Genomic DNA, 57671 nt, shown 5'->3' with positions numbered 1-57671 from the left:
ATTTTGTCAATTCCAACTATTTTGATGGAAGGAACATCAGATGACTTCATTAAACATACATAAAGCATCAAAGACGTCCATGCTAGTGCAACAAAAAAAAATAAATTTTTAGGCACCTATTAATTCTTTGTATGCAGCATCAGAAAGTAATTCTTCAATTTCAGCTGGATTAGCAATTTTCACTTTAATCATCCAACCTGCTCCGTACGGATCAGAATTTACTGTTTCTGGAGCACTTTCTAAATCATCATTAAAAGCAATGATTTCACCAGTAAGTGGTAAAAATAAATCAGACACTGTTTTTACTGCTTCAACAGTTCCAAAAACGGCATCTTTATCTAAAGTTTGGTCTAAAGTTTCTACTTCTACATAAACAATGTCTCCTAACTCTTTTTGTGCAAAATGAGTAATTCCTACCGTTGCAATATCGCCTTCGATACTAATCCACTCGTGATCTTTGGTGTACTTTAAATTTGATGGTACGCTCATAATATATAAATGTTGTGTTATTGATAATAAAAAGCAAATATAACTATCTTGTATTGAATTTTCACATAGAATAAGTCCAAATTAATTCCCAAAATTGTAACGAAGGGTAAATCCTGAACGAATATTAGTAAGTGGAAAAGTAGTAGAAATAACCGCTTTGGAGAACGAATGATCGTAATAGAAAATAGCGGTTAGATTTTTACTAAAGGCATAATCAGCCGCCAAGCGCAATTGCCAAATGTTTTGTCCCGCAGCTAATTGGTTGTTGTTATAATCCAAATAACGAACAATTGTTTGATTATTTCTGTAAGACAAATCTGCTTTAATATTAATATCACTTTTAATAATCCCCGTTGGATTATCGGCCAAACGAGAAGAAAAAATCACGTCCTTGAATCGATATCCCAAACCTACGATATATTCTACTCCTTTTACTTCGGTCAAAAGATTGTTATCGAAACTCATTGATAAAGCCCGGTCTTTTTTGATTTCAGTCAGTACTTTGAAGGAGTTTTTTAATTCAAAATCTAATCGAATTAAAGGGCTGAATTGTTCTACCAAATTCACATTGGAAATGACTGTTGGATTATAAAAATTACCGCTTGCATCTACCCCATTTGGTTTTTTGGTGTATTCAAAATTAGAACGATAATCATTGATGGTATAGGAAGCTCGATAATTATGCAGCAACGAAACTCTTTTGAAATTATTTTTAAAAAAAGTATACCTCATAAATCCATTGTATTTAATGGACCAGTTTGGAATTGGGAAACTTCTAAAAATACCTGTAGACACATCATTGGCATTGCCTCCAGTATAAGCTGCTAAAAAGGCAGGTAACAAAACGGCTTGGTTATTTTTTCCGAAACCCTTAGGGAATCCGTCTGCATCAATATTACCTGGATTATTGATATCAATTCCTCGTTGTGTTGCTAATCGATTGGCTATAACAAGACGATTGGTTCTAAAATCATCAAAAGCAGCAGAACCAGTTTCATCACTTTTTGAAAAAGCTGTTTTTATCAAAACGGTAGAAATAGAAAACATCCCATAGCTATACGGAGATAATGGCGTATAATTTCCTCCTACAACACTATACTGTTCAGATGAGTTTTTAGAATAGGCACGATCGGCAGTTAAATCAATTTTAAAATCTGGAAACAAATCAACATTGGCTGTCGCTTTTAAGAGCTTATTCGTGACTTGCGTAAAGTTTTGATTAAAATCCTGATAGGTAGTTAACCAACCTCTTTTGGCTGCTTCGTATCGAACATCATCCTGACTTCCAAAAATGAATCCAAGTGAAGGACGAGAAGATCCTAAGAAACCAACACTAGGCGTAAAACCTGGCAAAACAGTTCCGCTATTGTGAGTATAATTGACTTGAATATTTTTCACACTTGTCAGTACCCCAATCAATCCATCCATAAATGGGCTTCTTTGCTGCAATGGTTTAACCGCTGTATTTACTACTTTTTCTCCTGGTTTTGGCGCTACAGTTTTAGGTTTTGCAACACCAGGGCTAGGTGATTTTTTAGAAAGCCCAATGTATTTATAGAATGTTTCCATAGCAAAGGAAGCATTCAAAATTTTAGAACTCGCATTTTGAATTGTATTTCCTAAATTATAATTCACCCCTTCAATAGTAATATTGTCAAAAGCATTCGAAGCTCGTTGCCAGCTATAGTCTCCTGTATAAGTAAAATTAGCTTTAACAAAACCAAATACTGGGATTTTATTCAACGGAATTTCGTAGTTTACGATAAGTTGTTGCATGTGTTGATTAGGGTTTCCAATGTCAAAATAACTATCCCAAATGGTAAAAGAATCAATAGGTGTATTATCTGCATTCAAATAACTTTTTACAATGTTATTTGAAGAAGCCGTATAATTTAACTTTAACGATTTGGTCAAATTATAATTAAAGCCATATTGATAATTAAAGGCAAAATTTCTTCTATACAAAGGATCAAGTCCTATTCCAACCACATCTACCTGGCGAAATTGCTGACGATTGTATTGTCTGATTATACTACTATTAAAGGTGATATTAGTCGGTAAAAAATTGAAATTGAAATCCTGCAACCATTTCCAATAGTCGCTTTTTTTCACAAATGTTTTCTTTTTGAACGGCTCATATGGTTTATTTTGAAAACTGTATGCGTAATTTACTGTCGTATTACTCAACTGGTCTACATAACTTTCTATTTCATAATCATGACGTTCTACCTCATTATACGATTGAGAAAAAGTAAAATTCTCGGGATCATACACATGTGGTTTTTGCTCTGGACTTCTTTCCTTTCTTACCCCAATAAAATTAATGCTAGTACGTTTCGTATAATCGACTGCTCGACTTTGAATGTTATCTCTTGTGTCTTTGTCTGTAGTTTCTCTAAGTAATTGCTTTAGTTTTATATCTTGGTTAAATGGGTCGTATTCTGGAGTAATAACTTCCTCTCCGATGCCGTAATTAAACGGTAAATTAATCCCCCATTTCTTGGGCAATAATTGTCCCAAATTCAAATTAGTGACTATACCATATTGCTGAATATCTTCCCTGCTTCTTTCATTTGGGCTTTGTTCTAATGCTCCAAAACCAATAGTGGTTTTTCTTCCAGTAAGCGAAAGCGTAGCAAAATCTGCCATATTAGTGTCGATATTTAGCAAGGCTGCCATTCCGCCTTTATTGTCCATATCAGCCAAACGCAACTCATTGAACCATACTTCACCAAGAATTGGTTGCCTCAATTCATCATTTTTCACCCCTACCATCAATGTTCTTACCAAACCAAAATTAGGATTCCCTTTGATTCCTATTCGCAATCTATTGGTTTTACCAGACAAAGAATTATCTAACTCGTCTTCGAATTTATAAAAAACACCGTCTGGTGGAAGCGTTGCGGGATCAATACTCATGGCTAGAATTTTCAACTTGGTCAACAACTCTAATTTCAAATCCATTTCATTGGCTTCGGGCCAAACAGATGAGGCTCCTACCTTACAATCTGAAGATGGTGCTGTCACCTGTAAAGGGATTTCTATTTGATAAAAATTCTCGGTAAAATCGTTTCCAAATCGAATAAAACCAACCATCTGATTGTCTCTCAAAGCAATTTCTTTAGGCAAGGATTCGGCATGCAAGAACATTTTAAGTTTGTTATACTGTCGCATATCTATACTTACGTTTTTGAAAACCGCTCTGGAATCATTCGGTTCTAAACCACTTCCAGAAACTCGCAAGGCCAAAGATTGCTCGTTTTGATTAATAACGGTATTGTTATTAAACAATTGTTCTCTAACTACCCCAGGAGGCGTTACATAATTGATAGGACAACGCTCATTATTTTCTTGAATATTGACAGCTAAGACATCCAAGGTGGTGTTGTCATCGGCTACATTGGTGTCATTGAAATCCATAGAATTAGTATAACGTCTCCATTCCCCACGCACCAAATCTAAAGCACCGAAACGAAGGGTAATAGGCGACTCAAAATTGGTCATAAACATTCTCATGAATCGGATAGAACGAAAATCTGAGATGCCACCAATCGTGTTTTGTGGCTGGGTAACTGGAATCTTAAACTGAATCCATCGGGCTTCAGTCGAGGAACCGTCAGGCAAAGTTACTTGCGTATTCCTGATATCGGTAATGAAATTTTCACCCACATTCATATTGGGTTTCATATCAATACTGTATTCATAATAAGCATTGATAGTATTCATTGTATTATCGCGATTAACATCTTCTACATCGGGAAAAGTAGTCGAACCTCTATTGGCATCCGAAATATTAACCGCTGAGTTCCCATCTGTCCCATTAAAGTTTTTATAACGATCTAAAACACCTCCAGTTGTATTTGCAAAATAAGTATAATCATCGGCAGCAGGATCTTTTTCGGAAGCATAATTAGCGTACACCGTAGCTTCTTGATCATTTTTCATACCGTCTAGCCCAATGTCTTGATTGGTTCTATTGGAGGCATTCCCGTCAAACGCATAAATCAAAGATTGCGATGCTGGAACGTCTCCCCAAACAGGTCTTGGATTCACCAAAATTTGATCTGGCCCTAACCCATTTTCGTATTGTTTTCTTCCGTCTTTCAAAACATCTTCGGAGATTTCTCCCAAGTTAAAATACAATTTTCCAGTATTAGTTGGCGTATTATTTCCTTTACCAACATAAGGATCCAACACCCAAAATTGAATATATTCTACGTTGCCTTGCTCAAAATTGGTGGTATTGATGGCGCGCATAATCCCACCAAAATTATCTTTTGGTGTATTCGCAAAAACAGAAGAATTATTGTAAGGTCCTCTATCTTTTGGATAATAACTCAAATCTAGCGTATTTACCACTTGAGTTTGTCCTTGTGCAATATCCGTATTGGGATACAATTCTTCACTAAAAATTCGTCTGGTCGTATTCAACGAAATATCATCATTAGAAATACCCGCTGGCTTTTGAGTATAAAACAGGGGATCGATAGTATACCAAGCTAGTTTAGCCCTTTTGAAACCATAACTCAAATCGGTAGCACTTTCGTTAAAATTATATTGACTTTCTGCATCATTAACAGGTGTAGATGATAAACTCCAAGCAAAAGGAGAACGTAAATCTATAGTAGATTGAGAACCTTCAAAGTCATCTACATAAATGGTGGATTCACCATCAAAACGATCGGCTTTAGGTGTATCAGGTTTCAAGAACGCTATTTCTCCTCGAACGGATAAATTTGAAGGCACATCGGTATCAATATTAGGCAGTTTATTAACCAAACGAGTAAAAAAAGGCACTTCTGTAGAAAAATTTCCATTAAAACCAAAAATAGTATTGTTTACCGACTCTTGACCATAACTCGATTTTTGAGTAAACGGTCTTTCAGACATTTTTAAGTAAGTACCACCAACTACAAATTTATCCGAAAATTTATGCTCTACATTTAAACCTATAAAACGTCTGGTTTGTTGACCAAAAATAGAGTTATTTTCTAATGATACTTCAACCGGAGTATTGGAAGCTAGCAAAGAAGGATCCAAAATTTGCACTCTCCCTAATTGATAATTCACACTATAATCCACTCCTTCTACCAAGCGTCTTCCCGCAGCGGTAACTACTACAGAACCTTGCGGCACATTGAGTGCATTAATTGGAATTCCGTCACCCGCCGATGATTTATATTTACCTCTAATCAAGTACTTGTTTTTATCGATGTCTTGTAAAGCTCCAGCCTGAGTGTTGCGATACATACTTCTAAAAACATATTTCTTTTGATTGGGATTATAGGTATCTACATCGCTATAATTTTCTGTAGAATTTGGCGTCTTCAGTTTAGAGAAAATCAGTTCTCCAAAGGGTTCTTTGGTCGTAAACATGATTCTACCATTCTGAGCATCGATGGTTGTTCCTGGAATAAAATCAAAGAAACCATCACCTCCTGCTTGTGGATCATTGTTAAAATTCAGACGATCTAAATTAAATACTTTTAATAAAGGCGTCTCGGCTACTTTATTTTCTGGCGTAGGATTCGAAGGAAAAGGAGTTCCTGGAACCTCTGTAATATAATTAATGGGTGAAGGATCGGCATATAAGATATTCATTCGGAAATCTTCTTGCTTTAATTGATAACCGCCTGGTACCTGATAAATATTTTTCATCATCAAGTTCCAAATAGGATTCTTCACATTAGTCAAGTTGCTTTTCAGCATTTTCAAGATCAAACTTTGTGTAATAATGGCTTGAGGTACGTTATTGTTTCCACCTACAACATTCGTTGCATCCACACCATCATTTCCAAACTCTCCTACTTGGTAGACTTGATCGCCAATGGTATATTGGTAAGCAACCGCCAAAACCTCATCATTACTCAAGCGTTGTTGCAACGAAATAAATCCTAATTTTGAATTAAAGGTATATTCATTGGCTGTAAGCTTTCGTGCATTTTCTAACTTAGAATAATCCCTTCCTTCTGCAACTGTAGTATTAAATCCTGAACTTGAGGTAGCGATTTCTCTAATACTTGAATTCAGCAATCCAGTTCCAGAAGCGATTTGAGCAGGATCATAATCATTATTTGTATTATCAGATGGGGAATTTGCTGGATTGTTGAAAATCCCAGTTGAAGGATTCAAAACAACCACTTCATTATCTGCCAAACCTGTTAGTTGCGCTTCTCCTAAATCCTGAAGTGCAATAATATTTCTTAAATTGTTCGAAGTAGCATTTACTCTATTTTGTCTATTGGTAACCCAAACCTCGATACGCGTAATTTGTACTCTACTATCAATAAAAGGGTAGCCTGATAGGGCTTTGTCGTAACGACTTCTGAAATATTGCGACAAGAAAAAGTGACGATCATTGTCATAATCCAAAGCGAAAAGCTCATAATTTTGAACGGTTCCACCGCCCTCGGCAACCAAACTTTTGGTTTGTGATTTTTGTTCCGAAAAAACTCCAGTAAATGTAGTTTTTCCAAATTGCAATTGTGTTTTTACCCCAAACAAACTCTGAGCTCCACGAATCAATGAGCTATTAAGTGGCATGCTCACGTTTCCTACTTCTATTTTTTGAATAATATCATCTTCTGAAGGAGTAAATTCAAGCTTGATTAAATTTTGAAAGGCAAAAGTAGATTGCGTGTCATAATTGGCATTTACTCCTAAACGGGTTCCCACTTTACCCATTAAACTCATACTAATGCGTTGATCAAAATCAAAAGAAGTATTAGCTCTATTTCTTGGAGAAAATGAAGGATTATCTTGTTTGGTGTAACGCACCCCAAGATCCATTTCTACAGAACCTGTTGGCTTAACATCAATGGTATTACTTCCAAAAATCGATTCAAAGAAACTAGACTTTACATAAAATCGAGGCAACAAATCCTTTTTTGCTTCTTCGGCACCCTTTTTTTTACCATCGACTGCATCTGCTTTTTTCTTAAAATAATTACGTCTTGTCTCTTGCAATACTAACTTTTGGTACTCGGCTGGAGTAAGTATTATTGGAAAATTGATGTTGATTCCATCAATAGAATTAGTATACACATATCGATCCGTTAAAGGGTCATAAGTGTAGGAAGATATGATACTTTTAGGGTCTTTAATTTGAAGTTTCCCTACCGAATATCCTTTTTTTACCGTATCTTGAACCGATGGATTTACTTGACCATACGATACAAAACTGGTACATACAACAAGTAAAAAAATACAAATTTTATGCATGCAATGGGACTCTCTTGGTTCTTTTACAAACTTTTTAAGGCTTTCTTAATAATCGTTTCTACAGTAGCATCAGGCTCAGCTAAGACAATTTTCTCGATAACTTTCTCGCAAGTCTTTCGAACAAAACCTAAAACTTCTAGAGCAGATAACGCTTCATCTTTGTTTGTATTGCTTTGCGATACCGAAAGTTCGTCTAAATCGTATAATTTGACTATTTTTTCTTTCAAATCCAAAATAACACGCTGTGCTGTTTTGTTTCCAATCCCTTTTATGGATTGAATAGTAGCTACATCGCCTGAAGCAATAGCATTGGTAATTTGTTTAGGGTCTAAAGAAGAAAGCATTGTTCTAGCAATACCAGCTCCTATCCCTGAAACAGATAACAATAACCGAAAAATTTCTCTTTCGGATTTTTCTATGAAACCATACAAAGTATGAGCATCTTCTTTGATTTGAAGATGGGTAAATACTTTTACAAAATCAGCATTGGGCAATAACGAATAAGTGTGTAACGAGATATTGATATGATACCCCACACCTCCACAATCTATAACAATATGGGTTGGTGATTTTTCTACTAATTTCCCTTGTAAATGTGCAATCATTTATTAGTTTTAATGAACCAAATATAACAAAAAAGTCTAGCATTTGACTGAAAATCATTTGCTAGACTTTTTTGTTCTTTAATTTATTTAATTACTCGCTTTTTTCTTTTGTTTTTCTTGAGCATCAATGATAGCAATAGCAGACATATTTACCATTTCTTCTACACTGGCACCCAGCTGAAAAATATGAACCGGCTTGCCCATTCCTAACATAATTGGCCCAATAGAATCTACTTTGTTCAACTCCTTCAAGAGTTTATAAGTAATATTAGCCGATTCTAAATTTGGGAAAATCAAGGTATTGACTTTTTTATCAGCTAATTTAGAAAACGGAAATTTAGCTTTAAGCATCTCTGGATTCAATGCAAAATCCGCTTGAATTTCACCATCAATACAAAGATCAGGATGATTTTCATGCAAATAGGCCACCGCCTCACGTACTTTTCCTGCACTTGAATTGGTCGAGGAACCAAAATTAGAATACGAAACCATCGCAATAACAGGCTCTACACCAAACATTCTTGCTGTTTTGGCCGTCATTAAAGCAATCTTAGCCAAATCATCTGCCGACGGATTGATATTGATAGCCGTATCCGAGAAGAACATCGGGCCGCGTTTGGTCATCATAATATTGGTTGTGGCTACAATAGAAGCTCCTGGTGCTTTATCTACCAATTGCAACATCGGTTTCACTACAGAAGGATAACTTCTAGAATGTCCGCTAACCAATGCATCGGCTTCGCCAACATTGACCATCATGGCGGCAAAATAATTACGCTCCCGCATTAATTTTTGAGCATCCAAGAACGAAATACCTCTTCTTTTTCTGGTTTCCCAATATGTTTTGGCAAAACGATTTCTTCTTTCTTCTTCTTCTTTTTCCTTAGGATCAATAATAGTCACATCAGCATCAAAACCTATTTCTGCTTTCAATTCTAGGATAATTTCTTTGTTTCCTAACAAAACAGGGAATCCAATACCCTCGTCATGAACAATCTGAGCTGCTTTCAGCACATCCAAATGATCGGCTTCAGCAAAAACAATAGATTTAGGATCTGATTTGGCTCTTGTGGTAATCATTCGAACCAATTTGTTGTCGTGTCCTAAACGTTCCAACAGCTCATCTTTGTATTTTTCCCAATCGTTAATTGGGTTTTGTGCTACACCAGAATCCATAGCTGCTTTGGCAACAGCAGGTGCTACTACTGCAATCAATCTAGGATCGAATGGTTTTGGGATAATATATTCGCGACCAAAAGTTAGTTTTGTTGCACCATAAGCCACATTTACTTGTTCTGGCACCGATTCTTTGGCTAAAGATGCCAAGGCTCTAACGGCGGCCATTTTCATTGCTTCGTTGATTTTGGTTGCACGAACATCCAAAGCTCCTCTAAAGATATAAGGGAATCCCAATACGTTATTTACTTGATTCGGATAATCCGAACGTCCTGTTGCCATAATGATATCTTTTCGAGTAGCTATGGCTAAATTGTATTCAATCTCAGGATTTGGATTGGCCATGGCGAAAACAATAGGATTTTCAGACATACTCAAAAGCATCTCGGGAGTCAAAACATCCGCTGTGGATAGGCCTAAGAACAAATCACAGCCTTTCATTGCTTCGGCAAGACTTATAGGCTCACAATCTCTTGCGTATTTTCGTTGCAATTCGGAGATTGAAGGATTGTTTTTCGTTAACAAGCCTTTACTATTAAACATGTATACATTCTCAGGTTTTATGCCTAAAAGCACATACAAATCAGCACAAGCAATTGCAGCAGAACCCGCTCCAGAAACCACCATTTTGATATCCTCAGCTTTTTTATTAGCTAATTCTAAAGCATTAATTAACGCTGCAGAAGAGATAATCGCTGTTCCGTGTTGATCATCATGCATAACCGGAATATTCAATTCTTCTACCAATCGTCGTTCGATTTCGAAAGATTCTGGCGCTTTGATATCTTCTAGATTAATTCCGCCAAAAGTAGGAGCTATATTTTTTACTGTCTCGATGAATTCGTCTACATTTTTTGTTCCAATTTCGATGTCAAACACATCAATATCCGAAAATATTTTGAACAAAAGCCCTTTTCCTTCCATTACTGGCTTTGAGGCTTCTGGCCCAATGTCTCCAAGTCCCAAAACTGCTGTACCATTGGTAATTACAGCTACTAAGTTACCTTTGGCAGTATATTTATAAACGTTGTTAACGTCTTTTGCAATTTCCAAACAAGGCTCAGCAACACCAGGCGAATAGGCTAATGACAAATCTCTTTGAGTAGCGTATTTTTTTGTGGGTACTACTTGAATTTTTCCAGGAGTTGGCTTTGCGTGGTATAATAAAGCTTCCTTTCTTTTATTGTTATTCTCCATTTTTTTAGATTTTTTTCTAGCTTACAAAGATAAAGGTCTAATCTCAAACTAGCCTTCAAAAATTAAATTTTATTATAATCTTTGTTAAAAAACAAAAAAAGCCGCCAAAGCAGCTTTTAAAAAGTCATAATTTATTTTTTATTACTGTGTAATGTATGAATTTAAATGTGCAATTGTTTCTTTTTGCATTTCGATGATGGCTTTTACCACATCACTTATAGAAATTATACCCACAACTACATCATTTTCAACTACCGGTAAGTGACGGACTCTTTTGGTACTCATCAATTCCATGCAAAACTCTAATTTATCCGAAGGACTCACGGTAAATACTTCGGTAACCATAATTTCATGAACGAATGCTTTTTTAGATGATTTAGATTTTAAAACAATTTTTCGGGCATAATCTCTTTCTGATAAAATCCCTTTTAGAACGCCTTCTTCAATAATAAGAATGGCACCTATGTTTTTTTCGCTCATTACTGTTAACGCTTCGAAAACAGTGTTGGTGGAAAGTATCGAAAAAACATCCTTCCCTTTAGTGCTTAATATTTGATTAACAGTCATATAATTTGTTTTTAGAGAATCATAAAAATAAAAAAAATAAACCTTCGAAAAACACAAAAGTGATTTTTAATCATAAAAAAAATAATCAGGATGAATTTGTTGGTTCAAATAGCCTTTCCATTTAGGTGCTAGTAATGATAAACCACATTGATACGATGCATTGACCCATCCAAAACCTTCTTTGGCAATGTAATCAAACTCAGTACCTACATTGCCATATTCAGCAAATACCTTATGAGAGCTAATTTCTAAATCGAATTTTTCTGGAATGGTCCCGTTGTAATCCACAGCGTTGGTGGTAATCAACCACAACCAGCGGTAAACCATTTCCTGTAATTTGGATTCGAAACCGTAATTTTTTAGTCCTTCCCACAATAGCATTTGATGAGGCGCCCAACCAAAAGGATAATCCCATTGTCGCAAAGGATCTTCTAGGTTTATATGAGCAATGCTTTTGGCTGTACTTCCGGCGATACCTCCAGTCATTACAAACTTAGGCAAGGCTTTTTCTACCAATTTTACAGCTTGATCTTGAGAGCACAATCCCGCCCATAAAGGAAAAAAAGTAGAGGCCGCTTCAAACGGAAGGGACTTCTGATGCACAAAGTCATAGTCAAAATACATTCCTTCCGTTTCATTCCAACAATACTTATCCATCAATGCCTTACGCATTTTGGCCTTATCAAGCCATTCTTGTGCTGCATACGTTTTGTTTTGCGAAATAAAAGTGTCTTCAAAATAGGTTGCAATGAAATAGGCAATATCTATTTCATATTTGTATAAAAAGCTATTGATATCAACCGAATTCAAATTGGCACACGAATTAATTAATCGGTTGGTGGTGTCATGACCACTTTCTCGCATGCTTCGATCATGTATAAAATACTGATCTAATTCAGGATCCACAAGAGTTCTTTCTAAATATTTTTTTTCGAATTCTCTTAAAGGAAGTTGGTATTTTTGAGCAAACGGTTCCAAAACCTCATCAAAATGTCCTGGTTCTACTTCAAACGGCATTCCGATACCGTCGGCTTTATATCGGCTCAAACCTGTTGGCGTTAATCGCTCGCCCATAACCATCCAAACCGAATGGTATTCTTCAATTATTGTTTCTAAATGACTTGCCAGCCAAGCACTATCTGGTTTTTCATGGTCTACAATGGCACGAAGTAACGAAGAATATAATGGAGGCTGTGTTCTGGTTAAATAATAACTTCTGTTCGCATTTAAAATTTTACCATAATATTCTATTTGATACTTAAAATTGGTTGCAATGGCTTTGGCCAAATCTAATTTGCCATCTATTAATAAACCTAAGCCAATAAAGTAGCTGTCCCAACCATACATTTCGTTGAAACGCCCTCCGGGAACTACAAAAGGAACGCCTTTTATCCCTTTTTCGTCATGACTTGTAGCCAAAGCCAAAAGTCCGGGTTTAGTATTTAGGGTCTCGACATAGTCCATCGAATACTTCTCAGGCAAAATGGCCACTTTGAAATTTCCCCATTCTTTTTCTAATGCTGAAAAATAAGTTACTCCTTGCTTGTCCTTTTCAGACACATAAAGGGTCGGAATGGTATTGGTTGTTTTTTCATCTTCGAGAATTTTTTGCAATCCATCGCTGTCGATAACACGGGTAAGTTCGTCCCAATAAGATTCTCGAATTTTTCTTGAAATTCGTTCTACGGGTGGTTCCTGAATTCGGTCAAAATTAACCTCTCCGTAAACAAGACCTTGTTGTCTCATTTCGGCTAATTCTTGCAAAAGATTCGATAAATGATAAGTTCCTTCTACTACAAATTGAGTATTTTTCACACTATCAATAAGTTCAAATCGCCTAGGTCCAGTATCTTCTTTGGTAATTTTTTTATCCTGATCCGTATCTTCTTGAAGCAATAATTGCTCGAAAACGGCATCAATTTCTACTACTATTTTCATTTAATCGTCGTTAATTTTTTTAATATAAAAAAGGAAACCAATAGCAACAACATTGGAATCAAGGTGTAATAAAAAGCATTTTCGGGACCTTCATTTTTAAACAAATACCCGATAATTCTTGATCCTAAAGTACCTCCCAAGGCCGAAAAAACAACAATCAGTCCTGTCATTGAACTGTGTAGTTTTTTGGGAAGCGCACTCAAAACGACCGAATTCAACAAGGGATAAATTGGCGCTATGAATAGCCCTACTAAAGGAAAAGCAAATCCTATCAATGGGATATCGGATAATGAAGTAATCGTTTTTACTTCAAGCCCCACTGCTTTGGGCAACACAAAAATCACAATCAACATGGCGATTATGATGCAGGAAGTTAAAATCCAAATCCAATTGATTTTTTTGGTTAAAAAACCGGCTGCCAATCTCCCTATAGCTAGAGAAATAGCCAAAATACTTGCCATCATAATACTTATGTTTTCTGGCAAATGAAGGACTTTACTGTTAAAAGTAGGCAACCATGACATGATCCCTTGTTCTATCATCACAAATAGAAACGCACTAATAACAAAAACTATCGTTAGTAATTTGGCCATTAATTGAAACATTTGCTTAAAATCGTCGAGTAGATTGACTCCCGGAATCTCCGTATTATTTTCTGATTTTGATAAAAATAAAAAAGCAAACGAAACCCCCGAAATTCCAGCTAACAACCAATACACGTTGAGCCAAGCATTGGGATCGGTTTCAGAATTAAAAGCAGGAAATAAAAAATAAGCCAATGCAATGCCTATCATAAAAACCCCTTCGATACTACTCATCAAACTATTATGCTCTTGTTGACTTTCGGTCACCGTTCCGATAAGAGAATACACAGACACCTTGATTAAAGCAAAAGAAACGCCAACGGTGGCAAAAAGTAATTTGGCAGTAGAAAATGAATTACCAAAATACATGGTTATGCAAGCCACGAATACCATTGCTAAGCCAATAAGCATAGCTTTTTTATATCCTATTCTGGGTAAAAAAGAAGCTACTAAAAAAGAAACAATGGCTATGGGCAAATCTTTGAAGGCCTCTAATATACTGGCCTCAAGCTCGTCTACCCCATAATTTCTTTGTGCTTTGAGAATCACAATGCCTACGCTATTAAGCAAAATAGCAAAGACAAAATAATTAAGGTACATGGCCCATTTGATGGTATTTTTTTTCATTTGTTGCTATTTATTGGTTTAAGTAGTTGACAATATCTAAATCAGATGGTAAAGCGCCTAGATATTGCAATTTTAGAACGGCTAGTTTTTGTGCAATCAAAAGGGTTTCTTCCCATTTTTTTTGTTGCAATTGAGCATATAAAAACCCAGTCCAAAACGCATCACCAGCTCCAGTAGTGTCTTTTATCTGAGTGACTGGTAATGCTGGCTGGTAAATTGTTCCCTGTATTTTGTCCGACAAAATCACACCTTCCTTTCCTTTAGTCAAACAAATGGTTGTCGCGCCTAACTCATGAAAATAATCCAAAATGAAAGACTCCGATTGCGTTTTACCAAAAAAACGAAAGCAATCATCCTCGCTTAACTTAACGAAAGGATCCGTAGCCAAATAAAGTGCGATTACTTTTTTGGCCTCATTGCGATTCGGCCAAATGCGTTCCGAAAAATTAAGATCTATACTGGTTTTAACACCTAACTGAGTCGCAAGTTGTGCCGTTTCTAGAATTGTTTTTTGCGCTGGGTTTTTGCTCAACGCAAAGCAAGTCGTGTGAAAAATCTTGGCTTTTTGTAAAATCTCATTTGGAATTTGAAAAGATTCTATCAAAAAATCCGAATTACGATAGGGAATAAAATCTGGTGTTCCTGTAGATTTTGAAACCAAGATTATAGAGGTTGCAGCGGTTTCACTTTGGGTTACGCCTTGCGTTCCAACTTTGACTTTTTGCAAACTATCCAAAATAAAATTACCCATTCCATCGGCACCGCAACTAGCGACTAGCTCGACACTCAATCCTAATTTTGCCGCATTCATGGCAACGTTGGTTGGTGAACCTCCTAGAAAACGTTCATAAGAAGTAGTTTCAGCAATTGTAGCATTGGTTTGTTGGCCAATGCAATCAATCAGCACCTCACCGGCACAAATAAGGTCTATCGTTTTTTTCAAAATTAAAGTAAGAGTTTAAAATTTGCGTATAAACTTTGATGCAAAAGAACGGCTCCAGCGGCACTCCAAGCGCAGAATGGCACTCCGTTTGGCACTTTTGTTGCTGTGTTGAAGTTCTCATAAAAGCTAAAATCAGCTAGGGCGTTCGCACTATTGACAGCAGTTAAAAGGTGAGTAGCTTTTGTCTTTTCGTTTTTAGACAATAAGGCTAATCCAAAGAAACCATTGACCATTGGCCAACTACCACCGTTATGAAATTCGTTTGGATAGTTGCGGAATTCGTATTTGCAATTGTTTTTGAGCAAATACCAATCAGGATCGGTTTCGTGAATGGGTGGCCAGAAGGCGGGCAACAATCCCAAAGGACGTTCTTGTTGTAAGGTTGTGGCATAGTCCAAAATTGTTTTTTGAAAATCGGCTGTGCCTATATTTAACAGCAAAACTAATGAATTTGCAAAACCATCAAACTGTGTTTTATAACCAGCTGGGGAGAAGCTACAAGGCATGTAATTTTTTAGGTTACATACCTCATAGGCTCTTTCGTGGTATTTTTCCCCAACGGTCTCAGGACAAAAGTTCTGGATAATGCATTCTTCTATTTGCTTTATTTTTTTTTCTATAGTTTGTTCTTCGGCGAAATGGTTATAGCTTTTGAGTGCCCAAATTCGGAGTAATTGGTCGTACAAGACATACCCATCTGTTATGTATTCGTCGGCCCAATTGCCAGACAAGGGAACATAAACCAATCCACGATTATTGAATTCCCAAGCGTCTAAAAGTTTAAAACATTTCTCTATTTTGGCGGCGTGTTTGGCCAGAAACGAAACATCGTTAGTAACGTAAGCATACTGACAAACGCCAATAACAAACCAAGTCACGGCATCTACTCGACCGGCTAAGCCTCCAAAACTTACTGCTACTTCTTCCTCGTCAAACAACACGTTCGATGGAATAGTGCCCAATTCATGCTGAAAATTGGCTAAAGTCTCTAAGGTTTTTTTGAAAGTAGCAATTAACGTTTCATCGCCTGAGGCCAAAGCGGCCAAACCGCAAATCACTCCATCTCGCGCCCAAACTCTTTTGTAATTAGAAATGTCTTGGGCGCTGGCTAAAAAACCTTGCTTTGAGGAACATCGTTTGAGTAGTTCTATAGCTTTTGAATAAGAAATATTACTTGTCATGGTCAATACATTGCTTTTTTTTGCGTGAGGGATTGAAGCTGGCTACCGAAGTAGCGCGTAAAGCCCGACCGCTTGTAGCAAAGGGGGCAACTAGTACGCTCCGATAAAAGCCCCCTTTGCTAGAAGTGGTCACGCCCTAATTATCTTTTAAAACGGTTGGTTTACTCTTGATTAATAACGTGCAAAGCACACTACACAAGAGCAGTACTCCAGCAAAAGTGATGGCGAGTCGCGCGTCGTTGTGTAAAAAATGTTTGAGGATGTATCCGAAAGTAAGGTTTTGAATAATCATTGGAATCACAATCATCATATTGATAATGCCCATATAAACGCCATAACGCTCTTTGGGGATTTCGTGAACGACCATTAAATACGGAATACCCATCATACTCGCCCACCCGATTCCGAAACCGGTGATGGCAAAAAACAATACATTCTTGTTTTCGATGTGCGGAAAGGCCAAAAATCCTAGAGCTGCCAAGAGCAAACAAAAGGCGTGAACGGCTTTTGGGCTGAATCTTTTGGCAAATCCTACCAATAAAAATGCGGTCAAAAAAGTAACTACATTGTACCAACCGTTGACCAATCCGGTCCAACTAACCGCTTGCTCATAAGCAGCGGGATTGCTTTGTGGCGTGGCTTGCCAAACGGACAAGGCGATGCTTTTGGACGAATTTTGCCAATAACAAAACAGCGCATACCACTGGAACAAATACACCAACGCTAGTTGCCACATTACGCGAGGCATATCGCCAATGGCAGAGAAAATCTCAACTAAGGGTTCAAACAAACCTCCTTTGTGCGATTGCAAAATCTCCAATTCCTCTGGAGTTGGTGGAATTTCGCTGGTTGTTTTTAAACTCCACCAAATGGAACCTATAGAACAAACGGCTCCCAAAAAAAAGGAAGCATAGACCCAAGTGGGCAACGAACCCGTTTTGCCAATAAAAATCATCGGGAAAATGAAGAGCGAAACGTTGGCTAAAGTTTGCCCTAAACCGGTAAAAAAACTTTGCATCTGAAACCCAATCGGCTGTTGTTCTTCGTCTAACTTATCGGCAATAAAAGCGCGGTACGGTTCCATAGCCGTATTGTTTCCAGCGTCCAAAATCCAAAGCAAGCCTGCCGCCATCCACAACGAACTGCTGTAGGGAAACAACAGCAAACAAATACTGCAAAGCAAAGCTCCAACAAAGAAATAAGGTTTTCTTCGACCCCAACGCGGGTGCCAAGTGCGGTCACTCATCGCACCAATCAAGGGCTGAATCAATAGTCCCGTAACGGGTCCCGCTAAATTGAGCAAAGGAATTTCATCTGGACTCGCACCCAAAAAATCATATATTGGATTTACGGCACTTTGTTGCAATCCGAAACTGTATTGAATGCCAAAAAAGCCAACATTCATGTTCCAAATTTGCCAAAAATTGAGTTTTAGCTTTATCGCCATAAGTAATGCATCGGTTAGGTTAGTTATAAACTGTTTAGGTATGATTTAGGAGCAGTGTTCAAAAGGCTTCTTTGCTATCATCGTCCCGCCATCCGCTATATCTTTGCTTTTATAAAGAAAAAAAGCAAAGGATGCCGCTGCTGTCGGGGCTAAAGAGAAAGATGGTTTACCTTCTGGGTAGCACTTCTTGCTCAAATTCAAATATTGAACCCGAAATTTAATCGTAATCTATCAATAGCACATTGATTTACAACAAAAAACGTTTTCAGAAGAACCGAAAACGTTTTCGAACACGTTGATTTTAGGAGGAAATGGGCGTGAAAAGAGAAAAACTACTCTACATTGTAAGGCATGATAATTTGGGTTTCCCAGTCTAGTTCTTCTCCTCCATTGAATGGATTCGCAAGAAAATGTTCCAACACTTTGTTTTGTAGTTTCAAATCGTTCTTTTTGGCATAATCCATCAAAGCAAACCAAGCCCGGTCAGACGTTCTGAAATTACCATAATAACTTGCTTTAAGTCCTTTTAGCGCAGGAATCGTTTTGAATTTTACATTAGCGTCAGCTATCGCTTTTGTTGAAGGGTCAATTGGAAAACAATAATTAAAAACGAGTGTTTCTTTATCTAAATCCCAATCTACAATTTCAACATAAGGTCGGTCAACGATCTTAATTTTATGGGTGTATAAAAATCCTGTAATTATAGCATCGTTACCAATCATAGTTTGTGCTTTTTCTTGCAACACACTTTTGAGTTGTATGTAAGCAACATATACAGGCTTTGAAGTTCCTTCTCCGTCAATTCTGACTTTCAAATTTTTGAGATGTTCATTCAATCCTTCTCTTAAATCTTTGACTTTCCTTATTTGTTCGGTTTTGAATTTTGTGGGCCAAAAAGGAGCGGTGATTTTATTGTACCAACTCTTTCCAATCTCATTGATTCCCACACTTACTTTAGACACTGAGTCGTTCAAAGGAGTAATTTCCCAAACATAAGTATAGGCAGTATCTCCAACAGTCATCTGCTGTTTTAGGTAATCAAAATTATTTTTTTCTACTACAGTAAAATGCTCTTTCCGCTTTTGTTTTTGAATATTTGACCATTCTTGTATGCCTTGAAAAACAGTTCCAGAGGCTGCTTTTGCTGTAAATGTAATCGTATAATCCGATGATTTAATGCCAAAATACCATCCCAAAAAAAGAAACAGCACAACACTACAAAAAATAACAATTTTCTTCTTCATCGCTTTACTTGGTCATTTTTAATTTACTATTGATGTACTTACCAATCATTTTTCCTTGCTCCACTCCGTTCACAATTGCGGCACGATAATGAATTCCGCCATATAACCTACTCAACGAGGCTTCGTCTGCCGCTTGTTTAAAAGAAGTAAACTTTCGTTTGGGCAAACCAAAAGGAATCTCAGAATCGTCTACATACGCAAACTTATCGCCGAAAATTGCGGTCAAAATCTCAGCAGAACAAGCCGATAAAACAGAATGTCCGCTGGTATATTCTGGAAATGGAGGCGTTTGCAATTGCGGCTTCCAGTTTTCGTCTATGTATTGATTGATATAGGTTTCTGGGCGTACTACATTGGTTTTGAACTTTTGGTCCCAACAACTGATGAACGATTCGAAAACCCCAATTGATGTTTTGGTATATACAAAAACCGTTTTATTAAAATCTGTTTTTGCGGTTTTACACGCTATTTTAGCAATATTTATCCAGTGCGCATCGGGAGTATTTTTCTTTTTGGCAAACATCATATGTCCTTGTGTCACGGTAGCATACGGATTGCAATCCCAAAAAGTGGCTATAGCAGACTCTTCTGGAATTGTAGTGCTTTTGCTCTTTTCCATAGCCAATAAATCTTTAGAAATCTTATTACCTACATCATAGGTTTCTTTAGCTTCTCTATAAAAATCAGAATTTTTATTCGTAGAAAAAGGAAAAGGCGCTTTGGGTTTAAACTGAGCGGATGAGTCCATTACTAAGGTTCTAATTTTGCCCCAATGTGGTTCTACAGCATCCATATAAGCAGGTGGTGTGGGTTGCCAACGAGCCGGCTGGTCTGCATGAACCGAATATTTAGGCATGGTTCTCGTTTCTTTATAATTGTCTTTTCCCATCCATTTTGCAATACGTTCAGCTACTTTTAAAGCATATTCTTTCGAAACCTCGAATTCCTTCTCATTTTCATCACTCCATTTTGCGTACAAACTATCGCGGTATTTCTCAATAGCTTCTTCTGAAAAAACCAACTTTTTACTCACTTCCATCTGCGCAATTAAGGCCGCCAATGGCACATTTACGCCGCTTTTTTTATCTAAAACCGGAATAGAATCTAAACCTTTTAATTGCCCTTGCAAACTATGATATTCTTTGCTGTTCTGCACCATAATTTCATAGGCTGCAATATTTGGGTAAACATATATCCTACTCGCAACAGGTGGCGAAAAAATATCATGAACCATAATTCCGGTTACCGTATCAACAGCAGCACAATAATCATTTGAGGTAATTGTTATTGCTTTTTCCTTTTGACAAGAAACAGCAATTAAACAAACACACAACAGGGTTAAAATTGAAGATTTCATTTGAATCAATTTATAAATTTGGTTTATTATTTTTTAGTCTTTATTTGATAGACCTCAGCGGGTTTATTATTAATAGTTACCAATAAATAGTTTTGACTATTAACCGAGAGAATGTCTAGATGACGTACTGCTTTTTGAGCTAAATCAATACCTATTTGATGTCCTAAAAGCACTGTTTTTTGGTCGACAATTAATGCACCAGAGAAACCGTCAAATCGGCTGTGGTATGGAGACACACCAAAGTAATTCCCAGCAGCAAACACTTCGGGTTTGGCATCTCCGACAAAATTACCAGCTACAAAACTGGTTATTGGCGCCACTTGCATTGCGTTAGAAAAAGGAACAAAAACAAATTTTCCTTTATTATTTTTTAAATAGCCCGATTGCAATGTATGTACCTCATATTGTTTTGCAATAGCTAGCATCGCAGGGTCAAAAATCTCTTCGACTGTTTTACCTGCAAATGATTGATAACTATTGAATTTTTTCTTGAGCATACCACTAAATTGCTCTGTCAATTCATCTAATCCCATTGTAGTATAATACTTTCCATTCTTTTCTTTGGCTACAATAGTTTCAAAAGCTCCATTATTATCAAAATCATCGTAATACATTTTCAACGGAAAGGTTGCTGAAGCTTTAAACTTAGAATTCATACCCCAATTGCCAAGTAAATAATCCAAATCCCCATCGTGGTCGATATCAAAAGACTGAATCGCTTGCCAAAGTCCGTTGTTGTTTTCGGCACTAACCTTTGCGGTGACATTAGTGAATTTTCCTTTTTGATTCGCAAAAAAAGTAGGCGCCATCCACTCTCCAATCACGATTATATCGGCTTGTCCATCGGCATTAAAATCGGTAAAAACAGCATCGGTAACCATACCAATTCCTGCAAAAGTTTTATTTTGAACAATGGTAAACGTTCCCTTATTATTGTTCAACAAATAACAATCAGGCGTGCTTCCAAAACGATTGTATTGAGAATTATTACCAACAAACAGATCTAAATCTCCATCATAATCGTAGTCAAAAGCTTTAACAACCGATGCGTTTTGACGAACTAAAGGTAAAACTGCTTTTTGTAACTGATTGCCAAAATACAATCTATCTTCTAAATTTTGAGCATTCTCTCCATTACCTGAGGCAACATACAAATCGTTTTTCTTATCTCCATTAAAATCAGCAATAACTGCCGAAGCATCTTCGTAAATAGAATCCTTTACTACATCAATAAAAGATTTTTTTACAAATCCCTTCTCGCCTTGAATATAAATCTGAGCTGATTTTCCTTTAGCTCCTCCAAAAAAGATATCTTCTCTTCCATCTCCATTCAAATCTCCAATGGCAGTTGCAGGCCCACGATCTGAACGTTGATAAGGAATTAATTTTTGAGCCATAAAATCAATAAAATCATTTTCTTGATGTACAAAATCAATTCCTAAGTTTCCTTTTACCTTTTGCAAAACCGGCCCCACTTTTGGATGAAGCAATTGGTAATCAAATATTTTTCTGTTTTTATTAGCATTTATAGTTAGCGCTTGATTTACTTTTACTTTTTTTAGCGTTTGATAGGTTTTATCAGGCCAAATCACCACTAACGAATCGATAGCATTTATTTTTCCGTAGCCAAAATGAAGCATCGGCTCAGAGGAAGACTGAAACCCTCTAGTGGTTTGCAACTCTTTGAATTGCTTTTGTCCTTTGGCATAAGAGATGACTTTGGCACCAATACCAAAAGTGTTTTTGCCTTCAAAGCGCAATTTTATTTTTAAAAAATTCGCTCTCTTATCTGTTTTGTTTTGATACACCGTGGCTACTGCATTGGTATTATTGGTGATAATGTCTAAATCCCCATCATTATCAATATCGGCATAACCACTTCCATTAGAAATGATAGTGTCATTCTCTATCCAATCTTTCGAACGGTCTTTAAATGTCAAATCTTTACTTCCTTGAAACACATAATTAGTTACGTTTCCGGCAGGCATTCTCTTCAAGGCTTCTCTATCTAAAAGCTTGGTCGTATTGAGTTTATTCTTAATTTGGTCATTCGAATAATATTTGACATAATCCAAATCGTTAGGTCGCTTTGGAATTCCATTGGCCACAAAAATATCTTGTTCACCATCTTGATCATAATCGGCAAAAAGCGTGCTCCAACTCCAATCCGTTGCTGCAATCCCACTCAAAAGAGCGGTTTCTGTAAAGTGTTTTCCCGCTTGATTTAGTTGCAGCATGTTGCGGGTGTATTGATAATGGTAGCCTAATTTTTCGGTACGCACTTTCAGCATTTGCACATTATCATCTCCCAAAGAAGCTTTTAGAACTTTCTCGTCTTCAGGCAACATGTCTAAACTTAAAATATCAGGAAAGCCATCATGATTGACATCGGCAACATCTACGCCCATTGAGAATCGGCTGGTATGTCCGAAAAACTGTTTCAAACTTTCCGTAAAAGTTCCGTCTCCATTATTCAAATAATAATAATCGTCTTCGTGAAAATCGTTTCCAATATAAATATCAGGATAACCATCCAAATTAAAATCTGAAACGGCAATTCCTAAACCATACCCATTGGCTCCGCCAAAAATGCCCGCCTTTTCACTTACGTCAACAAATTTGCCGTTATCATTTCGGAACAATTTATCACCACATTCATAACTTCTTTTGTTCCTGATATTGGCATTGCCAAAGGAAGCCTCGGAGTGCACCGCATGATTCAACAAATACATATCTAAATCTCCATCTAAATCATAATCAAAAAATGCGGCAGAGGTACTGTAATTATCAAGATCTAAGCCGTACTCAGCAGCGCTTTCGGTAAAAGTATTGTCTTTGTTGTTGATAAAAAGTTCGTTTTGTCCTTCAAATCCGTTGATACCGACAACGGCACAAACATAGATATCCAAATATCCATCACCATTCACATCGGCCATCACGGTACCTGCTTTCCAATCGCTTTGCCCTTCTACTCCCGCTTTGGTTGAGATATCTTCAAATTTGTTGTTCCCTTTGTTGAGATACAATTTATTTTTCCCTTGATTGGAAGTAAAATACACATCTACTAGTCCGTCATTGTTGATATCTCCTAAGGCTACTCCGCCACCATTGTAATAATAGAGATAATCTAAAATGGAAATGTTTTTGGACTCAATTAACTCATTTTTGAAAGTGATATTGCTTTCCTTAGGGTCGAGTTTATCAAAAAGTGGTGCCTCTTTTTGGGAACATGCCGTCAATAGTAATGAGGCTAGACCTATCTTAAAAAAATTATTCATTGCCTATAAAAAGTTTAGGTGCATTGTTATTGAGTACAGCCAAAACCGCCGTTCTATTATTTTTATGCTTGATGACTTTCAAATGCTTGACTTCACCCCTCATAAAAAATCCTGATTTTGGATAAGGAACCCAAGTAAATTTCCCTTGTTTATCTCCTAGAAGTACACTACCAAAATTGGCATCTAATCTAGAAAATTGAGGTTTAAATCCATATTGATTTCCTCCGAGTACTAAATCTAGTATTCCGTCTTTATTAACATCCATAGTCGCTATAGCATTGACACTTGAAAACTGCACTTCTTTTGGCAAAACTTGAATTTCGAACTTACCATTTCCTTTGTTGATAGCAATACAACTTTCTTGCATTTTGGCTGTTTTTTGAACTGAATTATTGATCACTTCAGTATCAAAAAGTTCTTGAAACGTCTTCTTAGAATAATCGGTATAGCTCAAATTCTTCTTTTTAATCATCGGAATTTGTTTGGCCAATTCTTGTTTCAAATGCAAAGGCACATCTTTACCATCAATAGTTTGAGTGGTAATTTGCTCTATTGTGCCGTTGTTATCATAATCATTGATAAACAGTTTCATTGGTTTTTCCTTGGTCGCTTTATAAGAAGTATTCGTTCCTTTGTTGCCTAGAATCAAATCTTTTTTTCCGTCATTATTCAAATCTACACACTCTACTGTATTCCAAAATCCACTCCATTCGGTCAAGTTAGATGAAAAAGTAGTCAATCTTCGACCTGTATTTTTGAAAATCACGGGTGCATTCCATTCCCCAACCAAGATCAAATCTTTTTTGGAGTCGTTATCAATATCTTCCCAAACCGCATCGGTAATCATTCCGTAGGTGTTTATTTTAAAGGCTTTTTTATCAATTACATTGTTAAAATTCCCTTTGCCATCATTCTCTAACAATAAATGTTTTGGATCGATACCATACACTCCGGGCACACTTCGGCTTCCGATGAAAACGTCGTTATCGCCATCGTTATCAAAATCATAAGGAGCAATCACGGCCACATTATTATTTGTTGTTGGAAGAGCTATTGTACTTTTTGTAAAAATGCCTTTTCCGTTATTCAAGTACAATCTGTTTTTATAATTGGCTTGATCGGCTTTTTCATTTCCTCCAGAACCTACCAATACATCCATATCGCCATCTTTGTCGGCATCAAAAAAAGTAGCTGCGGTGTCCTCAAAACTGGCATCTTTCTGGAAGTCCTTTTGACTAGTTACGGCAAAAGTCCCATTCCCTTTATTGATATAAACTTGAGCTGCTTGCCCTTTGGCTCCGCCAATAAAAACATCTTCATTTCCATCCCCATTAATATCCGCTACCGCATAAGCTGGTCCTTCTTGAGAAATCATTTTAGAAATCAATCCTTCATAGTCAAAGTCGATATAATCATTTTCTTTATGTGCTAAGAATGTAGTTTTGGACTCAGAAAACAAGGGTTTTGAAGCGTTATTTTTAACTACAAAATCAGACTTCGCGTCCAAAATATTCAATTGAATCGTACTATTGTTTACTACTTTTTTAATGGTTTGCGTTTTCCCGTTAGGCCAAATAACTTGTAAGGAATCAATTTTTTTGGTTCCAATGCCAAAAGTCATCGTATAATCTATTGAAGATTGAAAACCACGGGATGGAATGAGTTCTTGTCTTAAAATTTCGGAACCAGAGAACAATTCTACGGTGCTTCCAACTGCAAATTTATTTTGTTGGTTACCTTTTAATTTTACTTTAATAAAATGATTTTGTTTATTCTTTTCAGCATTGTTTTTATAAACAAAGGCTTCCATATTGACATTATTTACGACCAAATCTAAATCGCCATCGTTGTCTAAATCACCGTAGGCAGCACCATTAGAAAAACTTGGTGTATCCAATCCCCAATTTTGTGCTTGGTTCGAAAAAGTAAGATTTGCGCTATTTTTGTATGCGTAATTAGGGATTGGTGTACTAGGCATTTTATTGATTATAGTTTCAATTTCTGCTTTTTTACCAGTAATGACCATTTTTTGCATCAATTCGTTAGCAAAAAAGTCCATAAAATCTTGGTTGGTCAAGTCATGATAAATACCGTTGCATACGTAAATATCTTTTAGACCATCATTGTCCATATCGAACAACAAAGCGCCCCAACTCCAATCTGTTTTAGCCACACCAGCGTAATTCGCAATTTCATCAAACTGCTGATTTCCATTATTTACTTGCAGTGTATTCTGCATGTATTGATTGTAGAAATCTAAACTTAATTTTCGGGTAAATAAATCATAATTTTCAAAATTGGTGGTCGTTTTTAATCGATCATCTGGTTCTGGCAACATGTCTGTCACGAAAATATCAGCTTTCCCATCGTTGTTAATATCGGCCATATCAGCCCCCATCGAGGATTGACTAATATGTGACGTCCAATCTTGAATTTTCTCAGAAAAAGTTCCGTTTTTATTGTTGATGTACAAATAATCTCTTTCATAAAAATCATTCGAAATATAAATATCAGGGAACAAATCTCCATTTACATCACCCACTGTTACTCCCAAACCAAAGCCTATCAAACTTCCGTAAATACCAGCCGCTTCACTCACGTCGACAAACTTTCCGCTGTCGTTACGTAATAATTTATCGCCTCCACCTTTAAGAATATCGGCTACATCCCAATCTTTGTCTCGCAGTTCTCTTTTATTAGAATAATTCAAGCTACTAACTGGAATAAAGCTATTGTTTAGAATATAAACATCTAAATCACCATCTTTATCATAATCAAAAAATGCAGCATGTGTTGTAATTCCGGTATCCGCAAGATTATATTGTTCAGCTTTTTCGGTAAACGTTAGGTTGCCATTGTTAATAAAAAGCTCATTGTTTTGTTGACTACCTTTACTATTTCCAGCATTACAAACATAAATATCTAGCAATCCGTCGGCATTAACATCGACCATTACGACACCTGTTGACCAAACTTTTTTTCCTTCGACACCTGCTTTTAAAGAAATATCTTCGAACTTAAAATTGCCCTTGTTGAGATAGAGTTTGTTTTTGCCTAAATTAGAAGTAAAATAAACATCTGAAAGCCCGTCGTTATTGATGTCACCAATTGCTACTCCTCCTCCATTATAAAAATTTCGGTATTTAAAAATGTTCATCTCTTCACCATTTTTGACTTCATTAATGAAATCAATACCTGTGTCTGAAGAAGGTAATTGAGTAAACAAAGTATCGGTTTTAACCTTGGAACAATTCGAGAAAAAAAGTGTTACAATAGCCAATAGAAATATTCGTTGCAACATAATAGTGAGTAGGTTTTAATTATTTTGTAAGTTCCTTATAGACACGTAATTTATAGAATAAATATGTAAAAAAAAACAACTTACAGAAATACTTTTAAAGAAAAAGAGGGTATCGCTACCCTCTTTTTAAACTAACACAAAACAAAATTCAATCTAAATCAAAATATATTAATAACCAGGGTTTTGTTTAACATTTGGATTAAACAAAGCATCTGCTGGAATTGGATACAATGCATATTTAGGATCTGAAGTCGTTGGTTTTAATTCTCTTGGTCCTAAGAATTTACCAAAACGAATCATGTCGTTTCTTCTCCAGCCTTCATACCACAACTCTCTACCTCTTTCAACATATACACCATCCAACGTAGCTGGAGTACTTCCGGCAGCTAAACCTGCTCTTACTGAAATTTGATCTAATATTGTTTTTGCTACTGCAGCTCCACCAGTACCACCACGTAAAGCAGCTTCAGCCTTCATTAACAACGCATCAGAATAACGCATCAATACATAATCATTTTCAGGGGCTCCTAAATTAGCATTATCTGGTTCGTATTTTTGCGTACGAATACCTGCAGTTTCAATAGCATTTCCAGTTACAATCATAGTAACACTTGGGGTAAAGATAAGTGGATTATCTTTTCTGTCTTTTAACGCTACAACTCCTCCTGGTTTGTACATTTGCCCTACTTGAAACCCAATTGGGTTACCAAAATTAGCAATGATTGATGGAGTTGAATATTGTCTACGAGCATCCGAAGCTGAAAATTTATTATAATATTCTGCTACTGTTGCAAATCCATTCCAACCATCTGGAGTTTGATTATAGTGCATACCCATTCTCCAACGAGATTGAATACCTCCACCGTTACCTAATACATTTTTAGAAGAAAATAAAATTTCATTTGATGTATTGTTTGTTGGAGCAAAATTACTCCAATAATTCGGTGCCAAAGAACTTGAAGTAATCGCATCTACATAAGCAATTACTTTATTCATGTCAGCAGCATCAAAAGTATAGGGTCCTGCTGCATTATCAGCGTTGAATACAGCCTTGTTTAAGTATAACTTTGCTAGCAAGAAATTTGCTGCATCTTTACTAGCAAAACTTGCATCATTTGCAACTCTTGCAGGCAGTTTACTTACAATTGCCTCTAATTCAGCTATAACAAATGCAGTTGCCTCTTTTCTAGACCAAAATTTTGGATTATCAGTAATAAGTGAACCTGCATCTCTATAGGGAGCTTGTCCAAATAAATCAATAACATGATAATAGTAAAAAGCTCTTAAAAAACGAGCCTGCGTTTTTTGATCATCTGTTGCCGTGTTATTGATAACCAGATTACAATTGTAAACATTGGTCAATAAGTCATTGTAAGCATTACGAATTTCTTCATTATCTGCTGCCCAAGTATGAACGTGAAATTGTCTCCATTTGGCATTATCATCCCAGTCTCCACCTCGTGTTGGTCCAACCAAACCATCACCAGACATTTCGTCCATGGTGAATATTCCACCTTGACCTTGAAAACTTCTAAGTCCCTCATAGGCTGATTGTAAGAAAGCACCAGTATTCACATTACCACTACTGTTACTAGGAGTTTCAAAACCATCCAAAACTTGTTCATCCAAATTAGTACAACTAACTCCAAAAGCTACAGTACCTACAAAAAAGATGCTTTTTATTATATTTATTCTTTTCATTTCGCTTAAAATTAAAATGTTACATTAAGTCCTACGGCAAAGCTTTTATCTCTTGGATAGGATAAGTAGTCCATACCTGCGGAAGGAACACCATTAAGTGCTTTATTTGTATCAACCTCTGGGTCAAATCCTGAATAACTTGTAATTACAAACAGATTGTTTGCACTAACAAAAAATCTTGCAGAATTTATTTTGAATCTTTCCATACCTGCACCTTTAAAAGTGTACCCAAGAGTAATATTACCCATTCTCAAGAAATCACCTTTTTCAAGATACTTCGTAGAAGGTGAATTTGGATCAGATCCATTTTGTGGAGAAGAAGCCACTTGTGGTGTTACATTTCTACCACCTAACAAAGCACTTTTAAAGAAGTATGCATTAGCTGTATTGTTATACAAATAATGACCAAATGCTCCATAGAAAGAAGTGCTAGCATCAAATGATTTGTATGTAAAATTAGTTGAAAACCCTAAATTTATCTTAGGTAATGGTTGCTTATCTAAGTATCTTTTATCGGCATTACCAAGACCAGTTTCTGAACCATCTGCAGCTGTATAAATTGAATTACCCGCTGCGTCATAGCCTTTAAAGTCATATAAATAATAAGTATACAAAGGATATCCATCTTTAATTACCTCAGCATAGGCACCTGATAATCCTTGTCCATTAATTCCTCCTGCCAACAATTGAACAGAACCAAAATTCTCGATAGAGTTTTTCAAGAAAGCTGCATTCGCAGAAAAATTCCAACTCATATCTTCGGTATCAATAATTTTGTAATTTAACGCAACCTCAAAACCACTATTGATTAAGTTCCCTGGCAAGTTAACACTTCTGTTAGATCCTGGACCTGGTTGAGCAGTAGCTTGTGGAACTGGAGCAATTAAGTCTTTTGTATCTCTATGAAAATAATCAAATGAACCTGTTAAGCGATTATTTAGCAATGAGAAGTCGGTACCAATTCCGTAAGAAGTTGTTGTCTCCCAACGCAATAAACTATTAGCTCCAGAAACTGTTTGAGGTGTACCTCCATTTCCATAAATAGCTTTAGATAGAGCAGAATTTACCGGAAATTCTTGGTTACCAGTAATACCATAGTTACCTCTAAGTTTAAAGTCATTAAACATTCCCGCTTTAGAATTGACTACTTTGTATGCGGCTCCAACAGCAGGGAAATAACCCCATTTATTATCAGCTCCTAACTTGGTTGATCCATCTGCACGAATAGAACCTGTAACCACTAAATCTTTATATAAAACAACTTCTGCTTTAGCAAAATAAGATTGTAATTCAATTTGATTTTTAAAGGAACTTGCTCTAAATTCCTGAGCAATACCTCCTTGAATATTATCAATTAAATTTGTTTGTTCTACAACATATCCTTGACCTCTAGCATTATTACCATTGGTGTCATATGAATAGTATGAAAAACCTAATAATCCATTCAACTGAAAATTATCGCTAAAACTATTATCGTAAGATAAAGTATGCTCAAAAGTTTTATTAAACTTATTGATGCCTGAAATTTCAGCTAAACCTCTTTTTAATACACCACCATTTGCAGCATCATTACCCGTTAAATCATCACTCGCAATTCTCATCGTTGGCAATAATTGACGTTTTCTAACGGAATTAGATGTTTCTACACCAAATAAAAACTTATATTTTAAATGATCCGTAATTTTAAGTGTAGCATTAATATTAGCTAACAATTTGTTGGTGTTTGTAAAATCTTTGTACGAATCCAATAATTGTACAGGATTTAAGTAATCATCTCCCACATAAGTATAAGAACCATCTGGTTGATAAGTAGGCAAAGTTGGATTCCAATACAAAGCTGTACCGATTAAATTTCCAATATAACCTGCATTATTACTAATTAATGTAGTTTGGTCATTCAATGACGCATAAATCACATTCGTATCAACTTTTAAATGACCATTAAAAAAGTTATTGTTATTACTAAAAGCTATTGTATATTTATCAATACCTGTATTTTTAACAATACCATCAGTACTTGTTGCACCAATTGAAACTCTAGTATTTGAATTTTCAGTACCACTACTAAATGTTAAATCATGATTTTGAGAAAATCCATTTCTTAAAATTGCATCTTCCCAATTATACGATCTTGAGCCTTTATCTGGACCTCCAGCAGCAACAAATTCATCCCCATTTAACAATTTGAAATTTCCCGAAATTTTACTGAAATTCATAGAAGTTCCATAAGTTAATGTCGGTGCCTTAGATTTTCCTTTTTTAGTAGTAATCACAATAACACCATTGGCTCCTCTAGATCCATAAACTGCTGTTGATGAGGCGTCCTTTAAGATAGAAATACTCTCAATATCATTTTGATTTAAGAAATTCAATGGATTTCTTGCAGAAGAAGATCCTAAACCAGCGATATCATTACCTCCTGAAGAAACTTCACCACCATCTAATGGAACTCCATCTACTACATATAATGGATTATTACCAGAACGAATTGATGAGTTTCCTCTAATTCTTACCGAAATAGCTGCTCCAGGCTCTCCACTTGATTGAGTCACCTGAACCCCTGATACTTTACCTCTCAGTAATTCTGCCGGAGAAACTGCAGAAACATTGTCAAAATCTTTTGCTGTAACAATGTCAACTGCACCAGTTGCGTCTTTCTTCTTTACAGTTCCATACCCAACCACAATTACTTCTTTCAATTGTGCTGAATCGTCTTTTAAGACAACATTGATAACACTCTTACCAGCTGCACTAACTTCTTGTGACTTTAAACCAATGTAACTAAATACCAAAACCGCGTCTGAACTAACGTTTCTTAAGATAAAAGTTCCGTCAAAATCGGTTTGAGCTGAAATATTGGTTCCTTTTACCAATACATTGGCCCCAGGAAGTGGGCCACTGGCATCTGATACTTTCCCTTTGATTTCTTGCGAATAGGCCATACCTGTGCAAAGAACCGTTAGAAACATCAGCAAGCCTTTTAGTAGACTATTTTTCATACGTAATAAATAAGTTGGTTAATAATTTTTTTAAAAATTGGTTATTGCTTTTATTATATAAATCAAACTTACACAATGTTTTATGATAAATTTAAGAAAAAACATAACTACAACGTTTTCGTAAAGCCGAAAACGTTTTCGATTTTAAAATAGATACTTCACTATTTTAATATTTATTTTATATAAAGCATAAAAAAAACCGCTAAAAAAAACATATAATTCTTTTTTTACGGTTTTAAACACTAAAACAATCTGTTGAATACACAACCAAATAACCAAAATCAATACAAACCATGCGAATAATTCAATAAAAAACATTATTTTATACAAATCACACATCGCCTACTTGTTACCGTCATAAAATCAACAGATTACAAACTAAAAATTAAGCAATCAACTCTTACTAATTTAATTAATGATAATTGTTTTTTCATCGGTTCCAATACCAATAATTTTCAAAGATTTCCACTTTTTGGGTAAAATTCCTTTAGTAAATTGCAATCCCTTATCAGTTTGCTCAACCCCACCGAAACCATAAATTACCGCTTGAAGCATTGCCCCAGCTCCTGTAGCGAAATAAGGATTATTGCTATTGGCGGATTCTGAAAACACTCCAAAAGGTGGGCGACTATTGGGTAAATATGATTTTACAAAATAGTCATACGCCTTATCACGATCTCCCAATCGGGCATACAAAACAGATAAAACTCCAGAAGCCATTGCAGGGCCATCTTTCTTGTCAATTTTATCAGCATAATATTCTAAATCTTTTTTGATTTGCTCTTTTTCCGTTATGATATGCAATGGATAGGCCAACAAGTTTACATCTGCTTGTTTTATCATTTGCCCTTTGTATCCTTTATAATTTTGTGTGATTCCATTTTCTTTATGAATCACTAATTTCTCCGAAACCTTAATCCATTCTTCATTTACTTTTTCATTTAAAATCTTTGCCGCTTTAATCGTATTTTTCAAACTTTCTATCGCCGAAGCATTCGTAAAAGCATTATCATCCACGTGCTGCGCATATTCGTCTGCACCGACCACATTATTAATGGAATAGCTTCCATCCGCATTTTCTACTGCTCTACTGACCCAAAAATTGGCCGTTTGTTTCAAAACCTCCCATTCATTTCGTAACCAAGATTGGTTTTGCGTCATTGTAAAATAATTCCAAAAAGCAATAGAAACATCTGCCGTAATGTGTTGCTCGAAAATTCCAGTTAATGCCCAAGTCGGGGTAGCTTCTTCTCCTGTATCATCAGATTCCCAAGGAAACATCGCTCCTTGATAACCATAAATACTTGCTTTTTGCTTGGCTTTTGCCAAACGATCAGAACGATAATCCAAACAAGATTTCGCCATCTCTGGTTGTAAGACTAACAAAGTAGGAAACATCCAAAGTTCTGTATCCCAAAATATATGACCATTGTACCCCTGAGAAGACAAGCCCATTGGCGCTATGCTTTGTCTTGAATCTGGACGAATAAAAGAATACAAATTATACAATGCAAAACGTACTCGTTGTTGCGCATCTAAATCGCCTTCAATTTGAATATCCCCAGATTTCCACAAATCGGCCCAAGCTTTTTTGTGTTTGAACAACAATTTATCAATCCCTTCTTGCAAAGCATAAATAGGTTGTCTTTCGGATTCATTCAAAGGGTCCGTAACATCTTTAGAAGTACAAATCCCTCCAGCTATTGCAAAACGAAAGCCTTTTCCTTTGCTCAGTTTTTTTGTAAAACCTACTTCATCGCCTTTTGGCTCCAAAGTTTCGCTAGTACCATCAAACAGAAAAGTGGTTGATGCCGCCACTTTATATTTACCCGTCAAAGTTTGTGCAATAGTTCCAAAAACAGGCATTAGATATTGATTGTCTTTCAATACTCTAAATTGTCTTTTGGCTTGTTTTAATTCTTCGGGAACTGTCATATAATTGGCCGCAGTCATTTCGATATCTTTCAAAGGTGTGATTTTCACAATAGCCATCGCAGAAAAAGGCAAGGCTCGATTCGCCAAAATAGTATACTCAATAGTAGCTATATCTTTAAATCGGAACGAAGTTGTGCTTGTTCCTTCTTTCATAGCAACTACTTGTTCCCATTTATCTATATTCGAAGCCGTCACTTCTTCCCCATTGATTACTAATCTAAGGTTCAAAAACTCTATCCCACGAACAATTCTACTGATGCCGTTCTCAGGGCTACCGTCATAAACCCCATTAAGAATAATTTCTTTGGTTTTGAGCGGAGTCGCATCGGTAACAATCCCAATTTGACCATTGGCCATAGCCACACCATAATAATTGTCACGAGAATTCGCTACCAAATTCCATTCGTCGGATTGGGTCTGAGCCTGAGAAAATGGACTAAAAAGAAAAAAAGCGGCAATCTTAATGATTGTTGATTTCATATTTTTAATGTTAAAATAATTTCAAATTTAAAGTATTTACATTTAAAAAATTAGATTTCACCACTAAGTCGCTCAATTCAGAATCGAAATCGTTTTCGAAAAAATCGAAATCGTTTTCGATTTTTTACCCTTCCATAATTTGAAAAAGGAATTCTATTTTTATAAGATGGTTAAACTAAAAAAGATGAAAGTACTCCCAAAGACTTATTTACTACCTGTTTTTCTTTTCCTTTTGAATTTAGGATGTCAGAAAGTAAAAGACAATGAATTCTCGATACCTACTGCTGTTTCTCTCACTTCAAATCCTGACCAACTTTTTAAAGAACCCTATCGGCCACAATTTCATTTTAGTCCCCAAAAAAAATGGATGAACGACCCAAATGGAATGGTGTTTTACAAAGGAGTGTACCATTTGTTCTACCAGTATTATCCAGATGATATTGTTTGGGGACCAATGCATTGGGGACACGCAACAAGTACCGATTTGATACATTGGCAACACAAGAAAATAGCCTTATTTCCTGATAAGCTGGGATTAATTTTCTCTGGAAGTGCGGTAATTGATTACAACAACACTTCAGGATTAGGAACCACAGAACATCCGCCTATGATAGCCATTTTTACCTATCATAATATGGCATTTGAAAAAGCAGGCAAAATAAATACACAATCACAGGGGCTCGCTTACAGCCTTGATGAAGGAGAAACTTGGAAAAAATACGAGCGAAATCCCATCATAGGTAACACCAATAAAAAAGATTTTAGAGACCCGAAGGTATTTTGGAATTCAGATACTAAACTATGGACTATGGCACTTGTTGCTGGAGATCGTGCAGAATTTTACACTTCAAAAAACCTGATCGATTGGACTAAAGAAAGTGAATTTGGAAAGCAGTATGGCGCCCACGGTGGCGTTTGGGAATGCCCTGACATCTTCAAGTTAAAAGTAAATGGCAACGAAGAAGAAAAATGGATTTTAATTATAAGTATCAATCCCGGTGCCCCAAATGGAGGTTCTGGAACGCAATACTTCGTGGGAGATTTCGATGGAAAAACATTTACTAGCGCTCAAAAAGAACCTAAGTGGATTGACTTTGGCACTGATAATTATGCTGGAGTTACCTATAATGATGCTCCCAATAACCAAAGAATATTCATAGGATGGATGAGCAATTGGTTATATGCCAGAAATACTCCTACCAAAAATTGGAGAAGCGCCATGACACTGCCAAGAACACTTGAACTGACAAAAATAAATGGAGAATATCTTCTAAAAAACAAACCTGTAGCAGCTTTTAAAAAGCTACAAAAACCAGCCTTTACCTCTAATAAAATCCCCTTAAAAGCCAATCAAAAAACCGATTTCAAATACGAGGCTTTTAACCAATCCGAAATCCGATTCAATGCAGCTAACAAAGACTTACAATTGGTTTTTTCTAATGACGTAAAAGATTCTTTAGTACTCCATTATAATCCCAAATCAAAAACGTTTAGCATTGACCGCCGAAAATCTGGAAAAGTTGCCTTTGAAAAAAACTTTGGGAAAGACATTCACAAATCTAACGTTTCAGCACTTGTTACTAACCAAATCGACTTTCAAATCATTTTGGATTGGTCCTCTATAGAGCTTTTCTTGAACGATGGATTATATAGTTTCACTGAGCAAATTTTTCCTCAAAAACCCTACACTCAATTAAATATTTTATCAACCGAAGACCAAGAATTGCAAGATTTTACCATTAGTAGCATTAGCAGTATTTGGCCTAAAAAAATAGCAAAGAATGAATAATGTTAGAAACTGGTCACTTACTGTTGCAGTAGCTGGATTTTTATTTGGTTTTGATACCGTAGTTATCTCTGGAGCCAATTTACCTATAAAAGAATTATGGCACACCACTCCATTATTTCACGGTGTTTTTATAATGTCTATGGCGCTTTGGGGAACGGTATTAGGTGCCCTTTTTGGGGGGTATCCTTGCGATAAATGGGGCAGAAAAAAAACACTGCTTTGGATAGGCATCCTCTTTTTGGTATCGGCACTAGGCTCGGCCTTGGCTCCCAATCCTTATGTTTTTTCTTTTTTTAGATTCATTGGCGGAATTGGTGTTGGCGCCTCTTCGGTAGCCGCTCCCATCTATATTTCAGAAATTTCAAGTCCTGAAAATCGTGGAAAATTGGGAACCTTATTTCAGTTTAACATTGTATTCGGAATACTGATTGCCTTTTTTTCAAACTATTTTTTCGAAGGTTTTGGCGGTGCCAACGATTGGCGTTGGATGATAGGTATTGTTGCCTTACCAGCATTGATTTACAGCGTTATTGTCATTAGAATACCTGAAAGTCCTCGATGGCTTATTCTGAATAAAAAAGATGACCAAGCGGGTCTAGCAGTTTTAGAAATGATTTATGCTCCAGCTCAGGCCAAAGAAAGTTTTAATGAAATCAAAAAAGACGTAACAACGACTGCAACTTCAGATTCCTTCTTTTCAAAAAAGTATAAATTCCCCATTCTTCTGGCTTTTCTATTGGCTTTTTTCAATCAATTATCAGGCATTAATTTCATATTATATTATGCCCCAGAAATTCTCGAAATGGCAGGATTAGGAGCCAAAGAATCCTTGTTTAATTCCATTTTGATTGGCGTAACCAATTTGGTTTTCACCCTAATCGGAATGCGTTTAATAGATGTTTTAGGTCGAAAACAACTTATGTTAATTGGCTCGTTGGGATACATTGTTAGCTTAACTATGGTTGCATTTGCTTTCTATTCGCAACTAGGCTCAGTAGTTTTATTGCTTTCGATTATGTTATTTATTGCATCTCACGCCATCGGACAAGGAGCCGTAATTTGGGTTTTTATTTCCGAAATTTTTCCCAATACTGTTCGAGCCAATGGGCAAGCTTTTGGCACAGGAATTCATTGGATTTTTGCGGCTTTAATCACCTTAGTTGGCCCTATTGTTATCGATATTTACAAAGAAAATCCTTGGCCAATTTTTGCTTTTTTCGCCTTTATGATGCTCTTGCAACTCGTTTTTGTACTCTTTATGATGCCAGAGACCAAAGGATTATCGCTTGAAGAAATTGAATCTAAAATGAAAGCTTATGATTAATCAACCCAACACCAAATCCATAGTTTGCTTTGGAGAAATCTTATTCGATATCTTTCCAACGCACAAAAAAATTGGAGGCGCACCCTTAAATGTTGCTCTTAGATTAGCGTCATTAGGTATCAATACACAAATAATTAGTTGTATAGGAGCCGATTCAAATGGACAAGAAGTAATTGACTACCTTATACCAACAGGCATTTCAACCAAAACCATCCAAATCAACGGCGCACATCCAACAGGCGAAGTTTTAGTGCACTTAAACGAAAAAGGTTCTGCCACCTACACCATCAATTATCCCGCAGCTTGGGACAAAATCAAGTACACACAAGAAGGAGAAACCGCAGTAATTGGAGCAGATGTGCTTGTTTTTGGCAGTTTGGCCTGTCGTGACGCAATTGCTCATCAAAGTCTTCTTAATTATATCGCTTTATCAAAATTCAAGGTGTTTGATGTCAATCTCCGAGCGCCCTTCTACAACAAAGAGTTACTTCTAGAATTAATGCTCGAAGCCGATTGCATCAAATTCAATGATGACGAACTTTACGAAATAGCGAAGTTCTTGAACTCTCCCTATCATTCGCTAGAACAAAACATTCACTTCATTGCCGAAAAAACCAACACCAACAATATTTGTGTGACCAAAGGCAGTCACGGAGCCGTTTTGTTCACCAATAATCAACTGTATTACAACAGCGGATATCAAGTCACAGTGGCCGATACCGTAGGCGCTGGAGACTCCTTTCTGGCTGGCTTGCTTAGCGTCTTAATCACCGAGAACAATCCTCAAGCAGCACTAAATTTTGCCTGTGCATTAGGAGCCTTAGTAGCTTCTCACGAGGGAGCCAACCCCAAAATAACCCGAAAAGAAATCGATGAATTTATGCATCCCACAACAAGTTAATGAAATAGAATGAGCAGTAGAAGCAGCAAACAAAGGCATTTTTTGCCAGCATCGTCCCGCCATCCGCTATATCTTTCCCTTTTAAAGAAAAAAGGCAAAGGATGCCGCTACTGTCGGGGCTAGAGAGCCACAACTTGCTTTCTTGCAAACAACTCGTCAAAATACAATCCTAATTAAGTTTATCTCTACATATAAAAATTACACTTATGAAATCGCCATTAACAAAAAGTTTGTTGCAAACAAACACCGATAAGTATAAGGCGATTCCATATATGACCGCTAACAAATTATTTTTACATATATGAAAACCAGAACTTCACTACTCTTAGTGCTTCTTCTAATAGGCTATACAAACACAACGAATGCCCAAAAAAAAGAAACTCCTATCGACAAAAAATGGTGGAAAGAAGCCATTATCTACCAACTCTACCCTCGTAGTTTTCAAGACAGCAACGGCGATGGTGTAGGCGATTTAAAAGGAATCACACAAAGACTAGACTACCTACAAAGCCTTGGAATTGATGCCATTTGGCTCAATCCTATTTGCGCTTCTCCCAACGATGACAACGGCTATGACATTAGCGACTACAAAGCCATTATGAAAGAAATGGGCACTATGGCCGATTTTGACGAAATGCTAGCTGGAATGAAAAAGCGAAATATCAAACTCATTATGGACTTGGTGGTCAATCATAGTAGTGACGAGCATCAATGGTTTATTGAAGCCAAAAAATCAAGAGACAACCAATACCGAAACTATTATCACTGGTGGCCCGCTGAGAAGGGAACACCTCCAAAACGCTTTAGCATTTTTGACGAAAACTCAGATGCTTGGCGCTACGAACCCAACACCAATAGTTATTATCTACATTACTTCAGCCGAAAACAACCCGATTTGAATTGGGAAAACCCACAACTCCGCCAAGAAATGTATGATATTATGAAATTTTGGCTCGACAAAGGCGTGAGTGGCTTTCGCTTAGATGCTTTTCCGTTCATTGCCAAAGACACCAATTGGCCAGTTATGCCTGCTGATTTTACCAACGAACAATTTGTGCGATACTACGGCGCCGACGCAAAGCTCCATAACTATTTGCGCGAGATGAACGAAGTAATTTTGAGTAAATACAAAGATGTCTACACCGTTGGAGAAGGTGGTGTCATTCCATTTCAAAAAGTAATGGATTTTGTAGATGAAGACCGAAAAGAAATCAATACCCTTTATCACGACGAGATAGCCAATATTTGGGGAAGAGACGCCTATGATGTGGGCGCTTACCAAGTAGGACGCAACAATGTTTTAGGTATGAAAGAAATCGTAAACAAATGGGATAAAAAAATGGAATCCAAAGGATGGAATACCGTATATTTTACCAATCACGACCAAAGCCGAGCCGTGAGCCGCTACGGAAATGACAGTCCCGAATTTCGAGAAAAAAGCGCCAAAATGCTCTATACTTTTTTACTAACCCAAAGAGCAACTCCCTATATTTACAACGGAGATGAAATCGGAATGACCAATATCCGATTCAAAACAGCAGCTGAATATAATGACCTTCAAACCCGCAATGTTTATAATCAATTAATCAAGATTAGCGATGCCAAAGCAGCTGAATATTTACTCAATCAACAAGAATTAAGTCGCGATAACAGCCGCACTCCTATGCAATGGAATGGAACAAAAAATGCAGGTTTCACCACTGGAAATCCTTGGCTAACTATCAATAAAAATTACACCACAGTCAATGTTGAAGCCAACACCAAAGACAAAAACTCTATATTGAATTATGCCAAAAAACTAGCCAAAATCAGAAAAGAGAATCCTATTTTTGTGTATGGCAAGTTAGAAATAATTGACCCAACTAATCCTGATGTTTTTACTTATACAAGAGAATTAAATGGCAAAAAAATCATTGTTTTGTTGAATTTTACATCAAAAACAACCTCGATTAGCGCACCTTTATTAGCCCAAAAAACAACACAATGGATTGGGAATTACCCCACTCCTTTTCAAAAAGAATTACGTCCTTATGAAGCTGTAATTTTAGAAGTAAATTAAAAAATACGCCCTATGAGTCTCGATAACAGCACAATAATTTCGCCAACATTAGACACAAAATGGTGGAAAGAAGCCGTGATTTATCAAATTTATCCAAGAAGTTTTAAAGACAGTAATGGAGATGGTATTGGAGATTTACAAGGCATTATCTCAAAATTAGATTATCTAAAAAGTCTGGGGATTGATGCTATTTGGCTCAACCCAATTTTCGAATCGCCAAATGATGACAATGGCTATGATGTGAGTGACTATCGCTCAATTTTAGCTGATTTCGGAACTATGGAAGATTTTGACATCCTCCTAAAAGGACTAAAAGAGAGAGGAATCAAACTCATTTTGGACTTGGTCTTCAATCATAGTAGCGATGAACACTTTTGGTTTCAAGAGAGTAGAAAATCAAGAGACAATCCGTATCGCGATTATTATTACTGGTGGCCCGCCGAGAAAGGAACGCCTCCTTACCGATGGAGTTGGTTTGACGTTGAAAGCAATGCTTGGAAATATGACGCAACAACCGATGCGTATTATCTTCATTACTTCTCCGTAAAACAACCCGATTTAAATTGGAACAATCCAAAAGTACGAGAGGAATTGTATGCTATTATGCGTTTTTGGCTCGATAAAGGCATCGATGGGTTTAGGATGGATGCTTTTCAATTCATTTCAAAAGACCCTTCATTTCCCGAACTTCCAAATGATATTTTAGGTAATATTCCTGAAATTATGAAGTATTACGGACGAGGCCCACATTTACACGATTACATTCAAGAAATGCATCGAGAAGTATTACAACACTATGATGTAATGACCGTATCTGAAGGAGCTGGTGGCTCTCCAGAAGAAGCCCTACTTTTTGTAGACCCTGACCGAAAAGAACTAAGTATGGCCTATCATTTGGAAGGCGTAGAAATTGGCAGTCACGTTATGAACTACGGCATAGTAAATTACAAAAAACTCTACACACACTGGGATGATGCCTTCAAAACCAAAGGCTGGCTATCCATATTTTTGGCGAATCACGACCAACCCAGAATGGTGAGTAAATTTGGTAATGACAGTAGTGAATTCAGAGCGATTTGTTCCAAAATGCTAACTACTTTTGTGTTAACCATGCGAGGTACTGCCTATTATTTTCAAGGCGATGAACTCGGAATGGTCAATATACGATTCGATTCTATATCCGATTATAATGATATTGATACCATCAACAAATATGAGTTTATCAAAAGTCAGAATGGCGATTTAGAAGGTTTTTTAGAAGAACAAAAACAAGCTTCTAGAGAGAATTCAAGAACGCCATTTCAGTGGAATGCTACACCCAATGCAGGTTTTACCGAAGGGAAGCCATGGCTAAAAGTACATCCTAACCATACGACAATCAATGCCGAAAGTCAAGAAAATGATGTAGACTCAACCTTAAACTATTTTAAAACCTTGGTGCAATTACGAAAAAAAGAGCCCACACTCATTTATGGCAGTTATACTTTACTGGACGAAGAAAATGAAAATGTTTATGCCTATTTAAGAGAACTAAATGGTCGGAAAATTTTGGTTTTACTAAATTTTACGTCACAGGAAGCCGTTTTTTCAGTGCCCTTTTCTATTTTAAGAGCAAATGTATTGATTTCAAATTACAATCAAAAAAGCATTGAAAGCAACAAATTACTGCCCTATGAAGCAGCAATCATAGCAATTAAATAATTTTTTTAACATTTTTACCATAAAATACCAAAACAAATCACATTTTAGAAATCATCTTCTACTAATAAATTGTATGTTTGTTTCTTGCATTGATTCTTATAGACAAACTTTTCAATTTTTTTCACATGAATAATGCAACTCTTAAACAAATAGCAACTCAACTAGGCATCTCCACAACAACAGTTTCTAAGGCTTTACGAAACTACAGCGATATTAGTGAAAAAACCAAAAAAGCGGTAATCGAACTAGCTAGTCAACTCAATTATACCCCCAATAGTTTTGCGGTAAACTTAAGAACAAGTGAATCAAAAACGATTGGTGTTATCATTCCTACAATTGATTTTCAATTTTTTTCCAAAGTATTTAAAGGTGTTTTAGAAGAAGCTGAAAAAAGAGATTATATGGTAATTGTCTTGTGTTCTAACGAAAAATTAGAACTTGAGAAAAAACAAATTGATCTTTTACTTAGCAAAAGAGTCGATGGAATCATCATTTCACTATCAAACGAGACAGGAGATTTTGATCACATCAAAAAAATTTTAGCGCACAATACTTCATTAGTACTTTTTGATAAAATTGCCAAACTAGTAAATTGCTCCAAGGTAAGCATTAATGATCGCAAGGCAGCTTATGAAGCTGTAGATTATTTAATCAAAAAAGGACGGAAAAAAATTGCCCATTTTCGAGGCTCATACATGCCTCAAAACTCAATTGATCGTTTTTTAGGATATAAAAAAGCATTAGAAGATAATGGTATAACCTATGATTCCTCATTGGTATATGTATGCGATGGTCTTTCTGATTTTGAAGATGGCTACGCGACAGCTAAAATAGCTTGTGAACAACATCCTGATTTAGATGCCATTTTTACTGTAACCGATTTGGTTGCGGTTGGTGTTTTAAAATATTTACAAAATCTAGCTATTCCAGTGCCACAACAAATCGCCGTTTTTGGATTTTGCAATTCGTTCCTAAGTGAAATAACCACACCAAAACTCTCTACAGTAGATCAACCTGGTTTTGAAATAGGTAGAAAAGCTGCAGAGATTTTATTTGAAGAAATTCAATTAAAAAAAGAAAAACAGCCCATAACTTTTCAAACTATCGAATTACAGACTTCACTACTGCAAAGAGGATCCGCATAAATCATTTAGTTTCTTGATTTTTACAAAATAATCAAGATAATGTTTAATAAATTTAGAAAAATAATCTATATTAGTTAAACAATTAATACATTCATTAACTAAAACTTACAAAACAAAAGCCATTCAAAACCTCTATTACGAAACACTTCATGAAAGAAACTACTCTTAAAGAAATTGCTTCTAAACTAGGTATATCAATAACTACAGTTTCGAAGGCACTAAAAAACTACCCTGACGTTAGCGAAAAAACGAAGCAGGCAGTTTTAGATTTAGCCAAAGACTTGCATTATACACCCAATAGTTTTGCAGTGAATTTAAGGACAAAAGAATCCAAAACCATCGGATTAATCATTCCTGAAGTGATGCATCATTTTTTTTCGAATGTGATTAACGCCATTATTGATGAAGCCGAAAAAAATGGATACTTAGTAATTATCTTACAATCTAATGAGTCTATAGAACTTGAAAAAAAGCAAGTAGAATTGTTAATCAATAAACGGGTAGATGGAATTATAATGTCACTTTCTAATGAATCTAATTTTGATGAACATATCAAAGAAATTATCAATAGAAATATTCCCTTTGTAATGTTTGACAAAATTTCCAAATTAGCCAATTGTTCGAAGGTTTTGATTGATGACCAAAAAGCAGCGATGAGTGCCACTCAACATTTAATCGATAAAGGATGTAGAAAAATAGCACACATTCGAGGCCCCCTAAACCCACAAAATTCAATAGATCGCTATATTGGTTATAAAAAAACATTAGACAAGAATCAAATCCCATACGACCCAAAATTGGTTTACACTTGTGAAAATGTTACTTTTCAGGAAGGATTAGATTTTGCTAAACAAATTATTGAAGAGCATCCAGATGTAGATGGTGTTTTTGCTGTAACAGATTTAATAGCCGTAGGCGTTTTATCATACTTTAACGACCATCAAATAAAAGTGCCTCAACAAGTAGCTGTAATCGGTTTTAGCAATTGGTTTATGTCTCAAGTTTTGACTCCAAAATTGAGCACAATCGACCAACCCAGTCATGAAATGGGAGTAGCATCATTTAATCTTTTATTAGAAGAAATGCACGCTCACAAAGAAAACATTCCGTTTACTCCAAAAACTTTAATTTTGGAAACTAGCGTTATCGAAAGAGATTCTAGTAAGAAATTATAATGAATTATCGATATTTCTCAGAAGGCCACTCCATTTGGTTCTTTTCAAAGGAGAATTTTTAAAAACAGCATTAAAGGTCTCGGATGTGATTTCCTCCCAATCTTTTTTTGACCATTGAAGCAGTTCAGGATTTGGATTGAACAAAGGCTCTTCATGGGATTTCGAAAACCGATTCCATGGACAAACATCTTGACAAACATCGCATCCAAAAATCCAATCGTCAAATTTTCCTTTGAATTCAATGGGAATATTATCTTTTAATTCTATCGTAAAATAGGAAATACACTTACTCCCATCAACAACATATGGCGCAACAATAGCCTGTGTTGGACATGCGTCAAGACAAGCGGTACAAGTACCACAATGGTCAGTTGTAGCATCATCACACTCTAAATCAAGATCCACAATCAACTCCGCAATAAAATAAAATGAACCAACCTTTTGAGTGATCAAATTACTATTTTTTCCAATCCAACCTAGACCACTTTTAGCAGCCCAAGCTTTATCTAAAACAGGAGCAGAATCAACAAATGCTCTTCCTGAAACATCTCCAATTTCGGTTTGAATCGAAAACAACAACTCTTTTAATTTGTCCTTAATTACAAAATGATAATCTTGCCCAAAAGCATATTTAGAAATCTTATAAGAATCTGGATTTTGTATATCAGAAGGATAATAGTTCAACAATAAGGATATTACACTCTTAGCACCATCAACTAATAAAGTCGGGTCGAGTCTTTTGTCGAAATGATTCTCCATATAACTCATTTGACCATTCATTTGTTGGTTTAACCAATTTTCTAATCTTGGAGCTTCTTTATCTAAAAAACCAGCTTTAGAAATCCCACAAGACAAAAAGCCGAGTCTTTTAGATTCGGCTTTTATAAATTGCGCATATTTTTCTTTCTTATTGATCAAAACTAAAACAATCCTCCTTGAACATTCATTCTAACTTTACCTAAATGCTGATAAGCTTTCTCAGTTACCTCTCTTCCGCGTGGTGTTCTCATAATAAACCCCTCTTGAATTAAGAAAGGCTCATATACTTCTTCAATAGTCTCACTACTCTCAGATACTGCAGTTGCTAAAGTAGTTAAACCTACAGGACCACCTTTGAATTTGTCGATAATTGTGATTAAAATCTTATTATCCATCTCGTCCAGTCCGTGTGCATCAACATTAAGAGCTTTAAGAGCAAAACGAGCTATTTCAATATCGATGGTACCATTCCCTTTAATTTGGGCAAAATCACGCACTCTACGCAACAGAGCATTCGCAATACGAGGTGTCCCTCTACTTCTACCAGCAATCTCAATCGCAGCTTCCATGGTAATTGGCATTTTAAAAATAGAAGAACTACGTTCAACAATAGTAGTCAACAATTCAGTTGAATAATATTGCAGACGAGAAGATATACCAAAACGAGCTCTCATTGGCGCAGTCAATAAACCAGAACGTGTGGTTGCACCAATTAAGGTAAAAGGATTTAAATTAATTTGAACCGTTCTTGCATTTGGCCCTGATTCAATCATAATATCGATCTTAAAGTCCTCCATAGCTGAATATAAGTATTCTTCGACTATAGGACTTAAACGATGGATCTCATCAATAAACAGAACATCTCTTTCCTCAAGATTAGTCAATAATCCAGCTAAATCTCCTGGTTTATCGAGTACAGGTCCAGATGTAATTTTAATTCCCACTTGTAATTCATTAGCAAGAATATTAGCCAATGTAGTTTTTCCTAAACCTGGAGGCCCATGAAAAAGGGTGTGATCCAAAGCCTCATTACGCTGGTTTGCAGCAGCAACAAATACTTTTAGATTTTCTAAAACTTGATCTTGCCCTGAAAAATCATCAAAACTAAGAGGTCTTAATCTTTTTTCAATATCAAGTTCTTCAGAATTATAATTGGTATTTGTTGGGTCTAAATTTTCATTCATTGGATAAAGATAAAAAAACACTTTACAATAAAAAAGCCTTTCACACGGAAAGGCTTTTACTATTTTTTATAAATTAGTGATGCAAAACTTCTTCACCAACTTTCATGGGAACATTTTGAGGTACAAAATCTTCATCATGTCCTGGCTTACTGTAATCGTAAGGCCATCTATGAACTTCAGGAATTTCACCTGGCCAATTTCCATGCATATGTTCTACAGGAGCAGTCCATTCTAATGTATTTGATTTCCAAGGATTTTGTTCTGCTTTTTTACCATAAAAAATACTAACAAAGAAATTATACAAGAAAACCAACTGGAATGCACCACCTACTAAAGCGAAAGTAGTAATCAAAACATTCACATTTTGTAAATCATCAAAAAGTGGAAAGTTAGTATTTGTATAATAACGCCTTGGTAAACCAGCTAAACCGATAAAATGCATTGGAAAGAATACACCATAAGCACAAACCGCAGTTACCCAAAAGTGAACGTATCCAAGATTTTTATTTAACATTCTACCAAACATTCTTGGGAACCAGTGATAAACACCAGCGAACATACCATACAAAGCAGAAATACCCATTACTAAGTGAAAGTGAGCAACTACGAAATATGTGTCATGTACATTAATGTCCAAAGTACTATCACCAAGGATAATTCCAGTTAAACCACCAGTAATAAAAGTAGAAACTAAACCAATTGAAAACAACATAGCTGGATTCAATTGCAAGTTACCTTTCCATAATGTTGTAATGTAATTAAATGCTTTTACAGCAGATGGAATAGCAATCAATAGGGTTGTGAATGTAAACACAGAACCTAGGAATGGATTCATACCTGAAATAAACATATGGTGACCCCAAACAATTGTTGATAAGAAAGCAATAGCCAAAATAGACATAATCATCGCTCTATAGCCAAAAATTGGTTTACGAGAATTAGTTGCAATAATTTCAGAAGTGATACCCAAAGCAGGTAATAATACAATGTAAACCTCTGGGTGACCCAAGAACCAAAACAGGTGCTCAAAAAGCACTGGAGAACCTCCTTGATAATGTAAAACTTCACCCGCAATATAAATATCAGATAAGAAGAAAGAAGTACCAAAACTTCTATCGAAAATCAATAATAAAGCGGCAGAAAGTAAAACTGGGAAAGAAATGATACCAATAATAGCAGTAACAAAGAAAGCCCAAATTGTAAGTGGCAATCTTGTCATAGACATACCTTTAGTTCTTAAGTTGATAACAGTTACAACATAATTCAAAGATCCCATTAATGAAGATGCAATAAATATTGCCATAGATACTAACCAAAGCGTCATACCAGTTCCTGAACCAGGTATAGCTTGTGGTAAAGCACTTAATGGAGGATAAATTGTCCAACCAGATGAAGCTGGTCCAGCCTCAACAAAAAGAGAACAAATCATTATAACACTTGATAAGAAAAACAACCAATAGGAAATCATATTCATGAAACCTGAGGCCATATCTCTAGCACCAATTTGAAGCGGAATCAATAAATTACTAAAAGTACCACTCAGACCAGCTGTCAATACAAAGAATACCATGATGGTACCATGAATTGTAACTAAGGCTAAGTAAATATCATTAGCCATAACTCCTTCTGGTGCAAATTTATCACCTAATAAAATATTGAAAATTTTAAAAGATTCCTCTGGCCAAGCCAATTGCATTCTGAAAAGCAATGACATTCCAACACCAATAATACCCATAATAATACCTGTAATTAAGTATTGTTTGGCAATCATTTTATGATCAATACTAAAAATGTATTTAGTAATGAACGTATCCTTATGATGATGTTCGTGTTCGTGATCGTGTCCGTGATCGTGACCTTCTGCTGACATATATATACTTTTAAATATTCTTAAATAATTATTTCATTGCTACCTTAACAGCAGCAGGTTCCTTTGCTACATTCAAACTATCTGAACCTGAAGCACCTTCAGCTGCAGGAGTTTCTTTTGAAGCTTTATATTCCTTAACTAAAGCAACTTTATCACTCAACCATTTCTTATAATCTTCTGGAGAATCAACAACAACTTTCATTTGCATGTTGTAATGAGAAGCTCCACAAATTTTATTACATAACAATAGATAGTCAAAAGTATAAGGATCTAAAGCTGTTCCACCTTTTGCAACTAATTCCGTACTCTTTTTAGAGCGTAAGTCATTAATTCTTGCCACTTTTTCAACCATGAAAGGTAATTCTCTATACTCAGAAGTAGTATAGATTGGAGTAAAAGCAAATTCAGTAACCATACCAGGAACGCAGTTCATTTGAGCTCTAAAATGAGGCATGTAAGCTGAATGCAATACATCTTGAGAACGCATTTTGAAATGTATTTTTTTCCCTTTAGGAATATGAATTTCAGTAGCCAAAAAGTCGTCTTGAGCATTTTTATCCGCTAAATCCATACCCACTGAATTTACACCATCAATCAAACGAACATTAGCCTTACCTAATACTTGATCAGCGCCAGCGTATCTAGCTGTCCATTTAAATTGCTGAGCATAAAGCTCGATAACTACAGTATCTTCTTCATCATCGATAAACATAATGTTAGTCCATGCATATAAGCCATACAATATAAGACCTGCTAAAACAACTGCTGGAATTACACTCCAAACCGCTTCTAGTTTATTGTTATCAGCAAAATAAAGTGCTTTTTTGTCTTTACTACCTCTATATTTGAATGCAAAATAATGTAATAAAACCTGTGTAATTGCTTGTACTGTAAAGATTAAAACCCAAGTAATGTTCATCAAATTATCAACAGTACCTCCATGTTCTGATGCTGGCGTATGTAAAGGCAAATCACCCCACTTTAACAAACCATATATTGTAAAAATATAAATGAATGCTAAAAAACCAAACATCAAATATCCTTGAATATTATTATCATTATCAGTTGCTATTTGAGAATCATCAGATTTTGAACCTACTTGTGTAAGATCAAATATCTTAGTCAATTGCCAAAGCGCAACAGCTAATAAAACTAAAACTATAATTACCAACAAACTTGTCATCTGTTTTTCTGTTTAAAATATTAATAATGAAAGTGCTTACTTTCCTCAATAAAAGGATTTCTTTTTGGCAACAATGGTGCTTTTGTAAGTGCTGTAAAAACAACATATATAAATAAACCAAGGAAAAATAAAACTGAAGAAATTTCTGGAACCCCAATAAACCATTGATCACCTACTGTACCTGGCATAATCATATTAAAGAAATCAATATAATGTCCTAATAATATAACGGTACCTGCCATAACCAATACCCAAGTAATTCTTTTGAAATCAGTATTAATTAAAATTAAAACCGGGAACAAAAAGTTCATAGCTACAGCACCAAAGAAAGGTAAATTAAAATCTTGTATTCTTGTTACAAAATAAGTAACCTCTTCTGGAATATTGGCATACCAAATCAACATAAATTGAGAGAACCACAAGTATGTCCAAAATACGCTTATACCAAACATAAACTTAGCTAGATCATGTATATGACTTGTGTTTACATGCTCCAAATAACCTTTTGATTTTAAGTAAAGTGTAATCATACAAATAGTAGTAATACCACTTACAAAGAAACTAGCAAAAACATACCAACCAAACAAGGTACTAAACCAATGTGGATCAATTGACATAATCCAATCCCATGACATAATAGACTCAGTAACAATAAAGAAAACTAAGAACAAAGCAGACATTTTGAAATTCTTTTTGTAGAAAGAATTATCATCTGACTCATCTTGTGCTAAGCAGTTTTTTCTTGAAAAATATCTGTAAGCATTCCATCCTAATAAAAAGATACCTGCTCTAATAATCCAAAATGGAAAGTTTAAATAACCCGATTTAGTTTGTATCAACTTGTCATGAGCAACCACTTCAGGATCTAACCAGATAAACAAATGGTTAAAATGCAATCCACATAAAACTAAAATGATAAAGAATATTACAGAACCTACAGGCAAATAAGCCGTAATACCTTGCATTACTCTAAACAAAACTGGAGACCAACCAGCTTGAGCAACCTGTTGAATAGCATAGAAAGCTAAAGTTCCTAATGATAACAACATAAAAAAGATACAAGCTACATAAAGAGCAGCCCATGGCTTATTGCTTAATTGATGTAAGACATGCTCTAAATGCTCCGTATGCTCGGCATCTACTTTTGCATCATGACCTTCAGTCTTAGCATGTTCATCATGTGAAGTGGGAGCAGCATTTTTCACTTCTTCTTTAACCTCATTAGATTCTACCGGTGCAGCATGAGTAGCTTCACCATGTGCTTCTTGAGATTCAATAGGAGCTGCGTGAGTTGTCTCTGTAGTGGCTGAATGTGATTCGGCAGGAGCAGCATGAGTTGATTCCCCATGACCACCATGTGAATCTGCAGCAAGAAGTGCTTCCACATCTTGAATATCTTTTGGTGCACTATAAAAACCAAAACCTATACCTAATAAACCAACAGCCATTAGGATAAAAGAAAAAGTTTTTAATTTACTTGAAAATGTATACATATCTATTACGATCAGTTTGTTCAACAATTATAATTCGCTTTTTAGTTTTAGAACATAGTCTACAACTAACCAACGCTCATGAGCACTCAATTGATTTGCATGTGATCCCATAGAGTTTAACCCATAAGTGATAACATGGAATACGCTACCTTCAGTAATTGGACGGTCAGCATAACTAGGCACTCCAAGAAATTTTTCTCTTTCAACCAATTTACCTTTACCATTACCAGAAGCTCCATGACAACTGATGCAGTAAATTTCAAAAAGTTCTTTTCCTTTTTCTGAATTTCTTTCTAAAGAATCTAAAGGAGACTTTAAATTAGCTTTAGCCAATTCATAACCAGCAGTAGAATTCTCATATTCATATACTTCAAATCCTCTTTTTAGAGACCCTTTTGCGGGTAATTGACCTTCTTTTCCATCTTTAAATGCATTCGATTCGGAATATGTTTCGTAACCAACCGATTCATACATGTTTGGGAAATACTGATAGTTTGGTGTCAATTTATCGTGACAAGATGAAACTAACAAAGTAATACCAGCCAAAAGTGTTAATTTATATATACTTCTCATAGCTACAATTAATTCTTATCTATTACATTTACTTCAACTGCTCCTGTACTTTTGAAAAAAGAAACTAATTCTTCTTCATTGTTATTTACAGCAACTTCCATTAAAAAATGATCGTCTGTAGTTCTAACATCAGGATTTTCGGCTTGTTTAAAAGGCCATAATCTACTTCTCATATAGAAAGTAATTACCATTAAGTGAGCAGCAAAGAAAACAGTCTCTTCAAACATAATTGGAACAAATGAAGGCATATTTTCAATGTAACTAAAACTTGGTTTCCCTCCTATATCTTGAGGCCAATCTTGAATCATGATATAGTTCATCATCCAAGTAGCGAATGAAATACCACACAATCCATAGATAAAAGCACAAATAGCTAATCTAGTTGGTGCCAATCCCATTGCTTTATCTAATCCGTGAACCGGAAAAGGTGTAAAAACATCTTCAATATGATAATGTGCTGCACGTGTCTTTTTTACAGCATCCATCAATACATCGTCGTCGTTGTATATAGCGTATATTACTTTATTACTCATGGTGTACATCTTTATTTGCTTCTCTTTCTCTTTTGTAGTTATCTCCACTTCCTTTTAATATTGTTTTTACTTCAGCCTGAGCGATAACAGGGAAAGTTCTAGAATATAATAAAAACAATACAAAGAAGAATCCAATAGTACCAATAAAAATACCAATATCAACAAAGGTTGGCGAAAACATGGTCCAAGAAGATGGTAAATAATCTCTGTGCAATGAAGTCACAATAATTACAAAACGCTCAAACCACATTCCAATATTCACTACAATCGAGATAACGAAAGAGAACATAATACTGGTTCTTAATTTCTTCAACCACATAAATTGCGGAGAAAATACGTTACAAGTCATCATTGCCCAATAAGCCCAAGCATATGGACCAGTAGCTCTGTTCAAGAAAGCATATTGTTCGTATTCTACACCTGAATACCAAGCAATGAATAATTCAGTGATGTAAGCAACACCTACAATAGAACCCGTAATCATAATTACGATATTCATTAACTCGATATGTTGAACAGTAATATAAGCCTCTAAGTTAGATACTTTTCTCATAATGATAAGCAAGGTATTAACCATAGCAAACCCAGAGAAAACCGCTCCAGCAACAAAGTAAGGAGGGAAAATGGTGGTATGCCATCCTGGAATTACAGAAGTTGCAAAGTCCATCGATACAATGGTGTGTACAGAAAGTACAAGTGGCGTTGCTAAACCTGCTAATACAAGAGAAACCTCTTCGAAACGTTGCCAATCTTTTGCACGTCCACTCCATCCAAAACTCAATATAGAATAAACTCTTTTATTAAAAGGAGTAACAGCTCTATCACGTAACATAGCAAAGTCAGGTAAAAGTCCAGTCCACCAGAAAACTAATGAAACTGACAAATACGTTGAAATTGCGAATACGTCCCAAAGTAATGGAGAGTTAAAGTTAACCCATAAAGAACCAAACTGATTAGGAATAGGAAGTACCCAATATGCTAACCATGGACGTCCCATGTGTATGATAGGAAATAAACCTGCTTGAATAACCGAGAAGATAGTCATGGCTTCCGCAGAACGGTTAATAGCCATTCTCCATCGTTGACGGAAAAGTAAAAGTACAGCTGAAATTAACGTACCAGCGTGACCGATACCTACCCACCAAACGAAGTTGGTGATATCCCAAGCCCATCCAACTGTTTTGTTTAATCCCCAAGTTCCGATACCGGTAGATACTGTGTAAATAATACAACCCAATCCCCAAAGGAAAGCGGTTAATGCGATTGTGAATACAATCCACCAATGCTTATTAGCTTTACCTTCAACAGGTGCTGCTACATCTACAGTTACATCGTGATAAGATTTATCACCTATAACTAAGGGTTTTCTAATGGCTGCTTCGTAGTGAGACGACATAATCCTTTATATTGATTCTTAATTAATTTTTTTTACTAGATATTTCTAACTTTAACTTGGTAAACCACATTTGGTTTAGTTCCAACATGCTCTAACAAATGATAAGATCTTTCATCTGCAGCCAATTTAGCAACTACAGCTTCTTTATCGTTAACATCTCCAAAGATCATTGCTCCAGAAGAACAAGCATTAGAACAAGCGGTTTGGAATTCACCATCTTTAATCGCTCTACCTTCTCTTTTCGCTTTAAGAATAGTTGCTTGTGTCATTTGAATACACATAGAACATTTCTCCATAACTCCACGAGAACGAACGTTAACATCTGGATTTAATACCATTCTACCCAAATCATCATTCATATGATAATCGAATTCACTGTTTTTGTTGTACAAGAACCAGTTAAAACGACGCACTTTATATGGACAGTTGTTCGCACAGTAACGAGTACCAACGCAACGGTTATATGCCATTTGGTTTTGACCTTGACGACCATGAGAAGTTGCTGCAACTGGACAAACTGTTTCACATGGTGCATGGTTACAGTGTTGACACATTACAGGTTGGAAAGAAACTTGTGGATTATCCGCAGCTTTCTCCATTTTTCTAAACCCTCCTAAAGAGCCTTTGGTTTCTTCATCTCCAAGAACAAAACCTGTCAAATCTAAACCATCTAATTCCTCCTTTTTCTTATTATCACCTTCGAAAGTACTTTCAGAAGAATAATATCTATCGATACGCAACCAATGCATATCTCTACTTCTTCTAATTTCATCTTTACCTACAACAGGCACGTTATTTTCAGCATGACAAGCAATAACACAAGCGCCACAACCTGTACAAGCATTCAAATCGATTGAAAGATTAAAATGATGCCCAATAGAACGATCAAAAGAATCCCATAACCCTACAGAAGTAGCCTCTACTTCTTTATGATCTAAAGATACCATTGGTTTCTCATTCCAAACTTCAGCATCTTTAGTATTAAAAATCTCTAAAGTTGTTTCTTTAATAATATCACCACGCCCCATCAAAGTTTTCTGACCTTGAACACAAGCAAACTCATGTTCTCCGGAAGCAACTTCTAAAGTTACATTTTGTAAATCATTAAAGTCTTTATATAATGTGTAAGCGTTAATACCTACTTGCATTTCTTCTTTTAAAGCAGCTTTACGTCCATACCCTAGAGCCATACCGATAGTACCTACCGCTTGACCCGGTTGAACAATAACAGGTACTTTTTCTAGCTTAACACCATTAGCAGTTAAAGTTACATAAGAACCGTTTAAACCACCATTAGCAACAATTTCGTTTGATAATCCAATTTTAGCAGCATCTGCATTAGAAACTGTAATATAGTTGTCCCAAGAAACTCTTGTAATTGGATCTGGAAACTCTTGCAACCAAGGGTTATTGGCTTGTTGACCATCACCCATACCCGTTTTAGTATACAATACCAATTCCAAACCTTTAGCAGTTGATGCACTAGCTAAGGCAGTTGCCGCAGCACCATAGTTAGCTGTTCCAGCAGAAGCAGCACCAACTGTACCAACATAAACCCCATCATGTAACACTTTATTCCAGCTAGAACCTGCAAAATTTGCAGACGAAACCGCTTTTAAGTAATCATAATATGCGCCAGGAATACCATTTAATGATAACAAAACATCTTGAAATTGTTTGGTATCAAATAAAGGACGAATGGTTGGTTGAGTAATACTATAAGTACCTTCAGTTAATTGCAAATCACCCCAAGACTCTAAATAATGAGGAACTGGAGCAGCAATAGTAGCCAATAAGGCAGTTTCATCTTCTTTGATTGTTAAAGCAACAGAAGTGGTAACTTTTTTCAAACCATCAACAAATGATTTGCTATCAGCTAAAGTATACACTGGATTAACACCACTCATAATCAATGTATGAACAGTTCCAGCATTCATGTCTTTTAATAATTGAGCAACAGCTGCATTTGAACCTTTTCTGATCAAACGTGCACCTGAAGTAACAAACGCTTCGCTTGATAAAGCTTGATTAATAGCCAAAACTAATAACTGCGCATTTACGTCTTGAATCCCAGAAACCAAAACTCCTTTGGAACCTGCAGATTTCAATTGTTGAGCAGCTTTTGTAACTTCAGCTTTGAATTTATCATCTAGCTTAACTCCAACAGCGTTACCTGTAACAATATTATATATTTGAACTAATGCTTGCTTTTGATTTGCAACAGTCATTGGAATTCTTTTATCAGCAGCAGCACCAGAAAGTGTCATATTCGCTTCAAATTGAAAATGACGTGACATTTTTCCAGCTTTAGGAATTCTGCCTTGTGCATAACCAGCATCAAAACCTCCACCTTGCCAGTCACCTAAGAAATCAGCACCAACTGAAACAATCAAAGACGCTTTAGAAAAATCATAATCAACTAAGGCTCTTTTTCCATAAACAGTTTGAAATGCATCTAACGCTTCAGAAGAAGAAACAGCATCGTAAACAACATGCTTTGCATTAGGATTTTTAGCTGTAAACTCAGCAATCAATTTTTCTGTTGAAGGACTTGCTAAAGTATTGGTAAGCAAAACTACTTGACCACCTTTTGCTTTAGCTTCAGCTATACTTGATTTCAAATTGGAATCAACTGAAGACCAAGAAGCAGCTTTTCCTGCGACTTTAGGTTCTTTCAAACGCATATTATCATACAATGACAATATAGACGCATGTATTCTTGCATTCGCTGAAAATTTAGCACCTGCAATTGTATTATTATCGATTTTAATAGGTCGCCCTTCACGAGTTTTAACCAATAAATTGGCAAAATCAAAACCATCAAATACAGTTGTAGCATAATAATCCGCTACTCCTGGAATGATTTCCTCAGGTTGCAACACATACGGTATTGATTTGTTAACAGGCCCTTCGCAAGCAGCCAATGTAGCAGCTGCAGTACTAAAACCAACGTACTTTAAAAAGTCACGACGTGAAGTGGAAGAAGATAATTTATCACTATTTCCCAAAAATTCATCAGTAGGAATTTCTTCAACAAACTCGTTATTCTTAAGCGCCTCAACAATAGAGCTATTTCCGTCTAGCTCCTCAACACTTTTCCAGTATTTTTTGTTTGATGACATATTATATATAAATATTAAATCTTAATAATTTTTTTTTAATAGTGGCATTTACCACACTCTAAACCTCCCATTTGAGCAGCTGTTAATTTCTCAACACCATACTTTTTTGAAAGTTGTTCGTGAATTTTGGTATAGTACTCGTTACCTTCAGTCTTAACATCCGTTTTTCTGTGACAATCAACACACCATCCCATTGTTAATGGAGCAAATTGTTTTTGAATTTCATACGTTTCAACAGGACCGTGACATGTTTGACATTCAATTCCTGCAACAGTTACGTGTTGTGAGTGATTGAAATACACGAAGTCTGGCAAGTTATGAATACGAACCCATTTTACAGGTTGTGTTTTACCAGTGTAAGATTGTGTAGTTTTATCCCAACCTACAGCAGCATATAATTTTTGAATTTGCTCATCATAAAAAGCTTTGCTGTACTCAGGCGTAGCAGTAGTTTCAGCCACTTCTGAGATATTTTTATGACAGTTCATACATACATTTAAAGAAGGAATACCAGCGTTTTTACTAACACGAGCAGCTGAGTGACAATATTTACAATTGATTTCATTATCTCCAGCATGTATTTTGTGCGAATAATGAATAGGCTGAATTGGAGCATATTCTTGATCTACACCAATTTGCATTAAATACCCATAAACAAAGTAAGCACTACACAACAACAAAAAGATAGCAGAAACTAAAACCAAAAACTGGTTTTTGGCAAAGGCTTTCCAAATTGGTAATGATGGAACTTTAGGCTCAACTTGGATCCCATTTGCTTTAGCTACTTTTCTTAGAACATTGTTTACCAAAAACAACAAAACAACCAACATAGCCATTACCAATGCCAAAGCACCAAGAATCACATTGTTGCTTATTCCACCATCACTAGCTTTATTAGCATCTACAGCAGTAGCACTTGTAGCCGCAGCAGGAGCTTCTGCCTTAGGCTCAGATGTATAAGCTATAATATTATCGATGTCACCTTCAGACAATTGAGGAAAAGCAGTCATCACTGCCTTATTATTTTCTTCAAATACTTTTACAGCAGCAGCATCACCTGATTTAATCAAATCAGAGCTATTCTTAACCCACTTGTAAATCCAAGACATTTCATATTTAGAAGCAACTCCTCTTAAAGCAGGACCTGTAGCTTTAGCATCTAATTTATGACAAGCCGCACAATTAGCATTAAAT

General features: G+C 36.0%; 35 protein-coding genes (1 of these 35 running past the window's edge). 7 read left to right on the top strand and 28 right to left on the bottom strand.

Going from position 1 to position 57671, the window contains the following annotated elements; genetic code table 11:
- The 18 genes from FLB_RS12725 to FLB_RS12640 form a co-directional block, all read right to left on the bottom strand.
- Positions 1 to 50, bottom strand: the start of a protein-coding gene (locus FLB_RS12725) for a VanZ family protein (RefSeq protein ID WP_197488967.1). Its footprint begins 268 nt before the window's first position; only the first 50 of its 318 coding nucleotides appear in the window; its start codon is at positions 48 to 50; its stop codon lies off the left edge, out of view.
- Positions 51 to 108: 58 nt separating this feature from the next.
- Positions 109 to 489 (bottom strand): glycine cleavage system protein GcvH, encoded by a 381-nt coding sequence (gene gcvH / locus FLB_RS12720; RefSeq protein ID WP_064716335.1) that lies wholly within the window; start codon positions 487 to 489, stop codon positions 109 to 111.
- Positions 490 to 570: 81 nt separating this feature from the next.
- On the bottom strand, positions 571 to 7710 hold the full coding sequence (gene sprA, locus FLB_RS12715) for a cell surface protein SprA (RefSeq protein ID WP_064716334.1): 7140 nt from the start codon (positions 7708 to 7710) through the stop codon (positions 571 to 573).
- A 23-nt stretch (positions 7711 to 7733) separates the two neighbouring features.
- On the bottom strand, positions 7734 to 8315 hold the full coding sequence (gene ruvA, locus FLB_RS12710) for a Holliday junction branch migration protein RuvA (RefSeq protein WP_064716333.1): 582 nt from the start codon (positions 8313 to 8315) through the stop codon (positions 7734 to 7736).
- 87 nt (positions 8316 to 8402) lie between these two features.
- Positions 8403 to 10688 carry an NADP-dependent malic enzyme gene (locus tag FLB_RS12705; protein ID WP_064716332.1) on the bottom strand — a complete coding sequence of 762 codons (2286 nt, stop codon included), beginning with the start codon at positions 10686 to 10688 and terminating at the stop codon, positions 8403 to 8405.
- A 141-nt stretch (positions 10689 to 10829) separates the two neighbouring features.
- Positions 10830 to 11255 (bottom strand): CBS domain-containing protein, encoded by a 426-nt coding sequence (locus tag FLB_RS12700; RefSeq protein WP_064716331.1) that lies wholly within the window; start codon positions 11253 to 11255, stop codon positions 10830 to 10832.
- A 66-nt stretch (positions 11256 to 11321) separates the two neighbouring features.
- On the bottom strand, positions 11322 to 13193 hold the full coding sequence (locus FLB_RS12695; protein WP_064716330.1) for a trehalase family glycosidase: 1872 nt from the start codon (positions 13191 to 13193) through the stop codon (positions 11322 to 11324).
- Complete coding sequence (locus FLB_RS12690) at positions 13190 to 14404, bottom strand: MFS transporter (protein ID WP_064716329.1); 1215 nt, start codon at positions 14402 to 14404, stop codon at positions 13190 to 13192. The genes FLB_RS12695 and FLB_RS12690 overlap by 4 nt, the downstream gene beginning before the upstream one ends.
- Positions 14405 to 14414: 10 nt before the next feature.
- The gene (locus FLB_RS12685) at positions 14415 to 15347 is read right to left on the bottom strand and encodes a carbohydrate kinase family protein (protein WP_082923292.1); all 933 of its coding nucleotides are present in this window, start codon (positions 15345 to 15347) and stop codon (positions 14415 to 14417) included.
- Between the two features lie 2 nt (positions 15348 to 15349).
- Positions 15350 to 16528, bottom strand: a complete 1179-nt coding sequence (locus FLB_RS12680; RefSeq protein ID WP_064716327.1) for a hypothetical protein — start codon at positions 16526 to 16528, stop codon at positions 15350 to 15352.
- 136 nt (positions 16529 to 16664) lie between these two features.
- The gene (locus FLB_RS12675) at positions 16665 to 17975 is read right to left on the bottom strand and encodes an MFS transporter (protein ID WP_064716326.1); all 1311 of its coding nucleotides are present in this window, start codon (positions 17973 to 17975) and stop codon (positions 16665 to 16667) included.
- A 332-nt stretch (positions 17976 to 18307) separates the two neighbouring features.
- Positions 18308 to 19219, bottom strand: coding sequence for a hypothetical protein (locus FLB_RS12670; protein WP_064716325.1), 912 nt, complete (start codon positions 19217 to 19219; stop codon positions 18308 to 18310).
- 4 nt (positions 19220 to 19223) lie between these two features.
- Positions 19224 to 20576, bottom strand: coding sequence for a vanadium-dependent haloperoxidase (locus tag FLB_RS12665; protein WP_064716324.1), 1353 nt, complete (start codon positions 20574 to 20576; stop codon positions 19224 to 19226).
- A gap of 26 nt (positions 20577 to 20602) precedes the next feature.
- Complete coding sequence (locus tag FLB_RS12660; RefSeq protein ID WP_064716323.1) at positions 20603 to 23854, bottom strand: VCBS repeat-containing protein; 3252 nt, start codon at positions 23852 to 23854, stop codon at positions 20603 to 20605.
- Positions 23847 to 27155, bottom strand: coding sequence for a VCBS repeat-containing protein (locus FLB_RS12655; RefSeq protein ID WP_064716322.1), 3309 nt, complete (start codon positions 27153 to 27155; stop codon positions 23847 to 23849). The genes FLB_RS12660 and FLB_RS12655 overlap by 8 nt, the downstream gene beginning before the upstream one ends.
- Positions 27156 to 27323: 168 nt before the next feature.
- Entirely contained in the window at positions 27324 to 28856 is a 1533-nt protein-coding gene (locus tag FLB_RS12650) for a RagB/SusD family nutrient uptake outer membrane protein (RefSeq protein WP_064716321.1), read from the bottom strand.
- An 11-nt stretch (positions 28857 to 28867) separates the two neighbouring features.
- Positions 28868 to 31855: a SusC/RagA family TonB-linked outer membrane protein gene (locus FLB_RS12645; RefSeq protein WP_064716320.1), complete on the bottom strand. Its 2988-nt coding sequence runs from the start codon at positions 31853 to 31855 to the stop codon at positions 28868 to 28870.
- A gap of 408 nt (positions 31856 to 32263) precedes the next feature.
- The gene (locus FLB_RS12640) at positions 32264 to 34270 is read right to left on the bottom strand and encodes a glycoside hydrolase family 65 protein (RefSeq protein WP_064716319.1); all 2007 of its coding nucleotides are present in this window, start codon (positions 34268 to 34270) and stop codon (positions 32264 to 32266) included.
- 184 nt (positions 34271 to 34454) lie between these two features.
- On the opposite strand from FLB_RS12640, the gene FLB_RS12635 reads away from it, so the two are divergent.
- From FLB_RS12635 to FLB_RS12605, 7 genes are all read left to right on the top strand, one after another.
- Positions 34455 to 36059, top strand: coding sequence for a glycoside hydrolase family 32 protein (locus tag FLB_RS12635; protein WP_064716488.1), 1605 nt, complete (start codon positions 34455 to 34457; stop codon positions 36057 to 36059).
- A complete protein-coding gene (locus tag FLB_RS12630) occupies positions 36052 to 37383 on the top strand; it encodes a sugar porter family MFS transporter (RefSeq protein WP_064716318.1) in 1332 nt (443 codons plus the stop codon). The genes FLB_RS12635 and FLB_RS12630 overlap by 8 nt, the downstream gene beginning before the upstream one ends.
- Complete coding sequence (locus FLB_RS12625) at positions 37376 to 38284, top strand: carbohydrate kinase family protein (RefSeq protein WP_064716317.1); 909 nt, start codon at positions 37376 to 37378, stop codon at positions 38282 to 38284. The genes FLB_RS12630 and FLB_RS12625 overlap by 8 nt, the downstream gene beginning before the upstream one ends.
- A gap of 301 nt (positions 38285 to 38585) precedes the next feature.
- Positions 38586 to 40343, top strand: coding sequence for a glycoside hydrolase family 13 protein (locus FLB_RS12620; RefSeq protein ID WP_082923291.1), 1758 nt, complete (start codon positions 38586 to 38588; stop codon positions 40341 to 40343).
- 12 nt (positions 40344 to 40355) lie between these two features.
- Positions 40356 to 42044, top strand: a complete 1689-nt coding sequence (locus FLB_RS12615) for a glycoside hydrolase family 13 protein (RefSeq protein ID WP_064716316.1) — start codon at positions 40356 to 40358, stop codon at positions 42042 to 42044.
- Positions 42045 to 42169: 125 nt separating this feature from the next.
- Entirely contained in the window at positions 42170 to 43189 is a 1020-nt protein-coding gene (locus FLB_RS12610) for a LacI family DNA-binding transcriptional regulator (RefSeq protein WP_064716315.1), read from the top strand.
- Positions 43190 to 43338: 149 nt separating this feature from the next.
- Positions 43339 to 44364, top strand: coding sequence for a LacI family DNA-binding transcriptional regulator (locus tag FLB_RS12605; RefSeq protein WP_064716314.1), 1026 nt, complete (start codon positions 43339 to 43341; stop codon positions 44362 to 44364).
- On the opposite strand, the gene queG is transcribed toward FLB_RS12605, so the two are convergent.
- The 10 genes from queG to FLB_RS12555 form a co-directional block, all read right to left on the bottom strand.
- On the bottom strand, positions 44359 to 45282 hold the full coding sequence (gene queG, locus FLB_RS12600; RefSeq protein ID WP_064716313.1) for a tRNA epoxyqueuosine(34) reductase QueG: 924 nt from the start codon (positions 45280 to 45282) through the stop codon (positions 44359 to 44361). The two genes, FLB_RS12605 and queG, sit on opposite strands and share 6 nt — an antisense overlap.
- A 2-nt stretch (positions 45283 to 45284) precedes the next feature.
- Positions 45285 to 46307: a Holliday junction branch migration DNA helicase RuvB gene (ruvB, locus tag FLB_RS12595; protein WP_064716312.1), complete on the bottom strand. Its 1023-nt coding sequence runs from the start codon at positions 46305 to 46307 to the stop codon at positions 45285 to 45287.
- Positions 46308 to 46380: 73 nt separating this feature from the next.
- A complete protein-coding gene (locus FLB_RS12590; RefSeq protein ID WP_064716311.1) occupies positions 46381 to 48177 on the bottom strand; it encodes a cbb3-type cytochrome c oxidase subunit I in 1797 nt (598 codons plus the stop codon).
- A gap of 28 nt (positions 48178 to 48205) precedes the next feature.
- The gene (locus tag FLB_RS12585; RefSeq protein WP_064716310.1) at positions 48206 to 49360 is read right to left on the bottom strand and encodes a cytochrome c oxidase subunit II; all 1155 of its coding nucleotides are present in this window, start codon (positions 49358 to 49360) and stop codon (positions 48206 to 48208) included.
- A gap of 20 nt (positions 49361 to 49380) precedes the next feature.
- Positions 49381 to 50853, bottom strand: coding sequence for a hypothetical protein (locus FLB_RS12580; protein ID WP_064716309.1), 1473 nt, complete (start codon positions 50851 to 50853; stop codon positions 49381 to 49383).
- A gap of 27 nt (positions 50854 to 50880) precedes the next feature.
- Complete coding sequence (locus FLB_RS12575; protein WP_064716308.1) at positions 50881 to 51426, bottom strand: c-type cytochrome; 546 nt, start codon at positions 51424 to 51426, stop codon at positions 50881 to 50883.
- An 8-nt stretch (positions 51427 to 51434) separates the two neighbouring features.
- A complete protein-coding gene (locus tag FLB_RS12570) occupies positions 51435 to 51959 on the bottom strand; it encodes a DUF3341 domain-containing protein (RefSeq protein ID WP_064716307.1) in 525 nt (174 codons plus the stop codon).
- Positions 51952 to 53355 (bottom strand): NrfD/PsrC family molybdoenzyme membrane anchor subunit, encoded by a 1404-nt coding sequence (nrfD, locus tag FLB_RS12565; protein ID WP_064716306.1) that lies wholly within the window; start codon positions 53353 to 53355, stop codon positions 51952 to 51954. The genes FLB_RS12570 and nrfD overlap by 8 nt, the downstream gene beginning before the upstream one ends.
- 35 nt (positions 53356 to 53390) lie before the next feature.
- The gene (locus FLB_RS12560) at positions 53391 to 56477 is read right to left on the bottom strand and encodes a TAT-variant-translocated molybdopterin oxidoreductase (protein ID WP_064716305.1); all 3087 of its coding nucleotides are present in this window, start codon (positions 56475 to 56477) and stop codon (positions 53391 to 53393) included.
- Between the two features lie 35 nt (positions 56478 to 56512).
- A partial coding sequence (locus FLB_RS12555; RefSeq protein WP_064716304.1) for a c-type cytochrome occupies positions 56513 to 57671 on the bottom strand: 1159 nt, incomplete at its 5' end.

Origin of the sequence: Flavobacterium succinicans (assembly GCF_001662485.1) — a bacterium.
In the GTDB taxonomy this organism is placed as follows: Bacteria; Bacteroidota; Bacteroidia; order Flavobacteriales; family Flavobacteriaceae; genus Flavobacterium; species Flavobacterium succinicans_A.
The sequence above is the reverse complement of the archived record's forward strand: the minus strand, read 5'-3'. Positions and strand labels throughout refer to the sequence as shown.

Coding starts and splice junctions, on each gene's coding strand:
- FLB_RS12570 (WP_064716307.1), bottom strand. CDS start 51,959: ATGAGTAATAAAGTAATATACGCTATATACAACGACGACGATGTATTG.
- FLB_RS12605 (WP_064716314.1), top strand. CDS start 43,339: ATGAAAGAAACTACTCTTAAAGAAATTGCTTCTAAACTAGGTATATCA.
- FLB_RS12585 (WP_064716310.1), bottom strand. CDS start 49,360: ATGACAAGTTTGTTGGTAATTATAGTTTTAGTTTTATTAGCTGTTGCG.
- FLB_RS12675 (WP_064716326.1), bottom strand. CDS start 17,975: ATGGCGATAAAGCTAAAACTCAATTTTTGGCAAATTTGGAACATGAAT.
- FLB_RS12690 (WP_064716329.1), bottom strand. CDS start 14,404: ATGAAAAAAAATACCATCAAATGGGCCATGTACCTTAATTATTTTGTC.
- ruvA (WP_064716333.1), bottom strand. CDS start 8,315: ATGATTGCACATTTACAAGGGAAATTAGTAGAAAAATCACCAACCCAT.
- FLB_RS12670 (WP_064716325.1), bottom strand. CDS start 19,219: ATGAAGAAGAAAATTGTTATTTTTTGTAGTGTTGTGCTGTTTCTTTTT.
- FLB_RS12610 (WP_064716315.1), top strand. CDS start 42,170: ATGAATAATGCAACTCTTAAACAAATAGCAACTCAACTAGGCATCTCC.
- FLB_RS12625 (WP_064716317.1), top strand. CDS start 37,376: ATGATTAATCAACCCAACACCAAATCCATAGTTTGCTTTGGAGAAATC.
- FLB_RS12665 (WP_064716324.1), bottom strand. CDS start 20,576: ATGAAATCTTCAATTTTAACCCTGTTGTGTGTTTGTTTAATTGCTGTT.
- FLB_RS12645 (WP_064716320.1), bottom strand. CDS start 31,855: ATGAAAAATAGTCTACTAAAAGGCTTGCTGATGTTTCTAACGGTTCTT.
- FLB_RS12700 (WP_064716331.1), bottom strand. CDS start 11,255: ATGACTGTTAATCAAATATTAAGCACTAAAGGGAAGGATGTTTTTTCG.
- FLB_RS12580 (WP_064716309.1), bottom strand. CDS start 50,853: ATGTATACATTTTCAAGTAAATTAAAAACTTTTTCTTTTATCCTAATG.
- FLB_RS12630 (WP_064716318.1), top strand. CDS start 36,052: ATGAATAATGTTAGAAACTGGTCACTTACTGTTGCAGTAGCTGGATTT.
- FLB_RS12660 (WP_064716323.1), bottom strand. CDS start 23,854: ATGAATAATTTTTTTAAGATAGGTCTAGCCTCATTACTATTGACGGCA.
- FLB_RS12705 (WP_064716332.1), bottom strand. CDS start 10,688: ATGGAGAATAACAATAAAAGAAAGGAAGCTTTATTATACCACGCAAAG.
- FLB_RS12590 (WP_064716311.1), bottom strand. CDS start 48,177: ATGTCAGCAGAAGGTCACGATCACGGACACGATCACGAACACGAACAT.
- FLB_RS12695 (WP_064716330.1), bottom strand. CDS start 13,193: ATGAAAATAGTAGTAGAAATTGATGCCGTTTTCGAGCAATTATTGCTT.
- FLB_RS12650 (WP_064716321.1), bottom strand. CDS start 28,856: ATGAAAAGAATAAATATAATAAAAAGCATCTTTTTTGTAGGTACTGTA.
- FLB_RS12680 (WP_064716327.1), bottom strand. CDS start 16,528: ATGACAAGTAATATTTCTTATTCAAAAGCTATAGAACTACTCAAACGA.
- FLB_RS12575 (WP_064716308.1), bottom strand. CDS start 51,426: ATGAGAAGTATATATAAATTAACACTTTTGGCTGGTATTACTTTGTTA.
- ruvB (WP_064716312.1), bottom strand. CDS start 46,307: ATGAATGAAAATTTAGACCCAACAAATACCAATTATAATTCTGAAGAA.
- FLB_RS12615 (WP_064716316.1), top strand. CDS start 40,356: ATGAGTCTCGATAACAGCACAATAATTTCGCCAACATTAGACACAAAA.
- FLB_RS12640 (WP_064716319.1), bottom strand. CDS start 34,270: ATGAAATCAACAATCATTAAGATTGCCGCTTTTTTTCTTTTTAGTCCA.
- FLB_RS12620 (WP_082923291.1), top strand. CDS start 38,586: ATGAAAACCAGAACTTCACTACTCTTAGTGCTTCTTCTAATAGGCTAT.
- nrfD (WP_064716306.1), bottom strand. CDS start 53,355: ATGTCGTCTCACTACGAAGCAGCCATTAGAAAACCCTTAGTTATAGGT.
- sprA (WP_064716334.1), bottom strand. CDS start 7,710: ATGCATAAAATTTGTATTTTTTTACTTGTTGTATGTACCAGTTTTGTA.
- FLB_RS12560 (WP_064716305.1), bottom strand. CDS start 56,477: ATGTCATCAAACAAAAAATACTGGAAAAGTGTTGAGGAGCTAGACGGA.
- FLB_RS12655 (WP_064716322.1), bottom strand. CDS start 27,155: ATGTTGCAACGAATATTTCTATTGGCTATTGTAACACTTTTTTTCTCG.
- FLB_RS12635 (WP_064716488.1), top strand. CDS start 34,455: ATGAAAGTACTCCCAAAGACTTATTTACTACCTGTTTTTCTTTTCCTT.
- gcvH (WP_064716335.1), bottom strand. CDS start 489: ATGAGCGTACCATCAAATTTAAAGTACACCAAAGATCACGAGTGGATT.